This is a genomic window from Polyangiaceae bacterium (assembly GCA_020633235.1).
Taxonomy (GTDB): domain Bacteria; phylum Myxococcota_A; class Polyangia; order Polyangiales; family Polyangiaceae; genus JACKEA01.
The window spans coordinates 169,450-226,416 of sequence record JACKEA010000008.1 but is presented as its reverse complement, the minus strand read 5'-3'; the positions used below and the strand labels follow the sequence as shown (position 1 = coordinate 226,416).

The 56,967-nt window shown below is 67.0% G+C and carries 50 protein-coding genes (2 of these 50 cut by a window edge); 26 read left to right on the top strand and 24 right to left on the bottom strand.

The window, feature by feature from the left end:
* A protein-coding gene (locus H6717_37065; protein MCB9582709.1) for a SurA N-terminal domain-containing protein crosses the window boundary here: on the top strand, nucleotides 1-1,648 show its 3' portion. It extends 41 nt beyond the left edge of the window; the window shows 1,648 of its 1,689 coding nt (coding positions 42-1,689); its start codon lies beyond the left edge, outside the window; it ends in the stop codon at nucleotides 1,646-1,648.
* Nucleotides 1,649-1,710: 62 nt separating this feature from the next.
* A complete protein-coding gene (locus tag H6717_37060) occupies nucleotides 1,711-2,928 on the top strand; it encodes an insulinase family protein (protein ID MCB9582708.1) in 1,218 nt (405 codons plus the stop codon).
* On the opposite strand, the gene H6717_37055 is transcribed toward H6717_37060, so the two are convergent.
* Nucleotides 2,925-3,566, bottom strand: coding sequence for a hypothetical protein (locus H6717_37055; GenBank protein ID MCB9582707.1), 642 nt, complete (start codon nucleotides 3,564-3,566; stop codon nucleotides 2,925-2,927). The two genes, H6717_37060 and H6717_37055, sit on opposite strands and share 4 nt — an antisense overlap.
* On the bottom strand, nucleotides 3,548-4,471 hold the full coding sequence (locus H6717_37050) for a branched-chain amino acid transaminase (GenBank protein ID MCB9582706.1): 924 nt from the start codon (nucleotides 4,469-4,471) through the stop codon (nucleotides 3,548-3,550). Before H6717_37050 ends, H6717_37055 begins: the two co-directional genes overlap by 19 nt.
* Nucleotides 4,472-4,857: 386 nt before the next feature.
* Between H6717_37050 and H6717_37045 the strand changes: the two genes are divergently transcribed.
* The 9 genes from H6717_37045 to H6717_37005 all read left to right on the top strand — a co-directional run bounded on the left by H6717_37045 (nucleotide 4,858) and on the right by H6717_37005 (nucleotide 10,876).
* Nucleotides 4,858-5,331 carry a hypothetical protein gene (locus H6717_37045; GenBank protein MCB9582705.1) on the top strand — a complete coding sequence of 158 codons (474 nt, stop codon included), beginning with the start codon at nucleotides 4,858-4,860 and terminating at the stop codon, nucleotides 5,329-5,331.
* Nucleotides 5,332-5,335: 4 nt separating this feature from the next.
* Nucleotides 5,336-5,761, top strand: coding sequence for a hypothetical protein (locus tag H6717_37040; protein ID MCB9582704.1), 426 nt, complete (start codon nucleotides 5,336-5,338; stop codon nucleotides 5,759-5,761).
* A 1-nt stretch (nucleotide 5,762) separates the two neighbouring features.
* Nucleotides 5,763-6,104 (top strand): hypothetical protein, encoded by a 342-nt coding sequence (locus H6717_37035; protein MCB9582703.1) that lies wholly within the window; start codon nucleotides 5,763-5,765, stop codon nucleotides 6,102-6,104.
* A gap of 227 nt (nucleotides 6,105-6,331) precedes the next feature.
* Entirely contained in the window at nucleotides 6,332-6,871 is a 540-nt protein-coding gene (locus H6717_37030) for an OmpA family protein (protein ID MCB9582702.1), read from the top strand.
* 35 nt (nucleotides 6,872-6,906) lie between these two features.
* Complete coding sequence (locus H6717_37025; GenBank protein MCB9582701.1) at nucleotides 6,907-7,638, top strand: MotA/TolQ/ExbB proton channel family protein; 732 nt, start codon at nucleotides 6,907-6,909, stop codon at nucleotides 7,636-7,638.
* Between the two features lie 3 nt (nucleotides 7,639-7,641).
* A complete protein-coding gene (locus H6717_37020; protein ID MCB9582700.1) occupies nucleotides 7,642-8,130 on the top strand; it encodes a biopolymer transporter ExbD in 489 nt (162 codons plus the stop codon).
* Nucleotides 8,131-8,132: 2 nt separating this feature from the next.
* Nucleotides 8,133-8,957 (top strand): TonB C-terminal domain-containing protein, encoded by an 825-nt coding sequence (locus H6717_37015; protein MCB9582699.1) that lies wholly within the window; start codon nucleotides 8,133-8,135, stop codon nucleotides 8,955-8,957.
* The gene (locus tag H6717_37010; GenBank protein ID MCB9582698.1) at nucleotides 8,954-10,279 is read left to right on the top strand and encodes a PD40 domain-containing protein; all 1,326 of its coding nucleotides are present in this window, start codon (nucleotides 8,954-8,956) and stop codon (nucleotides 10,277-10,279) included. The genes H6717_37015 and H6717_37010 overlap by 4 nt, the downstream gene beginning before the upstream one ends.
* Before the next feature lie 69 nt (nucleotides 10,280-10,348).
* Nucleotides 10,349-10,876 carry a hypothetical protein gene (locus H6717_37005; protein ID MCB9582697.1) on the top strand — a complete coding sequence of 176 codons (528 nt, stop codon included), beginning with the start codon at nucleotides 10,349-10,351 and terminating at the stop codon, nucleotides 10,874-10,876.
* 246 nt (nucleotides 10,877-11,122) lie between these two features.
* Here the strand turns inward: H6717_37005 and H6717_37000 are convergent, their stop codons facing one another.
* Nucleotides 11,123-11,710 (bottom strand): SCP2 sterol-binding domain-containing protein, encoded by a 588-nt coding sequence (locus tag H6717_37000; GenBank protein MCB9582696.1) that lies wholly within the window; start codon nucleotides 11,708-11,710, stop codon nucleotides 11,123-11,125.
* A gap of 85 nt (nucleotides 11,711-11,795) precedes the next feature.
* Nucleotides 11,796-13,151, bottom strand: coding sequence for a hypothetical protein (locus H6717_36995; GenBank protein ID MCB9582695.1), 1,356 nt, complete (start codon nucleotides 13,149-13,151; stop codon nucleotides 11,796-11,798).
* A 27-nt stretch (nucleotides 13,152-13,178) separates the two neighbouring features.
* On the opposite strand from H6717_36995, the gene H6717_36990 reads away from it, so the two are divergent.
* Nucleotides 13,179-13,706 (top strand): hypothetical protein, encoded by a 528-nt coding sequence (locus tag H6717_36990; GenBank protein ID MCB9582694.1) that lies wholly within the window; start codon nucleotides 13,179-13,181, stop codon nucleotides 13,704-13,706.
* A gap of 4 nt (nucleotides 13,707-13,710) precedes the next feature.
* Nucleotides 13,711-14,511, top strand: a complete 801-nt coding sequence (locus tag H6717_36985; protein MCB9582693.1) for a hypothetical protein — start codon at nucleotides 13,711-13,713, stop codon at nucleotides 14,509-14,511.
* A gap of 1 nt (nucleotide 14,512) precedes the next feature.
* On the opposite strand, the gene H6717_36980 is transcribed toward H6717_36985, so the two are convergent.
* Nucleotides 14,513-14,770: a PilZ domain-containing protein gene (locus H6717_36980; GenBank protein MCB9582692.1), complete on the bottom strand. Its 258-nt coding sequence runs from the start codon at nucleotides 14,768-14,770 to the stop codon at nucleotides 14,513-14,515.
* A 106-nt stretch (nucleotides 14,771-14,876) separates the two neighbouring features.
* Here H6717_36980 and H6717_36975 point away from each other — a divergent pair, with 106 nt between their 5' ends.
* Together H6717_36975 and H6717_36970 are read left to right on the top strand one after the other, a co-directional pair.
* The gene (locus H6717_36975) at nucleotides 14,877-15,830 is read left to right on the top strand and encodes a hypothetical protein (GenBank protein ID MCB9582691.1); all 954 of its coding nucleotides are present in this window, start codon (nucleotides 14,877-14,879) and stop codon (nucleotides 15,828-15,830) included.
* Nucleotides 15,831-16,003: 173 nt separating this feature from the next.
* A complete protein-coding gene (locus tag H6717_36970) occupies nucleotides 16,004-16,687 on the top strand; it encodes a lipid-binding SYLF domain-containing protein (GenBank protein MCB9582690.1) in 684 nt (227 codons plus the stop codon).
* Here H6717_36970 and H6717_36965 read toward each other — a convergent pair.
* Both H6717_36965 and H6717_36960 read right to left on the bottom strand, forming a co-directional pair.
* Nucleotides 16,684-18,633, bottom strand: coding sequence for a DUF3857 and transglutaminase domain-containing protein (locus H6717_36965; GenBank protein MCB9582689.1), 1,950 nt, complete (start codon nucleotides 18,631-18,633; stop codon nucleotides 16,684-16,686). The two genes, H6717_36970 and H6717_36965, sit on opposite strands and share 4 nt — an antisense overlap.
* Nucleotides 18,630-19,655 carry a hypothetical protein gene (locus tag H6717_36960; protein MCB9582688.1) on the bottom strand — a complete coding sequence of 342 codons (1,026 nt, stop codon included), beginning with the start codon at nucleotides 19,653-19,655 and terminating at the stop codon, nucleotides 18,630-18,632. The genes H6717_36965 and H6717_36960 overlap by 4 nt, the downstream gene beginning before the upstream one ends.
* A gap of 64 nt (nucleotides 19,656-19,719) precedes the next feature.
* On the opposite strand from H6717_36960, the gene mfd reads away from it, so the two are divergent.
* Nucleotides 19,720-23,340, top strand: a complete 3,621-nt coding sequence (gene mfd / locus H6717_36955; GenBank protein MCB9582687.1) for a transcription-repair coupling factor — start codon at nucleotides 19,720-19,722, stop codon at nucleotides 23,338-23,340.
* Here the strand turns inward: mfd and H6717_36950 are convergent.
* Both H6717_36950 and H6717_36945 read right to left on the bottom strand, forming a co-directional pair.
* On the bottom strand, nucleotides 23,327-24,745 hold the full coding sequence (locus H6717_36950; GenBank protein ID MCB9582686.1) for a serine/threonine protein kinase: 1,419 nt from the start codon (nucleotides 24,743-24,745) through the stop codon (nucleotides 23,327-23,329). The genes mfd and H6717_36950 overlap by 14 nt on opposite strands.
* Before the next feature lie 23 nt (nucleotides 24,746-24,768).
* The gene (locus H6717_36945) at nucleotides 24,769-25,731 is read right to left on the bottom strand and encodes a tetratricopeptide repeat protein (GenBank protein MCB9582685.1); all 963 of its coding nucleotides are present in this window, start codon (nucleotides 25,729-25,731) and stop codon (nucleotides 24,769-24,771) included.
* A 68-nt stretch (nucleotides 25,732-25,799) separates the two neighbouring features.
* Here H6717_36945 and H6717_36940 point away from each other — a divergent pair, with 68 nt between their 5' ends.
* Nucleotides 25,800-26,945: a hypothetical protein gene (locus H6717_36940; protein ID MCB9582684.1), complete on the top strand. Its 1,146-nt coding sequence runs from the start codon at nucleotides 25,800-25,802 to the stop codon at nucleotides 26,943-26,945.
* Nucleotides 26,946-26,948: 3 nt separating this feature from the next.
* On the opposite strand, the gene H6717_36935 is transcribed toward H6717_36940, so the two are convergent.
* From H6717_36935 to H6717_36925, 3 genes are read right to left on the bottom strand one after another with little or no spacing between them, the layout of a single operon-like run.
* The gene (locus H6717_36935) at nucleotides 26,949-27,575 is read right to left on the bottom strand and encodes a thymidine kinase (protein MCB9582683.1); all 627 of its coding nucleotides are present in this window, start codon (nucleotides 27,573-27,575) and stop codon (nucleotides 26,949-26,951) included.
* Between the two features lie 40 nt (nucleotides 27,576-27,615).
* Nucleotides 27,616-28,503 carry a sugar ABC transporter permease gene (locus tag H6717_36930; protein ID MCB9582682.1) on the bottom strand — a complete coding sequence of 296 codons (888 nt, stop codon included), beginning with the start codon at nucleotides 28,501-28,503 and terminating at the stop codon, nucleotides 27,616-27,618.
* On the bottom strand, nucleotides 28,458-30,620 hold the full coding sequence (locus H6717_36925; GenBank protein ID MCB9582681.1) for an extracellular solute-binding protein: 2,163 nt from the start codon (nucleotides 30,618-30,620) through the stop codon (nucleotides 28,458-28,460). The genes H6717_36930 and H6717_36925 overlap by 46 nt, the downstream gene beginning before the upstream one ends.
* Nucleotides 30,621-30,756: 136 nt before the next feature.
* Between H6717_36925 and H6717_36920 the strand changes: the two genes are divergently transcribed.
* Genes H6717_36920 through H6717_36910 form a run of 3 tightly spaced genes read left to right on the top strand, consistent with a single transcriptional unit; the run spans nucleotide 30,757 to nucleotide 34,132 of the window.
* Nucleotides 30,757-32,142, top strand: coding sequence for a protein kinase (locus H6717_36920; GenBank protein ID MCB9582680.1), 1,386 nt, complete (start codon nucleotides 30,757-30,759; stop codon nucleotides 32,140-32,142).
* A 26-nt stretch (nucleotides 32,143-32,168) separates the two neighbouring features.
* Entirely contained in the window at nucleotides 32,169-33,191 is a 1,023-nt protein-coding gene (locus H6717_36915; protein ID MCB9582679.1) for a hypothetical protein, read from the top strand.
* A complete protein-coding gene (locus H6717_36910; GenBank protein ID MCB9582678.1) occupies nucleotides 33,164-34,132 on the top strand; it encodes a PEGA domain-containing protein in 969 nt (322 codons plus the stop codon). Before H6717_36915 ends, H6717_36910 begins: the two co-directional genes overlap by 28 nt.
* On the opposite strand, the gene H6717_36905 is transcribed toward H6717_36910, so the two are convergent.
* The 5 genes from H6717_36905 to ugpC all read right to left on the bottom strand — a co-directional run bounded on the left by H6717_36905 (nucleotide 34,129) and on the right by ugpC (nucleotide 39,749).
* Entirely contained in the window at nucleotides 34,129-35,409 is a 1,281-nt protein-coding gene (locus H6717_36905) for a hypothetical protein (protein ID MCB9582677.1), read from the bottom strand. The genes H6717_36910 and H6717_36905 overlap by 4 nt on opposite strands.
* An 80-nt stretch (nucleotides 35,410-35,489) precedes the next feature.
* Entirely contained in the window at nucleotides 35,490-37,049 is a 1,560-nt protein-coding gene (locus tag H6717_36900) for a sigma 54-interacting transcriptional regulator (GenBank protein ID MCB9582676.1), read from the bottom strand.
* On the bottom strand, nucleotides 37,049-37,873 hold the full coding sequence (locus H6717_36895) for a hypothetical protein (GenBank protein MCB9582675.1): 825 nt from the start codon (nucleotides 37,871-37,873) through the stop codon (nucleotides 37,049-37,051). Before H6717_36895 ends, H6717_36900 begins: the two co-directional genes overlap by 1 nt.
* Nucleotides 37,870-38,658: an SDR family oxidoreductase gene (locus H6717_36890; protein ID MCB9582674.1), complete on the bottom strand. Its 789-nt coding sequence runs from the start codon at nucleotides 38,656-38,658 to the stop codon at nucleotides 37,870-37,872. The genes H6717_36895 and H6717_36890 overlap by 4 nt, the downstream gene beginning before the upstream one ends.
* Nucleotides 38,659-38,675: 17 nt before the next feature.
* On the bottom strand, nucleotides 38,676-39,749 hold the full coding sequence (gene ugpC / locus H6717_36885; protein MCB9582673.1) for a sn-glycerol-3-phosphate ABC transporter ATP-binding protein UgpC: 1,074 nt from the start codon (nucleotides 39,747-39,749) through the stop codon (nucleotides 38,676-38,678).
* A gap of 82 nt (nucleotides 39,750-39,831) precedes the next feature.
* On the opposite strand from ugpC, the gene H6717_36880 reads away from it, so the two are divergent.
* Complete coding sequence (locus tag H6717_36880) at nucleotides 39,832-40,596, top strand: glutathione S-transferase (GenBank protein ID MCB9582672.1); 765 nt, start codon at nucleotides 39,832-39,834, stop codon at nucleotides 40,594-40,596.
* Nucleotides 40,597-40,739: 143 nt separating this feature from the next.
* Here the strand turns inward: H6717_36880 and aroC are convergent, their stop codons facing one another.
* The 3 genes from aroC to H6717_36865 all read right to left on the bottom strand — a co-directional run bounded on the left by aroC (nucleotide 40,740) and on the right by H6717_36865 (nucleotide 46,322).
* A complete protein-coding gene (aroC, locus tag H6717_36875; GenBank protein ID MCB9582671.1) occupies nucleotides 40,740-41,849 on the bottom strand; it encodes a chorismate synthase in 1,110 nt (369 codons plus the stop codon).
* A gap of 61 nt (nucleotides 41,850-41,910) precedes the next feature.
* The gene (locus tag H6717_36870; protein ID MCB9582670.1) at nucleotides 41,911-45,462 is read right to left on the bottom strand and encodes a VCBS repeat-containing protein; all 3,552 of its coding nucleotides are present in this window, start codon (nucleotides 45,460-45,462) and stop codon (nucleotides 41,911-41,913) included.
* A gap of 65 nt (nucleotides 45,463-45,527) precedes the next feature.
* On the bottom strand, nucleotides 45,528-46,322 hold the full coding sequence (locus H6717_36865) for a hypothetical protein (GenBank protein MCB9582669.1): 795 nt from the start codon (nucleotides 46,320-46,322) through the stop codon (nucleotides 45,528-45,530).
* Nucleotides 46,323-46,518: 196 nt separating this feature from the next.
* Between H6717_36865 and H6717_36860 the strand changes: the two genes are divergently transcribed.
* Both H6717_36860 and H6717_36855 read left to right on the top strand, forming a co-directional pair.
* Nucleotides 46,519-47,919, top strand: coding sequence for a hypothetical protein (locus H6717_36860; protein MCB9582668.1), 1,401 nt, complete (start codon nucleotides 46,519-46,521; stop codon nucleotides 47,917-47,919).
* A gap of 18 nt (nucleotides 47,920-47,937) precedes the next feature.
* Nucleotides 47,938-48,354, top strand: coding sequence for a hypothetical protein (locus H6717_36855; GenBank protein MCB9582667.1), 417 nt, complete (start codon nucleotides 47,938-47,940; stop codon nucleotides 48,352-48,354).
* A 95-nt stretch (nucleotides 48,355-48,449) separates the two neighbouring features.
* On the opposite strand, the gene H6717_36850 is transcribed toward H6717_36855, so the two are convergent.
* The gene (locus H6717_36850; GenBank protein ID MCB9582666.1) at nucleotides 48,450-49,607 is read right to left on the bottom strand and encodes a hypothetical protein; all 1,158 of its coding nucleotides are present in this window, start codon (nucleotides 49,605-49,607) and stop codon (nucleotides 48,450-48,452) included.
* Between the two features lie 1,220 nt (nucleotides 49,608-50,827).
* Between H6717_36850 and H6717_36845 the strand changes: the two genes are divergently transcribed.
* Complete coding sequence (locus tag H6717_36845) at nucleotides 50,828-52,519, top strand: serine/threonine protein phosphatase (protein ID MCB9582665.1); 1,692 nt, start codon at nucleotides 50,828-50,830, stop codon at nucleotides 52,517-52,519.
* Between the two features lie 68 nt (nucleotides 52,520-52,587).
* A complete protein-coding gene (locus tag H6717_36840) occupies nucleotides 52,588-53,745 on the top strand; it encodes an acyl-CoA dehydrogenase (GenBank protein ID MCB9582664.1) in 1,158 nt (385 codons plus the stop codon).
* Between the two features lie 106 nt (nucleotides 53,746-53,851).
* Here the strand turns inward: H6717_36840 and H6717_36835 are convergent, their stop codons facing one another.
* Entirely contained in the window at nucleotides 53,852-55,045 is a 1,194-nt protein-coding gene (locus tag H6717_36835; protein MCB9582663.1) for a hypothetical protein, read from the bottom strand.
* 128 nt (nucleotides 55,046-55,173) lie between these two features.
* Here H6717_36835 and H6717_36830 point away from each other — a divergent pair, with 128 nt between their 5' ends.
* Nucleotides 55,174-55,938, top strand: coding sequence for a response regulator (locus tag H6717_36830; GenBank protein ID MCB9582662.1), 765 nt, complete (start codon nucleotides 55,174-55,176; stop codon nucleotides 55,936-55,938).
* A gap of 1 nt (nucleotide 55,939) precedes the next feature.
* Here H6717_36830 and H6717_36825 read toward each other — a convergent pair whose 3' ends face one another.
* Together H6717_36825 and H6717_36820 are read right to left on the bottom strand one after the other, a co-directional pair.
* The gene (locus tag H6717_36825; GenBank protein MCB9582661.1) at nucleotides 55,940-56,473 is read right to left on the bottom strand and encodes a hypothetical protein; all 534 of its coding nucleotides are present in this window, start codon (nucleotides 56,471-56,473) and stop codon (nucleotides 55,940-55,942) included.
* Between the two features lie 80 nt (nucleotides 56,474-56,553).
* Nucleotides 56,554-56,967, bottom strand: partial view of a LysR family transcriptional regulator gene (locus H6717_36820; protein ID MCB9582660.1) — the 3' portion only. Its footprint extends 504 nt past the window's final position; the window shows 414 of its 918 coding nt (coding positions 505-918); its start codon lies beyond the right edge, outside the window — the gene reads right to left on this strand; its stop codon occupies nucleotides 56,554-56,556.

Below are 56,967 nucleotides of genomic sequence, written 5' to 3'. Positions count from 1 at the left end.
CATCGGGGCCGTCGTCTTCGCCATCATCATCGTCTTCGTCCTGGAGTTCCGGGCGGGGCGGCAAGCTACCCAGTCGGCGTTGTCGCGTGACTGCGCAGTCAAGGTCATGGACCGCTGCGTCGACCGCAAGGAATACTTCGCCTCCTTCGGCCTGATCGTCCCTCGCGGCGTGCCACAGAAGAAGATCCGCGCGATGGGACTTCGCCGTCAGGTCGCCGAGGGTCTGGTGGAGCGTGAGCTCCTGCTCTCCGAGGCCGAACGTCTGGGCGTCTCCATCAGCGAGAAGGAGATCGACGACGAGCTGGCGACGGGGAAGGCGCACGTCTCGATTCCCGTGGGGCAAGTCAGCTTCCTCTCCTACAGCCTCGGCATCGGGGAAGACGGCGTCCGCGAGCTGCCGGTGAAGAGCGTCCAGACCGAAGCGTTCGACTACAAGATCTACGAACGCGTGGTGCGCAACACCACCAACCGGTCGCCCAAGGAGTTCAAGGAGATGCAGCGCCGCGAGCTGATCGCCGCGCGCGTGCGGGACTTGGTTCGGGCACGGGTTCGGGTTTCCGTGAAGGAAGCGGAAGCTCAGTGGACGCGGGAACGCTCGAAGGCGGTCGCGCGCATCGTTCACGTCGACAAGGCCTGGTTCGCCAAGTACGCCGTGGATACTTCCGACGCGGCGATGGAGGCCTGGGCCAAAGAGAACCCGCAGCAGCTCGACGAAGCCTGGAAGGCCGACAAGAAGAACTGGACTGCGGGCTGCCTGCTGGTCAGCGAGATCTTGGTGCCGGTGGATCCCGAGACGCCGGACGAAAACAAGGTCGATCTGCGCAAGAAGATCGAGGACGCCGCCGCCCGCCTCAAGAACAAGGAGCCCTTCGACCTGGTCGCCCGCGACCTGAGCCAGGGCTCGAGCGCCACTTGGGGTGGTGAGGTCGGCTGCCTCGGGGAAGGCTACGGCGTGGGCGCCAAGGAGCTTGGTGAGGCCGCCGCCAAGATGAAACCCGGTGAAGTGAGCCCGGTGCTGGAGACGGCGCGCGGCTTTCACATCCTGCGTCTCGACGGAAAGCTCGCCGAGAGCTCCATCGACAAGGTCGGCCGCTTGGCGAACGCGCGGCGCCTCGCCGTAGCGCTCGAGGCGGACGCCCTCACGAAGAAGTTTGCCGACGAGGTCATCGAGCGCGCCCAAAAGGGAGACAAGCTCGAGGACGTCGTGAAGGAGCTTTCCCGGAGCTACCTCTTGCCGCACTTCGCCGGCAAGAAGGACGAAGAGCCGAAGCCGCTTTCGGCCGACAACCGCCCCCGCGTCGAGATCTCCGCACCCTTCAACGAGATTGGCGGACCGTCACTGAACACGACGGCCGGCGAGAATCCCGCCCACGACGTGTTCGCCTTGGACAAGGTGGATGCCGTGGTGAAGAAGCCGCTCACCACCGACACCGGCCTCGCCGTGCTCCAGCTCAAGGAGAAGACGATGGCCAAGCACGAGGACTTCGAGAAGGACCGCGTGGACGTGCTCGATGGTCTGCGCGCCGCCAAGGCGCGCGACGCCATCTCGCGTTACATCGTCGAGCTTCGGGACAAGGCGAAGGACAAGATCCTGATCGATCCCAGGATCTTGGAAGAGGGCAAGGACGACGAGTCGGACGGCTCGTGAAGTCCGAGCTCACCCGACAAATCACGACCTTCGACAACGGCCTCACCCTCGTGGTGGTGCCCATGGAGAAGGTCCATCGCGTGGTCATCGACGCACATTTGCGGGTGGGGCCACGCTACGAGTCGGCGGAGAACAACGGCGTCAGCCACTTTCTCGAGCACATGCTGTATCGAGGGACGCCGCGCCATCCGTCGTCTCACGAGCAAGCCCTGGCCTTCGAGAGCCTGGGCGGGACGTTGGTCGCCGCCACCTACGTGGACCACGGCACCATGGCCATCGCCGTACCGCCCGAGAGCCTGAGCCGAGCGCTGCCCTTGTTCTGCGAGGTGTTCCGCTCTCCGGTGTTCGACGGCATGGACATCGAAAAGGGCATCGTCCGGGAGGAGATCCTGGAAGGCCTGGACGAGAGCGGCACCGACGTGGATCCCGACAACCTCGTGCGACAGCTGGCCTTCGGCGAGCACCCCCTCGGCTATCCCATCACCGGCAGCATCGAGCACGTGGAGCGCATGACGGAGCCGTTGCTCCACGAGCACCACGGGGCGCACTACGTGGGCGACAACACCGTGCTCACGGTGGCCGGTCCCGTGAACGCCGCCGACGTGGAAGCGCAGGTGCGGGCCGGGCTCGGGCCCATTGCGCGGGGCGGTCAGCCCCGCTCCCCTGCCGTGCCCGAGCAGACGGAAGCTCGCTTCCGCCACGTGCGCCACCAAGGCAGCCAGACGGCGGTGCGCGTTGCCTTCCGCGCTCCGGGAGACCACGACCCGGGAGAGCCAGCGACGGAAATGCTGCTGCGTGTGTTGGACGACGGCATGTCCACGCGCCTGTATCACCGCATCTGCGACAGCCGCGGCCTTTGCTACGACGTGTCCGCCGCGTACGAGGCGTACGCCGAGGGCGGGCTATTCGACATCGCCGCGGAGTCCGAGCACGAGCGCGCGCCGGAGGTGCTCGACGAGGTCTTCGGCTTGATGAAAGACCTCGCCGCCCAGGGCCCCACTGCAGAAGAGCTCGACAAGGCCAAGACCCGCTACGCTTGGCAACTCCAAGAGCTGCTCGACGATCCCGCCGAGGCCGCCGAGTTCTTCGGCTTCGGGATGCTCACCGGCGTGGCGCGCACGCCGGCAGAACGCCTCGCCGAGCTGTCCGACGTGAGCACCGAGGACGTGCGCCGCGCCGCCGAGCACATGGTGCGCCGCGCGTCCCTCTCCGTCGTCACCGTGGGCCTGCTGAGCAAGAAGCTCCAAGCCCGCGTCGAGCGCGCCGTATCGAGCTTCTAGTAGATCCGCCCTTCGACGCCCACGCGCTGCACGCGGGGCAGCACGCGCTCTCCCACGACGGCCAGGCGGTCGCCAATGGCGGTTTCCGCGCCCGGACCAACAGCATGCGTCACGAAAGAGGCGGCGTAGCACTGTCCCACCGCCACTCCGATGGCGAGCAGATACCCTTCCAGAGACGTGTCCGTGCGCCGCACGCCCGCGGTGACCGTCACCGAAAAGCCCGCCGGCGCCGTGATGTCGCGAGAGTCCAGCACGGTTTCCGGAGCTTCGCTGGGGTTCGGCAGATCGGGCCGCCACAGGTGCAGCTGCTTCTCGCACTCGTCTCGACTCACCAAGCGCGACGCGCGCCAAAGCCGTGCGCTGAGCTCGGAGTCCGTGGGACGGTGAATCGCCCGCAGCTCGTGCTTGCCGTCCAGCACCTGCCACTCGGAGGCCATTGGCAGCGGAACCTCGAGCGACTGGAAGCGCGAGGCCACCTGCTTCCACTGCGCATCCGCCAGGGGTTCGGGTTTTGGTTGGCTCGCCGCGGTAACGGCCGGGGTCGGACCAGCGCTGGGCGGCGGTGATTTCGCCTCCGGCGCGGGGCTGCAGGCCGCCACGAACAGCAGCAGCGCGGATTTCAGATGCGCGTGAGCCACTCGGGATGCGAGTCGTCCTTGCCGCGAACGACGTCGAAGTACCGCTGCTGCAAGGTGCGCGAGATCTCTCCCACCTTGCCGCTGCCAATGGGACGGTGATCCACCTCCACCACCGGAGTGACCTCCGCGGCAGTGCCCGTGAAGAACACTTCGTCGGCAAGGTAGAGCTCGTCCCGTGTGATGTACTCCTCACGCACGCGAATGCCCTGCTCCCGAGCGAGGGTGAGCACGGTGTCGCGAGTGATGCCGGCCAAGATGGAGGCCGACAGCGGCGGCGTGCGAAGGACGCCCTTCTTCACCACGAAGATGTTCTCTCCCGAACCTTCACTCACGTAGCCATTCACGTCCGTGAGAATGGCCTCGTCGAAACCGTCGAGCTTGGCTTCCTGTTTGGCCATCACGGAATTGATGTACTGGCCGACGAGCTTTCCCTTGGCGAAAGACACGTTGATGTGATGACGCGAGAACGAGCTGATACGACAGCGAATGCCGCTCTCCAGCGCGTCCTTGCCCAGGTACGTGCCCCACTTCCACCCGATCACGTAGGTGTTCACCGGGTTGTCCGGAGCGTACACGCCCATGGCGCCGTCGCCGATGGTCACCAGCGGCCGCAGATAGGCTTCGTCCAGGCGGTTCTCCCGCATCACCTGGATGCAGCCATCGAAGACCTGACCGCGCGACACTTTCGGCTTCATCAGCACCAAGCGGCAGGACTCGAACAGCCGGTCCACGTGCTCCTGGAGGCGGAAGATGCAGCTCTCGCCGCCGGCGCGTCGATAGCAGCGGATGCCCTCGAACGCGCCCACCCCATAGTGCAACGTGTGAGTGAGGAGCGAGGCCTGGCCCGCCTGGGCCCAGTCCACGATCTCACCGTTTTGCCAAACCTTTTCGCCGTGCTCCACCATCTCGGCCGCCCTGCCGACACCATAGCGGCGCGCCACCAGGGCGCCACACGGATCCGTCAGCAGCGCGGAATTTTTGCCGAGCGCCGGAAGAAGTCTGTGCTATTGACCGGGGCGCATTCGGCGGGAGAGGGCCCCGCGACGCCGTTCGGCGTCGGGCCGCCCAACCGGGGAACGGGCTCACGCCGGAGGCTACGGAAGTAGCGCAGGTCGCTCATCCGTAGCGAAAGGAACATCGACCCATGGATGGACAACGCCAGAGGTCCGGCGGAGGCCGGAGGCGAAGGCGCCGCGGCCGCACCGAAGCTCGGCCGGCGGCAGAGCCGGTGATGATTGCAGCGCGGCGACCCAACTCGCCCCTGCTCGCGCGACCGACGCGACGCTCCGTAGTGGCGTCCGCGTCGCCCGGAAGCAAAGCGGCTGCAGCGCTGGCGGCGGCCACGGCGACTCCGGAGGAGCCCGTCGCGCCGAAACCCGTGAAGGCGGAGCCCGCACCTCGCCGCGCGGCGCGCATCGTCCAGCTGCCGCGGGGGGACGCGGACGAGCGGGAAAAGCTCCGTCTGCGCCTGTTGGATCGGCTGATGGCCAGCGAGACGCGCGGCGCCATCACCCGCGCCGCAGACGAGTGCTTGAGAGAGGGCTTCGCGTTTCCCGAAGAGCAGCCGGTACAGCTGCAGCTGCTCGAGCACTTCGACGAGGAACGCGCGCGGGACGCGATCACGGTCTTGGGCCGCCTGCTCGAGGAGCAGCCGCCGCACAAGAAGCCCATATTGGTACAGCGTCTTCGACGCCTGGAAGAGTACGCGGACGAGCCGCAAACGCGGGAAGCCGCAGCCGCTCTGCGTCGCGGCATCCGCCCCTGAAGCCATGACGGAGCTCGGTGCCCGCGACTTCGAAGCTCGATTTCGCGAGCTGACGCTGAGCTTCGAGCGCCAGCGCGACAACGTCGGCTGCGTTCAATGCGTGAGCTGCAGCGGTTGCATGAGCTGCACCTTCTGCCGAGAGGGAGAGCGACTGGTCCGCTGTCACTACTGCGTTCGCTGCCGAGAGTGCACGGACAGCAGTCACTGCAAGGACGGCCAGGGCCTCCTGGGCTGCCATCACTGCACGGAGAGCGAGAGCTGCAGCGCGAGCTCCTATCTGGTGCGCTGCGTCGCGCTGTCACGCTGCACGTATTGCTTTGGCTGCGTGGGGCTCTCCGGCAAGGACTTCCACATACTGAACGAGCCGTACTCGCGTCAGGACTACTTCGCCATCACACGGCGCCTCTCGCGGGAGCTCGGGATCGTCTGAGATGAGCGGCGACGTCACCGATCCCACTCTCGAAGCGCTGTGGAAGAAGGTGCTCGACGACTGGGACAACCAAGCGCTGCACGGAACCTTCCTCGAGTACTGCCAAAGCAACGGACGGCTGGTGGAGGCGGCGGTGCGCTACCGCGGCATGTCCGGGGACCGAGAGCGGGGAGAGAGCGCCGAGAAGCACCTGAAGAGCGTGCTGGCGCTGGCCATGGCCCAGCTCGAGACCCTGCGCTCTCCACGCCCTGAGAGCCAGTCACGGGCGGGAAGCATCGCCCTCATCCTGCTGTTCATCGGGGGTACCCTGGGCATCCTGGCCTATCTCGCCGCTTCCCGCTGAAGCGGAATTTTGGCGGGGCACTTCGTCCCGGCGGGACGAAAAACAGCACATTTTCGGGCCTCAAGCACCCATTGCGCACCCGCTCCCACGCGACTATCAATGGGAATCCCCGATGGTCGACGCTCGTTGATCGCCGCAGGCACTTTGTGAGTGGGGCGGGCGTTGCCACGGAGGCTGGCCAAGGGCTGGCCTCGCTTTTTTCCATTCCGAGACAAGGAGACATCCGGATGAAGCCGACCACTTTGCTGACGCTCGCTCTAGGCTCTGCCCTTCTCGTGGGATGCGGAGGAGACGAGAAGAAGCCGCCCATGGCTCCCACGGGCGACACCACCGCCCCCACCGCCACCGCCGCCACGGAAGACAACCCCAAGCCCGACGACGATCCGAGCAAGAGCCAGATCAACATCTCCGAGGAGATCAAGAAGGCCTGCGGGATTTCGGACTCGGATGCCTACTTTGCCTTCGACTCCGCGCACATCCGCCCGCAGGACCACAAGATCCTGGGACAGCTCGCCACCTGCTTCACCAGCGGTCCGCTCGCAGGGCGCGAGATGCGCTTGGTGGGTCACGCCGATCCCCGCGGCGACGAGGACTACAACATGGTGCTGGGCGGCCGGCGCGCCGACAACGTCAAGGCCTTCATCGTCCAGAAGGGCTTGGACGACGGCAAGGTGGTGACCAGCTCCCGCGGCGAAATGGACGCCACGGGCACGGACGAATCGAGCTGGTCGCGGGACCGGCGCGTCGACGTCATGCTCGGCGAATGAGCAAAACCAGCGGAATTCAGCTATAGGCTTAAGCCATGACCGACGGGGCCCAGGCGAACCTCGATCCGGTCCAGCTCATGCTGGACTCGTCGGGCGTGGTGAAAGTCGTGCTCTTGATCCTGCTCCTGGCCTCCACGGCGGTCTGGATCATCTGGATCTTGAAGTGGCTGCAGCTCGGGCGCCTCCGGACGGCGCAGCACAAGTTCGAGAAGGACGCGGAGGGGGTTTCCTCGGCGTCCGACCTCATCTCGCTGGCTCTGAAGCACCGGGCTTCGCCTGGCGGTCGGGTGGTGTTGGAGCTCGCCAAGCGCCACCACCACCCGAACCTCAGCTCGGATCTACTCATGGCGGTGGCCAAGCGGGCCATCGCGTCGGAGTACCAGCGGGCGGCCACGCTGATGCCCACGCTCTCCAGCATCGCATCCGCGTCGCCCTTCATCGGTCTGTTCGGCACGGTGTGGGGCATCATGAGCGCGTTCCTCCGCATCGGCGTAGAGAAGAGCGCTTCGCTCCCGGTCGTCGCGCCGGCCATCGGTGAAGCGTTGATCGCCACGGCCTTCGGCTTGGTGGCGGCGATTCCGGCGACCATCGGCTTCAACTACGTCGACCGTCGCATCGGGGATCTGCTGGAGGAGCTGGGGGCATCCGCGGAAGCCTGGGCGGAGACGCTGGCGGCGGATCCCGGCGGGCCCACGTCCGCCGTGCCGCTGGTGAAGCAGTCGGATCGCCCACCCCCGGCGCCTCAAATGGGCTACGCGGGAGGCTGACGCGTGGGCGTCAAGCTCGGCGGCGGCCGTGGCGGGCGCGGGGGCTTCCGCGACATCAACGTGACGCCGCTCGTCGACGTCATGCTGGTGCTGCTCGTGGTGTTCATGGTCACCGCGCCGCTGCTCACCACCGGTCTGCGCATCGACTTGCCGGAGGTGAAGGCCGCGCAAACGCCGGTGAAGGACGCGCGGCTGTTGGTCACCGTCACCAAAGACGAGCGCATCCTGTTCGGCGAGAAAGACGTCACCGGTCGCATCGACCAGGCCCTGAAAGAGAGCGCCCGCGTCCAGAAAGAGCGCCAGCTCTTCATCCGCGCCGACAAGGACGCTCGCTACGGTGTCGTGGCTTTGGTTGTTGCTGCGGCGCGGAACAGCGGCGTGGAGTCCCTCAACCTGCTCGTGCAGCCGGAGCTCGAAGAGGTTCCGGACGACGAGCCCAGCCCGAAGCAGCCCGGTTCGGGTGGTAGTGCCCCCGCGGGCTCCGCTCCCTGACCATGAGCAGCACCTCCGCCAGCACCTTCTCCACCGTCGAGATCTCGACGGCCGTGGTGTTCGCGGCGGTGATTCAAATGGCGTTCGTGCTGCTGCTGATCTTGGCCGGCGCGGGCAACGCCAAGATCGTGGCCAAGGAACCACCGCCGCCCAAGGAGATCCCGATCGCCGTGCAACCGGTGATGGACGACCTGCCTCTGCTCAAGCTCGGCGGCCGCAAGAAGGTGCGCGCCAAGCTGCCGGACATGTGGAAGAAGCAGCCGCCGATCCCCATCAAGCGCTTTGAAGAGAAGAGCGCCCCTTCGGAAACCGCGAAGGACGATCCGAAGGAGATCCCCACCAGCGAGGTCGCCAAGGGGGACGCCGAGGCGCCGCCGCCGGACGCCGAGATCGCGAAGCAAGTGGACGAAACCCTGGACGCCGGCCCGCAGCCCGACGCCAGCGTGCCGGAGGGTGAAGGCTCGCCGGATGGCGTGAAAGAGGGTACCGAAACGGATCCGCTCAAGGCGCGCGCCGTGAGCCTCTACAAGATGAAGATCCTCGGCTGGTTCAATGCGCGTTTCCGCCCGCCCGCAGGACAGATTCCATGCGCGGAGCTCAAGAAATTGAGTACCGGCGTGTCGGCCACCGTCGGACCCGACAGGACCGTGAACGGCTACAGCATCACTCGACCGAGCGGAAATGCCACGTTCGACGCCAAGGTGAAGGCGACGATGGACGGCATCGTGGGGCAGCAGCTGCCTCCTCCGCCGCCGCTGTATCCCGACCTGGCGATTGGTGCGGCGGTCTATCCAACTTTTTCTGGAGCTGGAGCTAAATGCGAATGAGACGAGCGCTGAGCGCGCTGCTTTTGACTCTTCTTTCGAGCGCGGTGGCTACTGCGCAGGACTCGAAGAAACCGCCGGACGAGAGCCTGCTCGGAGAGTTCGTGGTGACCGGCACCAACACGCAGGAGCACATTCCGAAGATCGCGATCTTGCCGTCGCTGTCTCCGGATCTGGAAGACGTGATCGTGCGCGGCGTGGTGCGCCGCGACTTCGAGCTCACCGGCATGTTCGACGTGATCTCGGACTCCAAGGCGCCACCCGGATTGTACGGTTTCGACGATCCGGTGGACGTGGACGCCTGGCGCAAGCTCGGCGCCGAGAGCATCGTGAAGGTGGCTGCCCGCGCTACCAAGGGCAGCAAGATCGAGGTGTTCGGCCTCGCCTACTTCCTCAACGTGGGTAAGGATCCCGTGTACGAGAAGAAGCTCTTGGTCGACAAGAGCGACGTGCGCGTCACCGCCCATCGCATCACCGACGCCCTCCTGGGCGCCCTCACGGGCCGTCCCGGCGGCTTCGCCAGCCACTTCACCTTCAGCGGCAAGTGGGGCAAGAACCGCCGCGTGTTCACCATGGATTCCGACGGCCATGATCTGAAGCCGTTCACGAATCCGGATCACACGGCCATCGCGCCCACCTGGGGACCGAACCAGTCCGTGTTCTACGCGGACAGCAAGAACTACGCGCCCTTCAAGTTGATGGCGTGGGACGGCAAGCAGTCCAAGCCCATCCCCATGCCCACCAAGGGCAGCGTCTACGGCGTGGCCTTCAACAAGGACCACAGCAAGATGGCCGTGGCGCTCGCCGAGCCCTTCGGCAGTGCCATCTGGGTCGGCAACCCGGACGGCAGCGGCATGAAGAAGGTCTCCACCACGCCCATCGCCACCCACCCCGCCTTCAGCCCCTCCGGCAAGCTCGGCTGGATCGGCGGAGACCCGAAGAAGAGGGGCGGTCAGCGCGTGTACGTGGACGGCAAGGCCGTCTCGCCGCCGGGCTTCACTGCCGCTGCGCCGGTGTTCTGCGACACGGAGGACGGCATTCGGCTGGTGTACTCCGTGGCCGTGGGAGGCGATCGTCAGGACATCGTGATGAGCAACGAGAAGGGCCAAGGCATCTCGCGCCTCACGCAGAACATGGGCACCAACAAGTACCCGGCCTGCAGCCCCGACGGCCGGCTGCTGGCGTTCTTCTCCACTCGCAAGAAGAGCCCGGGTATCTACTTCTTGAGCCTCAAGCGCTGGCGCACCAACAAGCTCAACGGACAGATGGGCGAGTCTCTCAGGTGGGAGCCGCTCCCACCTCCGGCCAAGACCGCGGCGCCCTGATACTGCTCAGCCCCTCGCCCTCGCGAGCAATGTAGAATCGCCTCAAACCGAACGCTGGGGAGGACGGCGATGTCAGTGAAGCGGGTGTTGGGGTTGTTGTTCGGGTTCGTGTGTGCTTGCTCTTCGGGCAGCGGGAGTGGCGGCGGCGGAGTGAACGGCTCGGGGCTGTGCAAGACGGCATGCGACAAGTACGCCCAGGCCGGATGCGGCACGGCCGACTGCGAGCAGAACTGCGAACAAGGCCGGACACAGCTCGTAAGCGCTTACCCTGCCTGCACGTCAATCTACGACGCCTATCTATCCTGCGAGCTCAATCAGGCCGTGGACTGCAGCCACACCAACACTGGCATGTGTCAAACCCAGATGCAGGCAGTCCAGGATTGCTTCGCCTGTCCCCCTTCCACGGGGGGGCCACAGCCCGGCCAGACGTGCCAAGCGGCGGACGAAGGCAAGGAGGCTTGCTGGGGCTGCAAAGCCGTCGTCGACTGCCGTTACGAGGACGGCCTCTTCCTGTGGCGCATCAAGCAAGACTGCGAGGTAGACGGCTACACCTGCGAGATGGACACCACCTCCAGTGGCAGCGCGTACTGCTACTGACCGCGTAGTCAGAGCACCAAGGACAGGTCTTCGAGCAGGACGCGTCCGCGATCAGGGCGCGCGACGAACTCCGGCCCTCCCAGACCGCGGTACGCATCGCGGGAACCACGCGGTCGTCGCGCGACGAAAGCGGTTGGGTCTACGCGGTCGCCTTGGGTGATCGCCAGCTCGTCGAGGGAGGCGCTTCCAGTTGGAGCGGTGTAGTTCCAATCCCGAGGGGATTCGCCAAAGGCGAATCCCCGAGAATCAAACAAACACGCCAGACAGCGCCATCGGGATTTGGGCGTTGCCTACGATCTTGATCTTGCCGCCCATGGCGAGCTGCATCGGGTTCTGCTTGCCCGTCTGCATGTCCAAGAAGTCGTTCATGGAGCACTCCAGGCGGCAATCCGGTGCGTCCAGGTTCGGCTTGGCAGCGCCGGGGGTGATCACGAGCTTGTGCACCTTTTCGTCGTCGGACACCACGAACGCCACGCTGCCGGCGATGCCGCGCACGAGCTTGGCGCGCTCTTCGTCGACGGTGATGGCCTTGAAGGCCATCACCTGCTGCTCCGGCTTGATGGGCTCGTCTTCTTGCTGCAGCGCGGCCTGCACGAAGATGGGCGTGAAGTCGTCCTCGGACACGGTCACCTGGATGATCACGTCGTCCTTCTGACCTTCGGAGACCACCAGCTCGCCGGCTTCCAGAGTCAGCGTCCATTCTCCCGCGCCCGACACCCGAAACACCATCGAGCCGGCGCTGGTCTTGCCGGCGAAGGCGCTCTTCATGGCCTCGAAGCGCGAGGGGATGTACTGGGTGAAGAAGTCTTTCGGCGTCTCCGGAACGTCGCTCATGGTCCTCTCCTGGGCGCCGAAAATCAGGCGCGGGGCGGCAGATGATCACGCTGGCGCGGGCGCGTCAAGGACGCTGCGCCGAGCCTCACTTCACGATGGTATCGCAGCCCACCACGATGTCGATCTTGGCGTCCGTCGCCTTGGACAGGTCTTCGCACGCCTTGCCGATCAACACGATCTGATCCTGGGCGTCGTAGTCCCAGCAGGGTGCGGCCTCGCAGGTGTCGTTCTTGTCCGTGCGCTTGGGCACGGTCGTCTTCACACCGTTGATGGTCACCTCGACGTTGACCTTGTCCTTGTTCACGGTGGTCTCGCCGTTCTGGGGCTCCGGCAGCTGGTACACGCAGCCCAAGGCCTTGCCGCGGATGTCGCTGATGGTCTGCGCCAAGGCGGATGCGTTGAAGTTGCCCTGGGTCAGATCGAAGTGACAGGCGAGGGACGGATCCGCCGCGGACTGGCTCCAGGTTCCGTCGCAGCCGGCAGGAACCGTTTCCTTGGAGCCGGCCAGGGCAAACGCGCTGAGAGCGCGGCGCATGTAGTACGGCGGGTCGTTCGGCGAGCCCGGTTTCGTGTCCGAGCCGGGCACGCCTACCACGAAGGTCTGCACAGGCTTGTTCGGATCGTCGTGGGCGTTGCCGAGGAGGCTGATCACGCTCTGCGGATCCTCCCAATCCGGACAGTTCACCTGGTCCATGAAGCCCGGACGGTTGGATAGCGACGTGCAGCCGAAGCCGCCATCGCTGATCAGCAAGATCAGACGGCTACCCTGCGTCGGGTACAGCTGGAGCGCGTCGATGGCCGCCTTCAGGGCATCGTAACCCGGCGTCGAGTCGCCCACAGGTTGGTGCGAGCTGAGCCAGTTGTAGATGTTCTGCCGTACGCCCGGCGCGCTGCTCTTGTTGAAGCCGGTGTCGGTCAGCGGAACCTGCGCCAGGGCCGACACGCCGCACCAGACGTTCAACCCGAGAAGGCACGTTGGGCCGGGCACCTGCCCTGCGGGGTACACCAGGAGGCCCAGCGACATGTTGTCGAAGGCTGGCGTGTCGATGGCCTGCACGATGGCCAGCTGCGCCGCGGTCCACTTGCCGGATTGGGCCATGCTCAAGCTCTGGTCGAGCACGATGAGCATCGCAGCCGGTGCTTGCTTCGCTTCCGCGGAGTACTCCGCACAGGCGCTGTCCGCCGTGAGGGCGCCGTCGTTGACGGGGGCGTCGATGACGCCGGAGTCGCTACCGCCGCTACCGCCGGTCGACGCGTCATTGCCGGCGTTGCCACCGCCACCCCCGGGCGATGCGCCGCCGTCACTGGCGCTGCAACCCGACGCCATGGCCAGCGCCACGACCACGCTCACGCCCCCCGCGACCAACGCACGCCCCACTGCCACCATCGGCTCCTCCAAGGTATTGCCCTCGCTCCGCCGCGCGAGGGCTTTGAAAGCCACGGCTGACAAGTGTACCACGGGGAAGTGATGGCATCGGCGGAGCCGCCCGAGAGCGAGTCGCCCAAGGGCGATGCCGATGTAGGTGGTGCACCGCCACCGGTGATCCGCCGCAGCAAGCCGACACCCAAGAAGGCGTTCTTCGGTCGCTTCATGCTGGGTCATCTGATCGCGTATCCCGTCGGCTTCCTCACCGCCGTGGCCGCCATTCCGCTGGGGATGATCGTGCGGAAGCGAGAGCTGATGGACGTTGGCGCCGCGGGGGCACACAACGGCTTCATCCGCGACGCCACCAAGGATCTGGCGCTCACCGCGACGGAAGCCGCACAGGTCGAGATCGTGCTCGGCTTCTGCATGTGGGCGAGCGCGGCAACGCTGCTCTTGGTGCACCTTTGGACGCTGCCCTGGGCCGTGGCAGCAGCGCGAGCCGTGAAGCACCCGGAGCGGGAGCCGGCGGCCGCGCGCGCTTACAAGCGCTTCACGTGGCTCACCGGAGCCACCTTCGTGCTGGTCGGGGTGGCGGGGGTGATCGGGTGGGTGTGGGTGCTATCGTTGTGACGGAATGACGCGCACCACCACGCTCTGCTTCCTCCTGCTGTCGACGGCGTGCTCGAGCAAGACGGAGGATCCTGCCACCAGCAAGGACTCGGGCATTCCCTCCGTGATCCTGGACGGCGGTGGCTCGATCCCGGATCCCCCGGATGGCTCCGCCGCGTGTCAGTCCGGCAGCTGCAACTACCAATCGCAAGATTGCCCCAGCGGCCAGACCTGCGTGCCCAGCGCTTCACCGCCGGCAACAGGAGACTGGCCGCCGAGCTGCGAGAACGCCGGCACCGTGGGCGAGGGACAGCCGTGCAGCGGCTGGAACGACTGCGCGGCGGGCTCGTTCTGCGTGGGAGTGAGCCAGGACGCCGACGGCGGCGTACAGCCAGGCACGTGCCGCAGGCTCTGCTGCGGTGGCGACTGGACGGCCTGTGGCGTCGGACAAAGCTGTATCCAGCAGCTCTACCTGGTACGCCCCGGCGGCGGGGACCCGGTGTACGCGAACGCCGACGTGTGCGCTCCCGTGGGCACGTGTGACGTGCTCGATCCCAAGTCCTGCAGCGATCCGAATCGCAGCTGTCAGATCGTGGATCCGGTCGGCAACGTGGCGTGCGCCCCCGCCGGAACCGCCGCGATTGGCGCCGGTTGCTCCGAGAAGGTGTCCTGCGTCGCCGGCGCCAGCTGCGTGGGCGGAACCTGCCGCCGCTTGTGCAAGGCAGAGCTCGGTCTACCCGAGCCGCCGTGTCCCACGGAAGAGGGCGTGTGCGTCCATTTCAAGCGGGACCCCGAAGGCGTCGGGGAATGCACCCACGTGCAGTGAGCTAGTGCCGCTGAAGCTCGGTGATGGCGTGCGTCTCGCGTGCGCCCAGCAAGCCGAACTGCACGCCGAAGCCGTCAGGCTTCGCCCAGCGAACCACGGCGGGAAGCCGCGCCTCTTGGGGCAATCCGGGAAGCTTCAGCACGATGGTAAGCTCCAGTCCGAAAGGCAACGCCTCACCGCTCTCGATGAACATGCCGCCCAGCGATATGTCCTTCGCCATGCCGTTCACGGCAGGTCGATCTTTGATCAGACAGCTCACGGGGAGATTTACCGGAGCGCGAGCGTGCTGGCGTTTCTCATGCACGGATCACCTCGGCCGAGTGGGCCACGGCAGAAGAGCAGGGGGACGCCGATCGTGAGGCGCCGTGGCTAGCGAAGTCAAGACGACGAACGACGGTGGTCAATCTTCGCCGCCCCGCGAAATGCGGAGCAAGAAGCGACGCGCCGGGGGCGGCATCCGGCGTCACCTCGAGGGCTGGCAGGCCGGAGCGGTCGCGGTCGCCATCGCGCTGATTGGCCTCAGCCTCGGAATGCGGCGCCCGGTACCGCCCAACATGTTGGTGCTACCGCAGATCGAGCCGCGCGCCCTGGCGCGTATCGAGGGGGAGGAGGCCGCGCTGGCCGACGCCGCCCTGAGCCAAGAGCTGCCCTACGAGGTGCGCGCGGCGGGGGAAGCCTTTCGCCACTACGGCGCCGCCGTCACCAAGGGCGACACGGGCGCCGCGCTGGAGGCGGAGAAGGAGCTGCGCGGTCTGCTACGCACCTCGCGGGACAAGTACGGGGACGACGCCGTGCTGAAGCTTCGAGCGGTGCAGACGCGGCTCTTTCTCGAAGCCCTCACGCGCTTCGAACAGAGCGGCAAGCCGGACGCCGCCCTCGAAGAGCTGGCCGGGAATTTCGCCCACAAGGCGCGCCGCGCCCACTGGCTCGACGAGCACGGCCGGCTCTCCGCCACGCGAGCGGAGCGCGAGACGCTGTTTCGCATCCGCTGGACCGAAATCGCGGATCTCCGCCACGAGCGCGCCTTCGCCCCGGCCCTCGCGGAGTGGCAGACGTACTACCGCTTCTTGCTCCAGCACCCCGGACCCGGCGGCGCCGACGAGCAGCTCCGCGTCGTCACGGCGCTCGAGCGCGTGGATCCGAGCTATCCCGCCATGCTCTCCCGCGGCGTGCTGCTGTTCCGGATGGGACACTTCCAAGCCTCGGAGCAGGCGTTTCGCGCGTTCTTGGGCCGGCACCCCAGCGGACCGTGGCGCCTGCGCGCAATGAATTACCTGGCTGCAGCGGTGCAAGAGGTCAAGGCGCGCCAGACCCCGTGATCCCCCACGGGACATTTTGTTGTTTGTTGGCGCGCCGCGAGCACGTCCGGGACGGGGTTCGCGCCGGACCAACATCAAGCGGCTGATGGACGTCACGAGTTCGACTTCTGGACTCCCGGACCATTGTCAGAGACGAAGCCCGGCCACAAATCACGAACGTCATGCGTACGCCAATGTTCCGCCGCTTGCTCCTCGTGCTCACGCTGCTGTTGGTGTCGGGGTGCTATCGGGAAGCGACACCGGCTACGGCGGGCGACTCGCCACAGCAGAAGATCGTGGATCGCTCGGCGGCCGCGGTCACCCGCATGCGCGAGAGCGGACACTTTCCGGGCATGGAGTATTTCGTGCAGAACGCCCGCGGCGTGCTGGTGTTCCCGCGATTGATCAAAGCAAGCTTCATCTTCGGCGGTGAAGGCGGCAACGGCGTGCTGCTCGCTCGCAAGGACGACGGCGGCTGGAGCGCGCCGGCGTTCTACTCCCTGGGCGCCGGCAGCGCGGGCTTTCAGCTCGGCTATCAGGAGGCCACGGTGGTGTTGTTCTTCATGAACGACGCCGCGTTGATGAGCGCCATAAACAAGGGCCTCACCCTGGGGGCAGACGCCAGCGTGGCCGCCGGCACCCTCGGCGACAGCGGCGAGGCCACCAGCGCGAAGACGTCGAAGGACCTGTACGAGTTCGCGGACGTGGGCGGGCTGTTCGCCGGAGTGGCGCTGGACGGCACGGTGGTGGCCGCGCGGGAAGAGTTCAACCGCGCGTATTACGGACCGGAAGCGACCACCCTCGGCATCGTGGTGCAGCACCAGTTCGAGGCGCCGGGAGCCACGCCCCTCGAGCTCGCCCTCGCCCCGAAGCGTTAGCGCGTCAGCCCAAACCAGATCCGGGATTGGGTCCCCATCTGGCGCAAGAAGCGATTGAAACGTTCGAGATCCGTGGGGGTCACGTGCTGGCGGTGGAGCGCGAGGCGCGTCTTCACGTCGAGGGCGGCGTCGTCCTTCTCGTAGCTTCGTGAAAGCGATCCGAAATCTGACGAGAAGTTGGCGCTCGGTCCCGTGAAGCCGATGTGAAACTCCGGCGAGAGCTCGTAGCGGATCTTGGACACGTACAGCAGGCCGGATGCGTTGTACGGCTGGTGGCGATTCGCCGTTTGTAGATCGTTCGTGAGGTAGGGGAGGAAGTCCTCGTAGTCGACGAGCTCTTCCCCGGCCTTCGGCGTCTGCTCCGGCGGCCGCTCCACCGTCCACAAGATCTCGAGGGGCGCGTCCACGTTGTCCACGTTCTGGAGCTGGATGACGGGATGGAGCTTGTCGCCAAAGGCTTGGCGAAAGCCCTCCTCGGCCCATTGCACGCGCTCCGCGTGGTCCTTGGAGGTGAGCACACCGCGGAGCGAGGCAGCGGCACCGGCGAAGTACTTGCGAGATCCCGTCTCGCTCATCGCCCCGGAGCTCTTGACGGTGCGCTGGATGTCGAGGTGCACCTCCCAGCCATATCTGGGCGCCGGCAGCGTGGAAGGCTCCGCGCTGCCGTCCTCCGTGATGGGTAGGCGCACGGAGCCGGCGAGCACCCCCGGCAGCTCGGTGTGCGGCGAGCTGGGCGCGGTGAGATCCACGCACTGCTCTTCCTCGCTCACGTGGGCACACGCGATGAGATGATCGAAGTAGATGCCGGACGGCACCAGGAGCTTTTCCACCCGTTCCCGGCGAGTGGAAACCAGCACTGGATACGCATCCAGACCGGCCATCTGCGCCATGTCGACGAACAACGTGGTCATGTCCTTGCAGTCGCCGAAGCGGCGCTGAAGGGTGAGCGACGAGGGCCTCGGCACGACGCCACCGGTACCCTGCTCGAAGCCGACATAACGGATGTTCTTGGTCACGAAGCGATGGATCTTCTCGAGCTTTGTCTGGTCCGTGTCTTCCGGGCTCAGTAGATCCGCGAGGGCCTTCTTCACCGCCGGAGCGCTCGTGCGTTCCTTGGCGTAGACCTTCGCCAGCGTCTGCCCGAGCTCTTGCCAGGTAGTCGGTTGAGAGATGATCAGCGCGGGCAGCAGGTCCTGGGTGGGAGGCTGATCGGGATCGTCCGGCAGCGCTGCGACGTGCGACAGCTCGAAGAGCACGCTGCGATCGCTCGTCTTGCGTTCGCTGAGGCCGCCGTGGTCCGTTCGCCAGGCCGGCTTGACGGAGTCGTCGTCCCAGCTGACCTCCACCTCGAAATGCTCCAGCGCGCTGAAGGTCTGCGGGTAGAAGATGGTGGCCCAAGGCAAGGGCGATCGCCGCGGGTCGTGCACCAGCCGCGCCTCGAGCAGCGAGATGGTGCCGGGCGCGAGGGATTCGAAGGGGATGATCACCTGCACGTCGTCGGTGAACAGATCTGGCGACCCGTCCGTCTGCACCACGAGGTTCTTGCGCGGGACGGCGACGACGCGCCCACCCGGGAACAGCGTGTGCGCGGCTAGCAACGTGATGCCCGTGTCGGACGCGTCGAACCACACGGACTCGTTGCCGTCGTCCTTGGCGCCGGTGTCCGTGAGGAACAGCCGCGTGCGCGTCAACGTCTCCACGATGGTTCCGTCGCGACGGAACTGGAGCTTCGACTTGAACAGCAGCTCTCGCGAGCTCGCGTGCTCCCGCTCCAGCGTCCGCTGGCGATCCGGAGTGGGAGCAAGGCGGTCGAAGCTCCCGGCTTCGAGCTGTCGCAAGCGAAAGCCAATCAAGCTGGACAGCGGGGCTCCGTCGGCGCGGGCGGTGGGAGAGCTGACCAGCAATAGCCACAGGCCGACCAGCAGCTGCACGGTGCGAGACTTCATGGCGCCTCCGTGAGTCGCAGACTGCGAGCGACCCGCTCCACGTCGTCTTCCGTCTTCGAAGGGCCGAGAGCGACGACCTCTACGTAGCGGTGACCGACGGACGTCGTCATCACCCAGGCCACCTGCCGCGGCAGACCCCCCGCGTAGCGCGCGGCGGAAGCCATCACCATGTCCGCTTCGGGCAGGAAGAATCGCTCCTCCCGAACTTGCAGCCCGGAGCCGACCTCGTCCTTCATCATCGATCGGCGCACGTCGACGCGGCCATCCAAGGTTTGTTCGCGATCGTCATACACGTAGACGGAGACCTGCTCGTTGGGCTCCGGACCCAGGAGCTCGAGGTCGCCTTTCGAGCCCGTCATCAGAGTACCCGGCGCGACGCGCACCCAGCCATTGCTCGGCGCCTCCAGGGAGTAGAGCATGGACGCTCCTCGCACGCGGCTCCCGGAAGCGACGGCCGTACCACGTAGCCGCGCGACCTCCGGCATCAGGCCGAAGAGCACCAGCGCCACGTAGCTCATGCCCGCGAGCAAGGGGATGGCGTAACCCGGACGGATCGGGCTCCGTACCAGATCCACGTCGTAGGCCTTCACGCTCTGCCAGATAGCGCGGTTGAGCACCAGCCACGGAATGCTCTGGATCACGATCCCGACCAGCGAGAGCACCGGCGAAGTCTTGGTCAGGACGTAGCCGAAGGAGTTGCACAGCATCATCCCGAGCACGTAGTTGCGGGGATTGGGTCCCAGGCGGTCGGCCTCCACCGCCCAGTGCTTCGCGTTGGCGGCGATGTTGTGGATCACGAACAGATTGGCGATGGGAACCACCGAGCCGATGGTCCACGGCCAAGGGGAGTGACTCCGCTGCAGCAAGCGGGACACGCGGTGGCTGAAGGCCATGGCCCACACGCCCGCGGTGACCCAGAACAAGAGCGCGAGCGCGATACCGTTCGGCGGCTTCTCCACCGCCATGCGCTGCTCTGACGCAGACGTGTCCGCAGAGAAGGCCCGCCCCGAATCGTCCGTCACGACTGCAGCATACCGCGTGTGCGGCGAGCTTCCATGATGGACGACGTGTGCTGTCGGATCGCCGATGTGGGTGCTATACGCACGTCCCCGCATGAACGAGTCGGAGGCCGCCATCGACGTCGGCGTGGAGCCGCCCAGCCTGCCCGAGGACCGCACGGTGCTCACCCTCGCCCAGCTGGCGAAGCAGGCGCTCGCCCGCCGGGAGCCGCTCCACGTGGTGGGCGCGGAGGGCTGCGCCCCGGCGCTGGTGGCGCGAGCGCTGGCGCTCGGAGGGGCGCCCAGCGTGCTGTGCGTGGTGTCGGACACCGAGGCAGCGCGCCGCACGGCGGCGGATCTCGCGTTTCTGAGCCGTGGTCTGCCGGTGGGGCCGCACCGTGAGCCGGTGCCGAACGCGGGGGAAACCCTGAGCCTGCTGCCGCCGGAGACGCTGCCCTGGGCGGAGGTCCACTCGGATCGGCGCGCTCAGATGCTACGCACGGCCACGCTGGCCCACCTGGCGGCGGGCCGCCCTTGGCGCTTCGCCGTCACCACCGCCAGCGGCTTGCTGCGCAAGGTGGTCCCGCCCAAGGCCCTGCGCCACGCCGCCGTGGAGCTCGTGGCGGAGGACGAGATCGACGTCCGGCGAACGACGGAGGCGCTCTCCTTCGGCGGCTACCTGCGGGTCCCAGTGGTGGAGGATCCCGGTAGCTTCGCGCTGCGCGGTGGGATCCTGGACGCCTGGGCGCCCAACGCGGAGCTGCCCGTGCGCGCGGAGCTGTACGGTGATCTCGTCGTCTCCTTGAAGGAGTTCGACCCCGAGGACCAGCGCACGTTGTCGCAGGTGGAGCGGGCGTGGCTGCCGCCGGCGCGGGAAGCCGTGGGCACGGTGGAGGCGGAAACCCGAGCACGGGAGATCGTGCGCTCGCTGTGCGATGGCGTGAACTACCCGTCCACCAAAGCGCGGGCGCTGGTGGAGGACGTGGCCACGGGGCGCGCCTTCTTCGGCCTGGACGCGTACTTGCCGGCCTTCTACGAGCTGGTTCCGCTGTGGCGCTACCTGCCGGAAGGGACGGCGATCGTGCTCGATGATCCCACCCGTGGCTTCGGTCGGGTACGAGAGGAGCTGGAACGAGCCCGGGATGCCGTGGCGACTCTGGCGGACAAGCCGCACTTCGGTCTCGACGCGCTGTACGTCGGCGAGGACGACGTTGCCCGGGCGCTGGTGGAGCGGCACGTGGTCGCCACCCATGTCACCGGCGTGAGTGGTAGCGCCGCGGGCGCCCTCGACGCCCTGGAGCTGTCACCGGTGGACGCGCCCAGCCTGGCGCTGCGCGGGCACGACGACCTGGGCCGCGCGGTGAAGGCCGCGCGCTCCGCCCGCGGCAAGCAGGGGGCGCTGGATCCGCTGCTCCGCCGCATCGAGGCGTGGCGGGACGCCGGGCTCGGCATCGCCATCGCGGCGCGCGCGGCCACCCAGGCGGAGCGCGTGCGTTCGCTGCTTTCCCACCGCGGCGTGCTGATGGACGACGAGCCCGGCGCCGTGCACATCGTCACCGGCGAGCTGGCCCGCGGCGTGATTTCCCCCGCGGAAGGCTTCGTGCTCGTGACCGAAGAAGAGATCTTCGGCCAACGCACACACCGCCGACCCGAACGCGCGAAGAAGAGCGCCCGCGCGGTGCTCGAAGATCTGCGCGCGCTGACGCCCGGCGACTACGTCGTGCACATCGAGCATGGCATCGGCCGCTACCTGGGCCTGGAGAAGAAGGAGATCGGCGGCATCGGCGTGGAGCTGATCGTGGTGGAGTACAGCGGCGGGAAGCTGTTTCTGCCGGTGTACCGGCTGAACCAGATCCAGAAGTACTCCGGCGGTGAGGGCGCACCGAAGATCGATCGGCTCGGCGGGCAGTCCTTCGCCAAGACCAAAGCAAAGGTACAGCGGCGCGTTCGTCAGATGGCGGACGACTTGCTCAAGCTGTACGCGGAGCGGGCGGCCTGCAAGAAGGTGCCGCTGGACGCGCCGGACGACGAGTACGCCACTTTCGAGGCGAGCTTCCCCTACGAGGAAACGCGCGACCAGGCCGTGGCCATCAAGGACGTGCTGTCGGATCTCGAGAACCAGCAGGTGATGGATCGTCTGGTGTGCGGCGACGTCGGCTTCGGCAAGACCGAGGTCGCGCTACGCGCGGCGTTCCGCGTGGCCATGGAGGGACGGCAGGTGGCGCTCTTGTGCCCCACCACGGTGCTCGCCCAGCAGCACTACCTCACGTTCTCTGGACGTCTCTCGGACTACCCGCTGGACGTCCGCGTGCTTTCGCGGTTCACCAACAAGAAAGAACAACAAGCCATCATCGGCGGGATGCGCGATGGAACCGTGGACGTGGTGGTGGGTACGCACCGCTTGCTCAGCAAGGACGTGCACTTCGCGAACCTGGGCCTGTTGGTGGTGGACGAAGAACAACGCTTCGGCGTGACGCACAAGGAGCGGATCAAGCAACTGCGCGCCACGGTGGACGTGCTCACGCTGAGCGCGACACCAATCCCGCGCACGCTGCAGATGGCCGTCGGCGGGCTGCGGGACATGTCCATCATCACCACACCGCCGGTGGACCGGCGCGCGATCCGCACCATCACCTCGCGCTTCGACGAGCACGTGGTGCGCGAAGCCATCGAGCGGGAGCTGTCCCGCGGCGGTCAGGTCTTCTACGTGTACAACCGCGTGGAGGGCATCTACGAACGCGCCGCGCGGGTGCAGGCGCTGGTGCCGCGAGCCAAGGTGGCCGTGGGGCACGGGCAGCTGAGCGAGACGGCGCTGGAACGCACCATGATCGACTTCGTGGATGGCGACTACGACGTGCTGGTGGCCACCGCGATCATCGAGAGCGGGCTCGACATTCCCCGCGCCAACACCATCATCATCGATCGCGCGGACATGTTCGGACTCTCACAGCTCTATCAGCTCCGCGGACGCGTGGGCCGGTCGAGCGAGCGCGCGTATTGCTACCTGCTGGTTCCCCCGCCCAATCAGATGAGCGACGACGCGCGGAGCCGCATCGAGGCCCTCGAGCGTTACACGGAGCTCGGCTCGGGTTTTCACATCGCCACCCTGGACATGGAGCTCCGCGGCGCAGGAGATCTGCTCGGCGCCGACCAGAGCGGGTTCGTGTCCAGCGTGGGCTTCGACCTGTTCGTGCAAATGCTGGAAGAGGCCACCCACGAGCTTCGGGGCGAGCCAGTGGTGCACGCCGTGGATCCGGACCTGTCCTTCGACGTGGATGCGCTCTTGCCCGACGACTACGTGGCGGAGGTGGGCGTGCGGCTCAGCTTGTACAAGCGCCTCGCGAGCGCGGCGGACGAAGCAGAGGTCGCAGACCTCGCGGCGGAAATGGAGGATCGCTTTGGCCCGCCGCCCACCGAGGCAAAGCACTTGGTGGAATTGATGCGCATCAAGACCGAGCTTCGGCGCTTGTGCGTGCTCGGCTGTGAGGCGTCCGCGAAGAGCGTGACGCTGCACCTCAGGGACGACACGCCGCTGGATCCGGTGAAGATCGGCGAGTTGGTGGCGCCCAAGAAATCGCCGTATCGCTTGGCTCCGGACGGCCGTCTCACCCGCCGCGCCAAGGAGGACGAACGCGTGCGCGACGGCATGGAGCTCGCCGACCGCATGCTCGAAGAGCTCTCGAGCTGCGTGCGCGCTACTCCCGCGTGAGGTTCGAGAAGTCGCTCGGATTCTTGGTCGGCTCGGGAGGCGGCGGAGCCGGCGGTTTGTGCGTCGCTGCCGGACGATGCACGACCTTGGCAGGCTGTTCCGGCGCCGGCGCGGAGGCGGAGGGCGGCGGCGGGGCGGACGCCAAGGGTTGCAGCGTGGTCTCTGGCGTGGGCTCCGCCGTCTTCGCGCTGGAGGCGGCGGTGATGGGCTCGGGAGCGCGGCCTCCGCTCGTTCGAGAAAGTGCAACCACCGCGGCAATCCCGAGCACGCCCAGCACCACCGCCACGAGCACGAGCGGCCGGCGGTTCGGTGTCTTGGTTTCGCCAGGTGAGTCCACCGACAGGCTCGACACTTGCGCGACCGAATGCGTGGAGCTCGGCCGTTCCGGCTCTGGGGCAGGCAGCGATTGGGACGCCTCCCGCATGAAGGACCGAACCGAATCGACGCTGCTGTGGGACGCCGTCTCCAGGTCCGCCACAGCCGCAGCACGTTCCGTGAGCGAGCTCGCCGCGACCTGCTCCACCCACTGACCAACACGGGCTGCGGGTTCGAGTCGCACCGCATGTTCGAGAGCCAGCGCCATCTCCTGCGCGCTCGCGAAGCGAGCATCGGGATTCGCGGCCAAGCCCTGCATGACGATGGCGTCCACCTCGCTCGGGATGCCTGGGACCAATGCGCTCGGCCGCTGCACGTTGCCTTCGAGGATGCGGGCGACCATGGCTCCGGGGTCGTCCCGAGCGAACAGCTTCTTGGCGGTCAGCGCTTCCCACACCACTACGGCGGCGGCGTATACGTCCGTGCGTCGATCCACGGCCCGCTCCCGAAGCTGCTCCGGCGCCATGTACGCGAGCTTCCCTTTGATTTGTCCTTCGCGGGTGGTCTGAATGCGGTTCTCCGCCTTCGCGATGCCGAAGTCCGTCACCCGCGAGATGCCATCCACGCCCACCAATATGTTGTGGGGCGAGACGTCGCGATGAACGATGTCGAGCGGCTCCCCACGCTCGTTCTTCGCCTCGTGCGCCGCATGCAGGCCGTTGAGCATGTCCACGGCGATGCGCGCAACCACCGGCACCGCGATGGGCTTGCCGAAGGAGCGCCGAAGTCGCGAGAGCGCTTCCCCCTGTACGTACTCCATGACGAGGAACAGCTCACCCTCGAGTGCCACCACGTCCAACACCGGCACCACGTTGGGGTGGCGAATGCGCGCCGCCAGGCGCGCCTCGTCCAGGAACATGGAAACGAAATCCGGATCCTGCGCGAAGGACGCATGCAGCCGCTTGATGGCGACCGTTCGCGAAAACCCCACGGGACCCAGGAGCCGCCCGAGGTGCACCGTGGCCATCCCACCGGAGGCGAGAGCCGTGTGCAGCGCGTAGCGCCCGATCGTACGCGGAGCCTCAGCCATCGGAACGCACGAGGATAGCAGGCTCAGAAGCGCCCGGTGAGGTAAGCGCCTGTCGGACCCACCACCGCCCGCGCATGGGCGTGATTTTCTTGAGCATTGCCCACGACGAACAGTGTCACCCCCGCGGCTACGGCAGCCCCGCCGCCGATCAAGAGCAACCGCGCCAGGTTCTCTTTGGAGCGGCCGTCGTCGATGCGACTCTGGGTACCCGGTGGGCACTGGCCGTTGGGGCAGTCACCACTGACGCTATCGAAGTCCTTCCCGGAATCGATCCACAGGTACGTGCCGATGCCCCCCGCCACCACGCCGGCTCCTCCCACGATCAGGCCGATCGTCGTGAGCGGGCTGGAAGACGTGCCTTCATCCCGCTCGGGGTGGCTTGCAGGTGGCTCGACCGGCGCAGGCAGTGCCGAAGTGTTCGGCAAGTGCCACGACACCTGTGCCCGAACCTTTTCCCCTATCGCGGCGCTGACGGCCTGATGGAAGCTGGCTCCCGAAGGAGACGCTCCCTCGAACACGTGTTCCCCTGGGGAGACGAGGATGGGCGTGCCGATCTCGGCGTCGTCCAGGGCACGGCCATCGAGGGTCACCTTGCCTTCCGCCTCGGCTGGGCCGGATATCTCGAGCGCGACCAAAGCCACCTTGGAAGAGAGCGCGCTCATGCGCTCGGCCGCCAGCTTTGCGCGGGGCCCGTCCTTCGCCGCCTTCGCTTCTCGAGCGAGCTGCTGATAGTGAAGATACGCCCGCTCCGGCTCGCCCGCGCGTTCTTCGGCCATGGCCCAGCCCTGCAGCGTGCCGCGCGCGGGATCGAGCTCGTAGCTCGCCTCGAACTTGTTCGCGGCCTCTTTGAACTTGCCCGCCTCCGCCAGCGCCACCGCTTCGCGAAAGAGCGCGTCGGCCCCGGCCGCAGCCGCCCCACCTTCCGCCGCCGCCGGCGCGGCGAACAGCAGCGCCGCGAGCACCAAGGTACGAGACAGGCGCACCATCGGCAGCAAGTGTACCCGACGGAGCCGGTACTTTGCACGACGCGCGAGCAGAGCTAACCTGTGCCGGCATGCGACGCTGGGTTCTCGCCGCCCTCCTGGCTCTATCGGCGGGCTGTAGTCGCGACTGGGAGGGGTTCACCGTAGCGGACGGTGTGGCTGCCGACTCGGGCGTCGAGAGCGGCGCGGACGCAGGCCAACAGCAGGGCTGCAGCGCGGGTGAGAAGGACTGTGGCGGCGTGTGCGTGAAGCAAGATCTGGAGCACGGTTGCGGCGAATCCAGCTGCTCGCCTTGCGCGGTGCCGAACGCCACCGCCAAATGCGATCCATCCGGAAGCTGCGGCTTCAGCACCTGCAACGTCGACTTCGGCGACTGCGATGGCCTCGCCGCCAACGGTTGTGAGGTGAACCTTCTCGCGGACCCCAAGAATTGCGGAAGCTGCGACAAGGTGTGCAACGGCACGAACCAGACGCCGGTCTGCAATCAAGGCAGCTGTGAGATGAGCTGCACGACGGGCTTCGGCGACTGCAACGTTTCCGCAACTGACGGCTGCGAAACGGACCTGCAATCGGACGCGACCAACTGCGGTTTCTGTTTGAACGCTTGCCCTACCGGACAGGTCTGCCAAGAGGGCAAGTGCACCACCAACTGTACGCCTCCCTTCACCCAGTGTGGCGACAGCTGCGTGGAGGTGAACGACAACCCGCTTCACTGTGGCTCCTGCGACCACAAGTGCACCTCTCCGGCGGGCGGCACTGGCGTATGCGTGCAGGGGAACTGCAACTTCGTGTGCAGCTCGGACCTGACCAAGTGCGGCTCGGGGTGCGTGGACATCAACTCGGACCCGCAGAACTGCGATGGTTGTGGCAAAGGCTGTTTCGCACCCGCCAACGCCAGTGGCGTGTGCGTCGGCGGTGCCTGCGATTTCTCGTGCAACGCCCCCTACACCAAGTGTGGCTCGGCCTGTCGCAACACCCAAACCGACATCGACAACTGCGGCACGTGTGGGCAGATATGTCCGGTGCCAACGAACGGCGAGCCCGTGTGCAACTCGGGCACGTGTGGGATCGTGTGCATTCCGCCTTACGTGGCGTGCAGCTCTCAGTGCAAGAACTTGAAGACGGACCCGCAGAACTGTGGTGGCTGCGGCGTCGCCTGTGCTTCGGGAGCCGCTTGCGTATCTGGCAAGTGTTTGGGGATCAACGACCCCAACTGAGCTTTAGGAGCCGGGCTCGGCCACTGGCGGCGGCGGCTCCGAAGGCGTGAACAGGTCCTTCTGCGAGGGAACGGATTCCCCCGGGTCGAAGCAGCGGCGGCAGCGCGCCTCGTAGGTCTCGCTGCCGCCCACCACCACCGTGGCGTCCCGGCGCACCAGGCGCTGGGAGCGATCCGCGGGGTTTCCGCAGCGGACGCAGATGGCGAGGTTCTTGGTGACGTACTCGGCGACCGCCATCAATGCCGGGATCGGCTCGAAGGGGCGGCCCAGGTAGTCCTGATCCAGCCCGGCGACCACGACGCGCTTGCCTGCGTTGGCCAGCCGCTCCACCACCGCCAACAGCGGCGGGCCGAAGAACTGCGCTTCATCGATGCCGATCACGTCGGCGTCCAAGGCGTGCGCGATGATCTCCGTGGCGTCGTCGATGGCCAGCGCCGTGAGCTCTTGCTTGGAGTGGCTGACGACGCTCTCCTTCGCGTAGCGCTCGTCGATCCGAGGCTTGAAGATGAGCACCGTCTGCCGCGCGTAGCGCGCGCGGTTGAGGCGCCGAATGAGCTCTTCGGTCTTGCCGCTGAACATGCAGCCGGTGATGACCTCGATCCATCCGGTGTCACGGGGGACGTGATACATGGGCCCCGCTGTTCAAACCTCGACGGCCTCCGCCGTCAAGTCAGCCCTTTACGCCGCCGGCAGTGAGACCACTGACGAGATGACGTTGCACCACGTAGAACAGCACCATCACGGGCAGGCTCACCACGATGGATCCGGCGGCGAAGCTGCCCCACGCCGCGTCGTGCTCGCCGACGAAACGCTGCAGCACCACCGGAAGGGTCAACGCTTCTTCCTTGCCCAGGATGGTGGCGGCGAGAATGAACTCGTTGTAGGCGCTCATGAACGCGAACAGGGCCGTGACGGCGATGGCCGGGCGCGCAGCGGGCAGCACCACGCGTAGGAACGCTCCGACCCGCGTGGCGCCATCGACCATGGCGGCTTCTTCGAGGTCCTTCGGGATCGAGTCGAAAGCGCCGCGCAGCTGGAAAATTGCGAAGGGAACGCTGGTCGTGGCGTAGGCCACCACCAGGCCGGTGCGGGTGTCGAGCAGGCCCAGGTATTCCAGCACGATGTAGAGCGGGACCGCCGAGGCCACCATCGGGAACATTTGGGTGGCGAGCAGCAGCCGAACGCCGCTCTCCTTTCCCAGGAAGGTGAAGCGCGACATGGCGTAGGCCGCCGGCAACGCAATGGCGATGCCCACCAGCGCGGTGGAGATGCTCACCACCAGGCTGTTCAGGGCCTGGACGCCGAAGTGTGGCGCGGTGATCACCCCTACCAGGTGCTCCAAGGTGGCCGCGTGCGGCACCGGCCACACGCTGCGCTCCGGAGCGTTGCCGTGAGAGAAGGCCGTAGCCAGGACCCAGAGCACCGGATAGAGCGAGAACGCCACGGCGACCACGATCACGACGTGGACGGCCGCACTCTCGAGCAGCGCCGAGGCTCCCTTGCGCTCGTCCTTCACGTCGTCCTCGCCACGCGCGACATCATGCGCGAGCCGAACCATAGCAGCAGGAAGATGAGCACGGAGTACGCCGCCGCGTAGCCGTACTGTGCCTGCCGGGTGAACGCCCAGCGGTAGGCTTCGGAGACGAGGATGTCCGTGGTGCCGTCCGGCTCACCACCGCTCACCAGGAACACCACGTTGAACATGTTGAAGGTCCAGATGGCGCCCAGCAGCACCGCCGGGAGCATGGCGGGCACCACCATGGGCACGGTGACGCGCCACATGCGTTGCCAACGCGTGGCGCCGTCCACCTCTGCGGCTTCCAGCACTTCTTTCGGGACTCCCGTCAGCGCGCCCAGGGTCACGACCATCATGAACGGAAAGCCGAGCCACACGTTGGTGGCCACGTTGGCGGTGAAGGCCGTGGAAAAGCGCGCCCACCACGAGAACGGCTCGCCGCCGAAGGCCTCGATCAGCGCGCTGATGGCGCCGAACTGGCGGCTGAACATGCCGCGCCAGGCGAGCGCGGTGACGTAAGAGGGCACTGCCCAGGGCACGATCAGGAGCACTCGGTAGATGGGCTTCAACGCCAGCGCGGGGCGCGAAAGGAGCAGACCGAGGACGAAGCCGATGCCGACGTGCAGGACGACGTTGACCAGTGTCCACAGCACCGTGACGAGCAGCACGACCCAGAACGATCCCGTCGAGAGCAGTGCGCCGCCACGAGCCGTGAGGATCGCGACGAAGTTCGCGAAGCCGACGTAGTGCATGCTCCCGAGCCGACCGGCATAGAGCGACGCGCCGGCGCCGACGATGATCGGTAGAAACACCAGCAGCCCGACGGCGATCACCGCGTGCGCGACCCAACGGTAGGCGGGTAGCGAGCGACGAAACGCGGGGCCCAGGTCGTCGCGTTTTCGGAATAGCCACACCGCTCCCGCGACGCACAAACCCCCAATCAAAAAAAGAAGAGGAGTGGGTGACGCGGGTGGAGGCGGTGGGCGAACTACGTCGTCGAAGCGGCGCTGCGCCTCCGCCAGGGCGGCGGCGGGAGCCACGGTGCCGTTCAAGCTCTTCACCAACGCGCGGCGTGCCGGCTCCCACGTCGCCCGCATGCGCGGAGTGGACGGCATCACCACCGCTACCTTGGCCTGCTCCGCGAAAGCCGTGAGGAACGGATCGTTCCGGGCGACCTCCGGCAGCTCGGCACGTGCGACGACTTGGCGTCCTACCCGCGCGCGGATGGCCGCCGACTCCGGCCCGGCGATGAAGCGCGCGAGCTTTTCCGCATCGGGACGCTGAACGCCCTTGGGCGTGAGGGCCACGGCTTCCACCGTGAGGAACGGCTTCATGGGCGCGTTCGCCGCGGCGATCTTGGGCAGCGGGACGACGCGGTACTTCACGGCGTTGCCGATGTCGCTCGCAAAGTAGGGTCCGCTCATCACGGTGGCGGCGCGACCGCTCTTGAACAGCTCGTCGACCAACGCACCGGACGCCTCTTCCGGTACGGCGCCCATCTCCACGGCACTGCGTACGAGCTCCACGGACTTCTCCGCCGCGGGGCCGACGAAACCGAAGTCACCGTTCGGCAGCAGCTGCGCACCACCGAAGGCGTGCAGGATGGCGGCGTGGAAGTAGACGTTGTTCGCTTCGTAAGCGATGGGAAACACGCCCGGCGGCAGCTGCTCCTTCAGTGCGAAGATGCCTTCCAGCGTGTCCGGCACCTTCGCGAGCAGCGCAGGGTTCACGTACAGCGCGATGCACTTGAGAGCGATGGGCAAGCCCCGCACGTGGTCGCCGTCGGTGAGCGCCTCCAGAGCCCGCGGCTGATACTGCGCCGCTTCGGCCGGGGACAGGGCGGGCAGCTCCTTTGCCGCGCTGCGCTCGACCAGATCCCCGAGGCGCTCGTGGGAGTCGATGAACACGTGCGGCCCGTGGCCACGGGGCGCGGCCGCCGCCAGCTTCGAAGCGTAGGCGTCGTGGGGCACCTGCAGCGCCTCCACCGGGATGCCGGTGCGCTTTTGCCACGCCGAAAGCACCTGCTCCAGCGCCTGCTTCTCCTCCCCCCGGTAGGCGTGCCAAACGAGCACGGGATCCGCGGCCCGGGCCGAGGTGCCCACGGTCAGCACCGTCGCCAAGGCCAGGGCCATCCAGAGCCGCTTCAGGGCCGCGCTCATCAGCGGGGGACTATAGGCGCAGGCCTCGAAGATCAGGAATCGCTGAGATCAAGTTCAGGATCTGGGCGGCCTCAGCCGCTAGGTTCCAAGGCGTGACTCGGCGTGGGCACATTTGTGCGCTAGAACCATTGTTCGCATGTCAGAGGCGGGCAAGGAGGACAGCCGCGCCGGCCCGGCCCCGAACACCGTGGTGGCGCAAAAATACCGCCTGGGCCCGCAGTTGGGCTCTGGCGCCATGGGACGGGTGTTCCGCGCGGAGCACCTCATTCTGGAGCGGCCGGTGGCCATCAAGTTCGTCCTTGGCGTCGCTGGCGTGAAGAGCCGGCGCTTCCTGCGCGAGGCGCAGACGGCGCAGGCCCTCAGTAGCGAGCACATCCTGCGCGTCTTCGACGTCGGCTTCCACGACGAGCTGCCCTACATCGTGATGGAGCTGCTCGACGGCGAAGACCTGGACGCCGTGCTCGCGTCTCGGGGGCCGCTGCCCTTCAGTGAAGCTGTCGACTATGTCCTGCAGGCTTGTCTGGGCGTCGCGGAAGCTCACGCCGCAGGCATCGTCCATCGAGACATCAAGCCGTCGAATCTGTTTCTCACGCGAACCGCCACGGGTGCACCGCTGATCAAGGTGCTCGACTTCGGCATTTCCAAGGTGCTCGAGCCGGAGAAGGAAGACGCGGAAGGTACGGCGGCGGGCTCGCTGCTCGGCTCGCCGTACTACATGTCGCCGGAGCAGCTCCGCAATCCGAAGAACGTGGACGGCCGTACGGACGTGTGGGCGCTCGCGGTCACGCTCTACACGCTGCTCGCCAACTCGCATCCCTTCGAAGGCAACACCATCAGCGAGGTCACGGCCGCCATCTTCACGGATCCGCCGTTGCCGCTCTTGGAGCGTTCGCCGAACATCCCCGAAGAGCTCTCCGCGGTGCTGTGCCGTGCCCTCGCGAAGCGGCCGGAAGATCGCACGCCGTCGGTGGCCGCCTTCGCGCAGGAGCTTCGACCCTTTGCCTCGGAAGTGGGGCGTTTGTCCGCGCAGCGGCTGTCCAGCACGGCGCCCCCCGTGGCGCGGGCCACACCCGTGCCGGCCCGGGAGGCCAGGAGCACGACCGCCGAACGCACGGCCACGCTGCCGGGCGCGGACGCGACGGCGCCCAGCGTGGAGGCTCCCGAGCCCGAATCCAGCGGGAGCTCGCGCCGGTTGTGGTTGCTCGCGTTGGCTGCGGCGCTGGCCGGCACCGTGACTTGGCTCGCGATGCGTGGCAGCTCCGCAGCACCGGACGCGACGCGTCACGCCGAGCCCGCTGCGACGGCTCCAGTGCCGACACCACCCGTGAGCGCCGTTCCAACGGCAGCGCCGACCGCGTCCGTGAGCAGCAGTGCAACTCCCAGCGCTGCGCCGGTGGCAGTCAAGGCTCCCGTGCCGGTGAAGTCGACGCCCCGACCCGCACCGGCGCCTTCCGCGAAGCCGGCGCCGACCGCGTCACACAAGCCGCATCTCGACATCGATGGCATTCCCATCGTGGAGTAGCGGCGAAATGTGGCAAAGTGTGGAGTATGAGACAGCGTCTGATTGCGCTGATGCTGCCGCTGCTCGCCTTCGCGTGTTCGTCCAGCTCCAAGGACGACGTGGCCAGCAACGCGGGTAGCGGCGGCGCGGGAGCGACGTCGAGCGGCGGCGCGAGCGGTAGCACGTCCACGGGTGGGACCGGCGGTTCTGGAGCCGTGGGGGGCAACATTTCCCTGGGCGGCGCCGGCGGCGGCAGCGGCGGCAAGAACGGCTGCTCCAAGACGGACTTCTTGTTCGTGGTCGATTCCTCGGTGTCGATGGGCCAAGAGCAGACCGCGCTGACAGCCGCGTTCCCCAAGTTCATCAGCTCCATTACCAACGCTACCAACATCAAACAGTTCCACATCCTGGTCACCGACACGGACGCAGAAACGCGCTGCACCGCCAGCGCCTGCGCGGGCACGCCGCACTCCACGTGCAACAACTACGCGTGCAATCACGTGTACAAGGGTTGCGACGCCACGCGCGGTGCCGGTGTGATTCAACCCACCGGTCAGGGCTCCAGCAACACCATCTGCCCCATCGCCAATGGCCTGCGCTGGATGGACGAAACCCAGCCGAATCTGAGCGACACGTTCTCCTGCGTCGCCACCCTGGGCCTCGCCGGGCATCCGTCGGAACGCCCCATCGAAAGCATGGTCGCGGCGGTGAGCCCCACGCTGGAAGGACCCGGCGGATGCAACGAAGGGTTCTTGCGCGACGACGCCATCTTGGTGGTCACGTTCATCAGCGACGATCCGAACAAGGAAGACCAGGGCACGCCAAAGGAGTGGTACGACGCCATGGTGACCGCCAAGGGTGGCAACGCCGAGTCCATCGTGATGCTCGGGCTGATCCCGGATGGCGCCGCGGCAACGCCAGCCAAGCAGCTGCATTGGCACCAGTTCATCGAGTTGTTCGGCAAACGCGGCATCAAGGGTGACGTGGAAGCCGCCGACTACGCTCCGTTCTTCGACAACGCCATCGCCATCATCGACGAGACTTGCGACAACTTCGTGCCGCCCAGCTGACGAGACTCGCCACGCTCGGCGTGGCGCTGGCTCTGCTCACCTCGCCGGCGCTGGCTCAGGATGCCAGCGCGCAGGCGGACGCTTTGATCGAAGCGGGCGTCGCCCTGCGTCGGGACGGCAAGGAGCGCGAAGCGCTCGCGCGCTTTCAGGAAGCCTACAAGCTCAGCCCGTCGCCCCGAGCCCTGGGGCAGATGGGGCTCGCGGCCAAATCCCTTCGACTGTACGTGGAGAGCGAGCGCTACTTGGAAGGCGCGCTGGCTTCCAGCGAGGACGACTGGGTGCAGAAGAACCGCGCCGCCCTCGAGGCCGCGCGGGACGTGGTGGCCAAGCAACTCGGCTCCCTCGCCGTCAGCAGCAACGTGGCGGGCGCAACCCTCGTCATCAACGGCGCGCCTTCCGGCACCTTGCCGCTGCCCAGCCCGCTGCGCGTGGTGGCAGGGTCGTTGCGGGTCGAGGTGAAGGCCGAGGGCTACGCGCCGAGCGAGCGCGTCGAGATGGTCCCCGCGGAGAAGCTCACGGAGGTCCACTTCGATCTGAAGCCGAAGCCCGCCGAGGCGGCCCCGGTGGTCACAACGCCGCCCCCTCCGGCCAAGTCGGAACCCGCGCCTCGGGACGTGCCGGCGCCTGCGTCCCATCGTCCGTGGGCCTACGCTGCGGGCGCCGTGGGGATCGTCGGGCTCGCGGCGGGAACCTATTTCGGCATCCAAACGCTGAACAAGAAGAGCGACCGCGACGCCGTGTGCCCCGATAATCCCTGTCCCACACAAGAAGGCGTGAGTCTCGACGGCGAGGCGCGGGATGCCGCGCTGCTTTCGACCATCGGCTTCGGCGTGGGTATCGCCGGTCTCGGTGCAGCCACCGTGCTCTGGATCACGGAGCCCAAGGTGAACGCCACCGCCAGCGCGAACAGCGGCTTCGTGTCCCTCTCCGGGAAGTTCTAAGGCAGCGGGTTCTTTCGGAGCGAGTCCAACATCGCGGGTTCGTGGTCGATGTTGGAGCTACCCTTGTTGTAGGCGCCATCCGGCCAGATCAGGTGGTTTACCAGGCAATAGCAGCCGTAGGAAATCGGCAGCGTGCACTCCGTGGAGGTGCAAGTGGACGAAGAAGCCGGGCCTTCCACGTCCAGGGTCGCGCCCGCTTCCCGTCCACCCAGGCGCAGCGAGGTCATCGAGATCCCCGCGGCCTTGGCCGCGTCAATCCATGGCTCCGTCACGTAGCCGGGCTCTGTATCGAAACAGCTCGCCTGCTCGGGGGTCGCTGCCACGGCGGCGTCGCAGGTTCGGTACACCAACAAGATGGGCACGGCCACCGAAGGCAAAGCGTCCACGCGACACGCACCGTCCGGCGTGCGCGGCACGTTGGCAAACGGATCCCAACGCACGTCGTCGAAGGGGCTCGCCGTCGCAAACACCGCACCGGCAGCCACACGCTGACCTCCGGGCGTCGCGGTGTCGTGGCGCGCGATGGCATACAGCTGGGCGAAGAAGCCGCCATTCGACCAACCCATGACGTAGATTCGTTTCTCGTCGACGGTGCCGCCTGCGACGAGGGAGTCCACGAGAGCGTCAGCGAAAGCGATGTCCGGGTTACTCGACGGAGAGCTCAGATCACGATGGTAGAAATCGTGGTGACGACCGTCGCGGGGGGCTTGGGTCGGAAAGCGCAGGTTCCGCCCCTGCACCGCCACCAGATGAAACCCTGGCCGACTCGAGTCCCCCGTCAGGTCGTAGGCGGCAGACTTCGAAACCAACCCGGTCTCGCTGATGGTGTCCGCCCCATCCCCACCCGGGTGAAACCACAGGATCAGCGGACGCTTCGACGTGACCGACGCACCCGGGGGCTCGGCAGCGCACGCATAGCGCGTGACCCCCAGCACGTCCTGCTGCATCAGAGTGGTTCCGGCGGGGCAGCTCGGAGGCGTGGAAGGCGACGTCAGCACCTGGCCGTTCAGCTCGTCGGCGGGGCGGTCGCAAGGAGTTTCCGGCGAGCATTGGGGAAGCGGCTGCGTGAATCCAATGACCTTGGAGCAGAGCGCCGTCGTCCCGCCGTCGACCCCTGCCGCTCCTCCGGACCCTGCCGCTCCTCCAATCCCTGCCGAGCCCCCGGACCCTGCCAAGCCCGCTGCTCCCGCAATTCCGCCCGTGCCCACGGAAGCGGGTGTGGCGTCATCGGATCCACAGGCGGGTATCAACAGCAGAAGCAGGCACCACGTCCGCATGGCGGCCTGCCTCTGCAACAGGAGTGCCAAGTAACTCCTCCGGGATCCCGTCAGCGACGGCCCGCTACGTGGCTCGCGATTCACGTCTGGCGCGTGAACCCGCGCACTTCCGGCGGCAAGTGCTCGAGCGCGATGGGCTCGCCCCCGGCGAGCTTCGCCGCCACCTGCAAGCACTGCGACAGCTCCCGCACGTTGCCCGGCCAATCGTAGGCAAACAGAGCACGGGCCGCCGCGACTTCCATCTCCGGCACGGCGTCGTCGGGCAAGAGATCCGCGATGAGCAGCCCGAGATCCACCTTGCGCGCTCGCAACGGTGGCAGCTCACACCGAAAGCCGGAGAGGCGCGCGAGCAAGTCCGCTCGAAAGTCACCGTCGCGAGCCAGCTCGTCCAACGCAGCCGAGCTGGTCGCCATCACGCGCACGTCGGCGGTCCGCGCCGGATCCCCGGCGACGGTAATGGGGCTCGTTTCCAGCGCGCGCACCAGGGCAGCCTGGGCGTCTGCCGGCAAGCTCTCCACGTTGTCCACCAACAGCGTGCCGCCGGCGGCCCGTTCGAAGATGCTCTGCTCCCCGTTTGCGCCGAACAGCTGCTCGACACTCTTGCCGGCCACCACCGTGCCGCTATCCAGCACCACGAAGGGGCCGTCGGAGTGGAGCCGTCGCGCAGCGTGCTCCTTGCCCACGCCGGTCTCCCCCAGGAAAAGCACCGGCAGATCCGCGTCTTGGAGGCGCTCCAAGTCCCGGGACAGCACGTCGAGCTCCGGTGACAAGCTGGAGAAGATGCGATGCGGCGCTTCCAAGTCCGCCGCCAGGGGCGTCACCAGCGTGTGCTCGCGGAAGGTGACGAACGTGCGACCGAGCTCCACCACGTCTCCGTCGCTCAACCGCTTCTTCTCGATGCGCTGCCCGCCGATCCAGGTGCCGTTCTTGCTCCCCTCGTCCATCACGTACCAGCCGTCCCGCGTGCTGACGAAGCGCGCGTGGCGACGACTCAGGCTTTGCCCTGGCAGCGTGAGCGTCAGCGTCTTGGTGATTTCGCCGCCGCGCTGAGAACGCCGCTCCGATCCGCGGGCGACCAGCACTTCGTCCACCCCTTCGAGGTCGTGGCGTGCTCCCCCATTGCCCAGATCTTCGCAGGAGAGCACCACGTACAGAACGTGGTGGGGACGGGCGGCGCCGTCCCGCGGCACGTCGTCGTCGCGGGTCTCCGCCACGGATTCGGTGCCCGATCCCAGGTATTGCAGCGGGCGCCGCGGGCTCGTGACCGGCTCCGAGCGCGGCGCTTCCACCTTGGGCAGCGGCTTCGGCTTGGACTCGCGACCTCCGGTGCCGAGCTCGCTGGTCTCCGCCACGAAGCGAAAGCCCTTGCCCCGCACGGTCCGGATCACCGACTGCTCCGACGCCGAGTCCGACAGCGCCCGCCGCGCCATGCTGATCGCCTGACTCAGCGATGCCTCGGTCACCACCACGCCCTCCCACAGCCGCTCGAGCAGCTCGTCTTTGGTGACGACACGATCGCGATGGCGCGCGAGGTACAGGATCAGATCCAGCACCTTGGGTTGAACGGTAATGGCGCTTCCGGCCTTGCGCAGCTCGAAGCAGGCCTCGTCCAGCTCGAAGTCGTCGAAGCGAAGCAGCATCAGGGGTTGTCCAGGGCGTCGGGGTTCGCCGCGATTCGAATTTCGTCCATCAGGCCCGTGCCTGCCACGCTAGCAGTCTCCATGAAGCTCGCGGCATACCATCCCGTGGCGCTGGGGTCCGAGGGACACAGGATGGTCAAGTCGGGTGTTCCGCGAGCCACGAGCGCGTGGCCCGTTCCGTCGGCGGGCCGCAGCCATGTTTCTCCAGTCGAGGCGACCCAGTCGAAGTGGACCGTCAGCACGTAGGGCTTGTCGGGCAGAGTACTCAAGCTTCCGCTGGATGAGTGGTCGGCCGCGCATCTCATTGCCAACCCCGACGTCGTCGACCAGTCGAGGTACACCCCTGTGCGGCGCTTGGCCGGCGGGACGGCTCCGTAGGCGTCGGTCAAGAACATGATGGGGTCGAAATAGTACCCCGGCGGACCGCCGAGCTGGACCACCGCCTCGACCCACAGGTTCCCCTTGCGCCCCTGCCAACAAGGGTCGCACAGCAGCGTCCGATCACCGGAGAACGCGACGCTCTGCTGGCCCACCAACGCCGGTTGATAGCCGCAGTTGGCCGGCATCCCGAAGCTCGAGTCTGCCGAGAGCAGTGGGTTGTCCAGGGTGCAGTCCTCGCCCGGCTCCTCGGCGGTCACGTGGAGCAAGAGGTCGGCGCTGGCGTCCACGCTCGCCTCGGCCTCGGCCTCCGGCGCCACGTCCGCCCCCGCGTCTTCGACCTTGCCGGCGTCGATCCCCTGCGAGCGCTCCTCGCCCAATCCCGCGATCTGGGAGCACCCCGCCAGCATCAGGCCCAGCCAGAGTCCCTTTCTCGTCGTCGTCAATCGGCACGCCCCATGCGGCGCATGGCGCCAGCGAGCAGAGCGGTCACGGCGCGACGCGGCAAGAGCTGCGTCAGCGTCGTCTGAACGCGATTCACGCCGCCCGGAACGACCACACGACGGCCGGCCATGTACCCCGCGATCCCAATGGCCGCCGTCTGGTCCGCGCTCAACGCCGCCATGCGCTCGGCTCCTGGCGTGATCCCCGCAGTCTCCTGGAAGCCCGTCGGAACGGGACCGGGGCACAGGGCCGTGACGGTGATGCCGTGGGGCGCCACTTCCTCCGCCAGGGCGGTGGAGAAGCTCAGCACGAAGGCTTTCGTCGCCGCATAGGTCGCCATGAAGGGCATCGGTTGGAACGCGGCGGTGGACGCCACGTTCAGCACGCCGCCGCGACCGCGCCGGACCATCGCGGGGAGCAACCCGTGGGTCAGCGCCACCAGCGCCTCGCAGTTCAACCGCACCATCTCCGCGTGCCGCCCGCGCTCCACGAATGGTCCGGCGGAGCCGAAGCCGGCATTGTTCACCAGGTGGTCCAGCTCCACGCCCAGCGACGCCACGTCCCGGAGCAGCTCTTCCGCCCCGCCGGGGCGAGCGAGATCGCCGACCACCACCTGGGTTTGGACGCCATCTCGCGCCGACAGCTCATCCGCCAACTTCGAGAGCTTGTCTCGCGAACGAGCGGTGAGCACGACGTTCGCGCCCTTTTCGGCGAGCTGGCGAGCCAATGCCTCTCCAATGCCGGACGAAGCCCCCGTCACCAGCGCCCAAGAACCCGTGAGTGCCATCCACGAAACCGTAGCAATCAACCCACGCCCAGGGCACGGCCGCTGTCGGTGCTGAAAAGATGCACATGCTCTGGATTGACCGTCAGTGACAGCTCCGTCCCCCGAGCCGGGCGTTGGCTCCCCTCCAGGCGCGCCACGAAAGGCTCATCCCCCACTCGGCAGTGGGCGAAAGACTCGGTGCCCAGCGCCTCCAACACCTCCACCGTTCCAACGATGGGAGCACCGGCTTCCCCGACGGACACGTCATGGGGGCGGATCCCGAGCACCACGGGCCCGCGCACGGCCTCGCGCGGCTTGGGCAAGTGGAGGGAAACTCCGGGCGCGGTGACGGTGCACTCGGCCCCGTCCGTCGACAGCTCGGCATCCAGGAAGTTCATCGCCGGGCTGCCCAGGAACGCCGCCACGAACCGCGTCGCCGGGCGCTCGTACACCTCCAGGGGCGCGCCCGCTTGCTCCACCAAGCCGTTGTTCAATACGAACAGCACGTCCGCCAGGGTCATCGCCTCCACTTGATCGTGGGTGACGTACACGCTGGTGGCACCCAGACGATCGTGCAGCTTGCGGATGTCCACCCGCACCTGCGCCCGCAACGAGGCGTCCAAGTTGGACAGCGGCTCGTCGAACAGAAACAACGCTGGGCGCCGTACGATGGCGCGACCCATGGCCACCCGCTGGCGCTGCCCTCCGGAAAGCTGCCGTGGGTAGCGGTCGAGCAACTGCTCGAGCCCCAACATGCTGCTCACCTCGCGAATGCGCTCGTCGATCTCCGCCGGCGCCGTCTTCCGGAGCTCTAGCCCGAAGGCCAGGTTCTTGCGGACCGTGAGGTGCGGGTACAAGGCGTAGGACTGAAACACCATCGCCACGTCTCGGTCCCGTGGAGGCAAGCGCGTCACGTCCCGCTCGCCGAAGCGAATGCGGCCGCTGTCGCAGTCTTCCAGCCCAGCGATCACCCGCAGCAGCGTGGACTTGCCGCAGCCGCTGGGCCCGACGAGCACTGCGAAGCCGCCCTCGGGCACTTCGATGTCCACACCCTTGAGGACATGGGTTTGTCCGAAGCGCTTCTCGATGTTTTGCAGAGTGACGCGGGCCACGGTGGCGAGCGAGCTTACCGCGATTCCCGCCCGTGGCGGGGCTTGCATGTGGCCCCGCGGGAGACCAGGATGCGCGCTCCCGATGAGCCAGCCCTATCGCCTCGTCACCATGGGCCCCAGCCACTTCTGCGAGAAGGCTCGCTGGGCGCTGTCACGCGCCGGCGTGCCCTACCAGGAAGAACGCCACGTCCCGCTCTATCACGCCCCCGCCAGCTACCGCGCCGGGGGGCGTCGCACGGTCCCGGTATTGGTCACGGACAGCGGCACCATCGCGGATTCCACCGGCATCCTCGAGCTCGCCGACCGCCACTCGGGCGGCCGCATCTACGGTGAAGGCGGCAACGTACGCCGGCTTTCCCGGGAGCTGGAAGAGAAGCTCGACGCCCGCTTCGGTCCGGACACGCGTCGCTTCGTCTACTTCCACATCCTGGATGACAAGCAGCAGGTCACCCAGGCCTTCGGCCACGGCGCACCACTCTCCGAGCGCGCAGCGTTCTCGGTCACCTATCCGCTGATCAAACGCCTCATGAAGCGCTCCATGCGCATCACCGCGGAAGCCTCCAAGCGCTCCCACACGCGCATGAACGACACCTTCTCCGAAATGGGAGAGCTCTTGTCCGACGGCCGCCGCTACCTCACTGGGGATCAGCTCACCGCCGCGGACATCACCTTCGCCGCGTTGGCCGCTCCGGTGCTCTTGCCCCACGGCTACGGCGCGCCGCTTCCCAGCATCGACGAAGTGCCGGAGCAGTTGGCGGCGGAGGTTCGTCGCTATCGCGAGACCCCCGCCGGCAAGTTCGCGATGCGACTGTTTCGCGAAGAGCGCAACAAGCAGCTCACGTTCTAAGACGTCTGCTTTTGTTGGTCCGGCGCGAGCCCCGTCGTTGCTTGAAGACGAGCTCTACGTAGCGCTCACCAAAGGCAAGAAACCCATTACCAGCCCCGAGATCGCAGAACGCGCAGTGCGAGAAGCTGCGCAATACACTTGAACTACCCGGCCCAGCGCAGCCAGTGGTCCGCCAGCACCAGGGCGACCATGGCTTCGGCGATGGGCACGAAGCGCGGCAGTAGACACGGATCGTGACGCCCTCGCGTGCTCACCGTGGTGGCCTCACCGCGGCGGGTCACGGTGCGTTGCTCCTGCGGCAAGCTGCTGGTCGGCTTCACCGCGGCGGACAGCACGATCGGCATGCCGCTGGAGATGCCGCCCAGCATGCCGCCGTGATGATTGCCCTCGGTCACGATGGCGAGCTCACCGTCCGCGCCGCGCTGGCCCACGAACGGATCGTTGTGCTGACTGCCGCGCATTTTCGCGGCCGCGAAGCCCGCGCCGTACTCCACGCCCACCACCGCGGGGATCGAGAACAGCGCCTTGGCGAGATCCGCCTTGAGCTTGTCGAACACCGGCTCCCCGAGGCCCGCCGGCACGGAGCCAGCGACGATCTGCGCCACGCCGCCCACGGAGTCCTGCTCTTTGCGCACGCGCTCCACGAGCTCCACCATTTGCGCCGCCGCCGCGGGGTCCGGACAGCGCACCAGGTTCGGCGAGCCATCCGGCAACGTCTCGACCTGGCCGAGCGTCACGCGCTCGGGTTCCGGAACGTGCGCGGCCACGTCCCCGATGCGCGTCACGAAGCCGACCACGCTGCCGCCGAAGGCCTCCGCGATGAGCTTCTTGGCGACGGCGCCGGCGGCGACCCGGGCGACCGTCTCGCGCGCGCTGGCGCGACCACCGCCGCGGTAGTCCCGTCGGCCGTACTTGGCGTCGTAGGTGTAGTCCGCGTGGCCCGGGCGGTACTTGTCCGCGATGTCGGCGTAGTCTCGACTCTTCGCGTCCTGGTTCCGGATCAGGATCGCGATGGGCGTACCCGTGGTCTTCCCTTCGAACACGCCGGAGAGGATCTCCGGTTCGTCGCTCTCCATCCGCTGCGTCACGATGCGGCTCTGACCCGGCCGCCGGCGCGCGAGATCGCCTCGCAGATCTTCCACGGAAAGGGCGAGGCCCGGTGGGCAACCGTCGATGATCACCACGTTGGCGGGGCCGTGGGACTCGCCCGCCGTCGTGATGCGAAACGCCTGACCGAAGCTGTTGCCGCTCACCCGTCCAAGGTAGCAAGCGCGCGCCCGGGGCTCCAGGCACCTCGAGCGCGCGCCGTGCTCGTCACTTCTTGCCGTCGAAGCCGAGCACCAGCTCGGCACCCGGGGTCTGGGCGTTCGCCATCTGGTAGCCGGGTAGCGTCACGCCCAGCTCCGCCCGCTTGTCCCCGTTCAGATCACCCATGCTCGTGACGCTCTGGCCGAAGCGCGACCCCTTCGGGCCCCACAAGCCGGAGGGCAGCAGCTTGCCGTCGCCATTGAGGAAGTACACGCCGCCCATCTCGGCGGCGTAGCCCGGTGCACCGATGGCAACCTCCAGAGCACCATCGCCATCGAAGTCCGCGGCGGCACTCACCGAGCTGCCGAGCTCCGACTTCTTCTCGCCCGCGTAGGCGATGAGCAGCTTGCCGACGCCGGCGCCGGTTTGCTCGAAGGCCAGCACCGCACCACTCGAGCCGTAGCTCGGCGCACCGAACACGAGCGCCTTCTTGCCCTGCATCTTCAGCCCCACGGGCGCAGTTCCACCGATCGGCACCTGAAGGCTCTTGCCGTCGAGCGCGAGCTGCAGTCCCTTCCCGGGGCCCGCCAGCGAGTACAGCCGTCCGTAGCTCTCCCCCGGCTTGCCGGGAGCGCCTGCGAACACCACGCCGTTCACGTAACCGAGGCTCGCTCCCAGGCGCTCTCCCGGCTCCTTGCCAATCACCGGCTTGCCCAGGGCCTTGCCGGCCGTGTCGAACCAGTACACCGCGCCCTCCTGGCCCTTGATGCTCTCGTCCGGTGCGCCCACGGCGATCAGGTTGCCCGCCAAGATCATGCTGGCACCGAAGCCGGGAGCCCCGACCTGAGTGGTCCAGATCGGCTTGCCCGACTGTCCGCTGAGGGCGGTGAGCCCGAGCTTGGGCGACGCCGCGATCAGATCTGCGAAGCCGTCACCGTCCAAGTCCCCGATTGGAATCGCGCTGCGAAGCTCGGGCATCGACACCAAGCTGGACATCAACCCGTCCTGGAAGCGGTCGATGGCCACGTCGTCGAAGCAGGACCCACCGATGTTCAAGCAGTCGAAGCGGAAGAAGCCCCAGCACCCCGGGCCGTCCGCGAGGCAACCCGGAATCAAGCCAATCCCGCGACCGAAGTCGATGGTGTCGATGTGGCCGAACGCTCCCGGATCTTCCGGCGAAGGACACGGCGCTCCGGCCCCCCAGCACAGCGGGTCGCACGCATCGCCGACGCCGTTCGAGTCGTAGTCGGCCTGGGTCGGGTTCGCGACGTCGGGGCAGTTGTCCGTCGTGTCCGGCACGCCATCGCCGTCGTCATCCGGATCGCAGTCCGCGGTGATGCCGTCGTGGTCCTCGTCCGAACCGTGATCGCTACGAGACGGACGCTCGTCGAAGATCCCTCCCGGCCCGGGAGAGCACGAAGTGGGCACCGAAGCCGGAGCGCCGGACACCGGAGTGGCGAGCAGCTCGTTGTTGCAGCCATCGCCGTCGTAGTCGCAGCTGCAGTAGCGCGCCTGGTTGTACTCGCTCGGCGTCCACGGACACAGATCGCTGCCGTCGCAGAAGGCGTCACCGTCGCTGTTCACGTTGCCGGTGTCCGGATCCGTGGGGCAGGCATCCTCCGAGTCCGCGATACCGTCACGATCCGTGTCCACCGTGAACACGAAGGTCGGCCCCACCGCACCCACCGGACACGCCGCCGGCCGCGTTCCCGTGGCGGGACAATTCACGATCGCCGAGTAGAAGGCGCCGTCACCGAAGGCGTCTTCCAATGGCTTGGTGAAGATGCTCTGCACCGTCTGGGCGATGGCGGGCGCCGTGTCGAACAGCACCGCCAGGTTGGGCGCCGGCGGCAGCGGGGCCGTAGCGCTGGTGATCGAAGCCACGGTGGTGGCAGGCGATGGATCCCCCGCGATGCCGAGCACCAGCGTGAGGGTCGGAGCGGTCAGACTCAGCCCTCCGGTGCAGGGCGCGGTCTCGCCGTTGAGCCGGAAGCAGATCTTGGCGTTGGTCATCGCGCAGCTGGTCGCCGTGCCGCCGCACAGCGCCGTGCAGAACCCCGACGTCCCGGGCGTCCCAGCCGCACAGGCCGCCGGGATCGGCGAGCCCGAAAGATCCACGCGCATGGAGTTGAACGTCGCGCCGCGCGCCAAGATGTCCACGGTGCCGTCCGTCCAGGAACCGTCCGCCGCACCGAGGGCCCGCAGCACCGAGCCGGAGGTCGCCGTCGGCAGCGTGTCGTAGAACACGTGAGCGGGATCCACGGACAACCACGAAGGCGCGCCCGCAATGTTCAGGCTCAAGGACGGCGGGCTGAGCAGCGGATCGAGCAGCTTGCCCATGCCCTTCGCAGCGCTGGTCAAGGCCTTGTCCAGCAGCGGCGGGATCACCTCCCAGGCGATGTACGTGCAGGCGAAGCCCGTGGTCCCCGGAGGCGCGGGGAAGAACGGCGCCAGTGCCGTCTCCGCGAAGGGCAAGAAGCACAGCGGCGTCGGGTTCACCGAGAACTCGCGGGACGCCAGGCGGGAGATCACGCGAACGTCGGCCCCCGCGGAGCTGAAGTCCACGTCGCTGAACAAGCCCGCGTAGCCGTCGAACACCTTGCGATCGAACTGCCGGCAGGAGCTCCCGGTGCACGCCGTCGGCTGAATGCGAAAGTCGACGGTCAGCCGCTGCAGGTTGATGTCGATGAGAGAACCGACGGTGTCTTCCGGATCCAGATCCAGATGGAACGGCACTCGCACCACCAGCGTGGGCGCCGTTGCCGAGCCGTCACTCTCGCTCTCCACGTGATCGAGGAAGCTGGTGCAGCGGCCCGCCGTGGTGTCGCACGTTCCGGTGGTGATGCCGCCATCGTTGCAGCCGCCGAAGGGCGCACACGCCGGATCCACGCAGTTGGCGTTGGTGGTGCAGGTCGCGCCCACGCAGGCCCCGGCGACGGCGGTTCCAGTGCCGTCCGTGGGACACGAGAACCCCGCCTTGCAGGCAGACGCCACGCCGCCCGAGGGGTTGGCGGTGCAGCTCCCCGGGTCGGTGACCAGACGCGACACCTGGGAGGGCGCGTCCCACATCACGGTGATGTTCTCGGCCTCCAGATCCACGTGCAGGTCGTCGTAGGGCACGTCGTCCAGACCTTTGAACGGATTCGTGCCGCAGCTTCCACCCAAGCGCGGACCGATCAGCGGATGCGCACACAGCGCCTGGAGCTCCCCCGGGCTGGTCGCGTCGTTTCGCAAGATGGACGGAATGTCGATGCCGGGTGACACCGGCGTCGCCAGCGTCATGTCACTCGTGGATCGCGCGGGCACCGCTGCCCGGGGGTCGCGCGTCGTGACGCGACCGTTCAGCATGGCCTCCACGGTGTGCTTCAGGGACAGCCGCAGATCCATGCGCGTCCGCAGATCCGTCTGCAGGTTGGCGAGCGCCGCATTCGACGACACGAAGAAGCCGGCCGAGCGTTCCGCCGTCGTGAGCGTCGGTCCGCCCAGCGCCGGCGTTCGCCCGGCGAGGACATGGTCGTCCTTCACCCGGTGCCCGTCCTCGAAAACGACGTCTCTACAGCTGGCCACGCCGCCGAGACAGAGCATCAACCCCGCTACCCCCAGGAAACTACTCTTCATGGCGGGGTATTCGCGCCGGCCCCGAGAAATCTGACTTCCTCTTCTTTGGCTCGGCGCGATCCCGCTCAATTGCAGTAGCAGCTCGTGTCCGTGCACCAACCCGAGAACGACTTTCCGGATTGGGCGCAAATGGACGGGCACTGTCCGCACTTGTCGCTGCAGGTGCACTGGGAGTCGCTGCATTGACCGGAAAATCCCGTGTAGCCGGCGTTCATGCAGGCGTCGCCGCAGGATCCGCAGTCGTTGCTGCAGTAGCAGGTCGTCCCGCTGCACTCCCCCGAGAAGCCCGTGTACCCCGCCTGAATGCAGATGTCGGAGCAGTCGCTGGGGCAGTTGGTGCTGGTCCCGCCGCCAGCGCCTCCGGTGGAAGACCCGCCCGAGCTGCCGCCCGACCCGCCCCCGGAGCTGCCGCCCGACCCGCCCCCCTTGGCGGTGGCCAGGGCGGAGCTGCAAGGTCCATCGAGCATCTGGAAGTTGCTGTAGTAGTCGGAGAACTTGCAACCGGACACGTAGTCCGAGTCCGACTTGTGCCACTGCTTGCAGGTGGCGAGATCCGTCGCGCTGGAGTCGCACTGCCAGCTCTCGCTGTGATCGCTCACGCAGCCGCTGGTGTAGGAGCTGTGATAGTAGACGCAGACTTTCTTGGCGCCGCTCGTGCCACCCGAACCGCTGCTCGAGCTGCCTCCGGATCCGCTGTTGTAGCCGCCGGAGCCGCTGGAGCCGGATCCATAGCCGCCGCTCGAGCTCCCGCCACTCGAGCCGCCACTGCCGGGAAACCCGTTGCCGCCACTGCCGCCGCTGCACCCCACGGCGACGAGCATCACTGAGAGCAGGTGCGTCAGCTGAATCGTCTTGGTCATGCCGCTCTCCTTCGCAAGCCGCGTGCCGTGCAAAACGAGGTCGATTTCGCGTATTTCTCCTCGACCCTCGTGCAGTTGAACGGTTCATTGAACCGTTCTTCGTTGGCTTGTCGGTCCGCCGCGGAACCTCGCGACCCGACCTCCATCTGCTACTCTGGCCACGCCCCTCATGCGCTGCGCGTCACTGCTCCCGCTCGTGATCGCCCTCGTCGGCTGCGCGAGTGACGACACGTCGTCGGTGAGCGGCAGTGGCGGCACCACGGCGGCGGGAGGCGGCGGTGGCAGCACCGGGCTCGACTCGGGAACATGGCCCGACGCCGGCAACGACGCGGCGTCAGGTAGCGGCGGCACTGCCGGCGCGGGCGGCACGGCCGGCGCGGGCGGCACGGCCGGCACTTCCGGCGCGGGCGGCACGGCCGGCACTTCCGGCGCGGCCGGCGCGGGCGCCTGCGCCGCGATGCCCGCCGGCTGGCCCGCCACCATCGCACCCTGGGCGCACAACCCGGTGCTGGTCCCCACCAAGTCGGTGAGCGCCAACGGCGCGGACAACGTGTACGCGCCGGACATCCACGCCTACGGCGGCGCGTTCGTCATGTGGTACGGCGCCCAGGGCGGCGACGGTCACGACCGCATCTTCATGGCGTGGTCCATGGATCGCGCCGAGTGGCGCAAGTGGCCGAAGGACTCGGCGCCCGCGGCGGTTCTGGACGTGGGCAGCTCGAACCACGTGAACGACCCCAGCGTGGTGCACGTGGGCTCGACCTGGCGCATGTACTACACGGATGCGCCCGTCGGCATCGAGGACCGCATCTGGCTGGCGGAGAGCAGCACGCTCACCGGATTCAACAAGGTGAAGGAGGTGCTGGGCCCCGGCCCCGCGGGCAGCTGGGAAGCGGACAAGGTCGGTCGCCCCAGCGTGCTGTACGAAAATGGCACCTACAAGATGTGGTACGACGGCGCCGCCAACGGCAGCCGCCACGTGGGCTACGCGACGTCGACGGATGGCGTGACCTGGACGCGCTTCTCCGGCAACCCCGTGCTCAAGAACGCCGGCGCGGTCGACGTGAAGAAGGTCGGCGGCGTATACGTCATGCTGCGCGAAGCCGGTGATGGCACCTACTGGGCCACGAGCCCCGACGGCACCTGTTGGATGGACCGCGGCAAGCTCTTTTCCCTGAGCGGCGCCGGCTACGACCAGTTCGGACAGGTGACGCCGTTCCTCGACGTGGAGAACGGCGCCCTGAAAGCGGTGTGGTTCGGCGGTGCGTCCGTGGGCACCTGGGACAAGAACCGCATCGCCGTCGCGTTCCCAAGCGACGTCACTCCTCCGGGAGGAGGCGGCTGCACCGCGTGTACGGCGGCCGGATCGTCCTGCGCCGAAGCCTGTCAAGGCGCGAACGTGAGCGGCGGCAGCTGTGGCGCGCCCGGCAGCACCAACCCTGGCGCGTGCTGCGCCTGCGCGAGCGAGGGTTGCGACGCCTGCAAGGGCAGTGCGCCGGACTGCCAGGCTGCGTGCGTGGCCATCGGCAAGGCCGGCGGCTGGTGCGGACACCCCGGCAGCATCAATCCGTCACTCTGCTGCACGTGCCTCCCGTGAGCGCGAGGATGACGAACAATGAGACCTAGAGAATGCTGGCCCGCGCTCGGCTTCGCCGTGATCGTCGCAGCCATGGGTTGTGGCGGTGCCGAAAAGGCCCCCGATGACAGCGGCGGTCTTTCGACCTCAGAGCAGCAGGCGTGCGTTGCGTATGCCGAAGCGTTCTGCTCGCGCATCCCAGAATGTGCACCCGCGGGGTACGACGTGGTCGGAGGTGACCAACCTGGCTGTGTGTTCCAGAAGTCTCGCGAGTGTGAGCTGGTGCTGTCCGCCGCTGACACGGGCATTTCCGCGCAATGGTACCAGGGCTGCGCGACCGCCTATGCGACCGCGCTGTGCAGTCTCAACGGGCCGGCCCTGCCGCGCGCGTGCAAGCCCCCTCCCGGCAAGCGCGCCGGGAAGGAACCGTGCAATCTAACCCCAGTGCTCACCTGAGTCGGTCCTCTCTCACAAGCGGCAGCCCAATGACGATTCTTCCCACCGGGCAGCTTGTCGGTTCGGCGCGGAATCAGCCCGCGCGCGCATCCCGCTTATCGCGGAACGAGCAGCGCCAGTGCACGCCGAAGTAGCTCTTCCAGCGAGAGGATGCGGGCTTCTCCAACGAGCTTCTCCGTCGCCTTCTTGGCTTCGGCCTTTTTGAACCCTTGAGTCGTCAGCGCCAAGAGGAGCTTGTCTTGCTTCTCCCGCGCCTCGGTGTCCTCAGCGTCTGAATGCCTTCGCTGACGAAGGCGAATTTTCTCTTCGACGTACTCGCGGCCGAAGGTCTTCTTGGCCGCATTCAAATTGTGGCTGGCACAAAAGATCCGACCATTGGAGGCGCCATCGCCACCACCGATGCCGGTGGCTTCGATGTGGTCATACTGGAGAAACGCCCTTGCCGTGCAGCGCACGCCGGACTCCGACACGAAGCAGCACTGGGCGCCGTCCCGCTCGTACACCTCGCGTCGGGCCGCACGGCCGGGCTCGCCCGGCTTCGTTCCGCGGGAGCGGCGCGGCTTGTCCGTCTTGCCCCAGCGCTTGTTCTCTAGCTCGCGAATCAGCGCATCCAGCGCCCGTTCGACCACGACCTCCAGCTCCCGGCTCACGTGGCTCATCAGATTCTGGGCGTGCTCGAGCTTCGCTTTCAGGCTCTCGCTGGCGCTGAAATGCACCTCGAAGCGCCCTTCCGAGAGCGGCTCGACGCCGGCCCGCGACCCTTTCCCGGCACTGGGTTTGACCCGATCCGGGACGTCGGGCTTCGGGAACCAGCGCGCGAGCACCACGCGAATCCCCGCGCTCGTCTTGCCGGCGGCTTCTTCCAGGAGCGCAGCGTGATTCTCCCGAGTGAGCCGCGGAGCCAAGAGCGAAAGCCCAGAAAGGTGCAAGTTTCCGTCCGCGAGCAGCGAGAGCACCACCGGAAACGAGAGCGCTGCCCGCGCCCCGGCGATGCTCCGATACGCCGTGCCCTCACTCATCCCGAGGCCGCGGACGCAGAAGTCGTACATGGAGGAGTATCCCTCGTCGTACACGAGCTCGCGCCGCTCGATTTCAGCGAGATGCGCGACCAAGTGCGCGGTCGCCTTGCGACGACCCGCGTTGGCAACGACCGCGCTCGACCAGAGGTCGCGATTGGAGAGGTCTTGAAGTGCGGAAAGCGAAGTGCGCTCGGTGGCAGACAGTTCTACGGAAATGGCTTTGGACGATGACATGACAAACCCCCGTGGTTTCCCACGGCATACCACGGGAAATTTCGCCTTCTTCAGCGCCCCCTCGAGGCGCTTTCGAGCGCGCGGGCACTTTGAAGATCGATTTCGTTTCGAACGCTCGCCCAGTGGGCGCACGTGCGCTGCGCGGGCGGTTTGCGAACGAGAGCGGCGAAATGAACGCGCGGAGCGGCCGCAAGCTCGTCAACTGAAATCGCATTCGCGGTGTCGAATTCTGTCGTCCGCTTCGCACTCGTCTCGCATCGTCATAGCTCCAGATCTTCGGACCGCTTGGCCCGCCCTCGACCAACACGGCGCAACGGCGGCGCGCCCGTCCGTCGCTCTCGCCGGAGTGGCATCGGTGGTGGTCAACCCAGGTGAACAGTGGGTATAGATGAGCAATGCGAGAGCTCAACGTGTACGGGATTCTGGCAAGCCTGCGGTCAGTGCCTGGATCGCCCCAAGTTGCTGCAGCCGGGGAGCGCCTGTGCGGCCTACCAAGGGCCAAGGTGTCTGGACGGATACGTTTGTGATGGCATTGTCTGTCGAAGGGAGGTCTTCGGGGGAGAGACATGCACAGACGTCGTGCGCCGGGGGGCTCCAGTGCAAGGGGGGGTCGTGTAGCCCAGGCCTGGCCATCGGCGCAGCGTGTGCCAGCCAGTCATGTACGTACACTGCCACCTGTCACGCTGGGATTTGCGAAGCGAAGTCACCCCACACCTGGGCAAAGGCGGGGGAATCTTGCACGTACACTTCGGATTGTGCGGCCGGTCTCCACTGCTACTTCGACACCTGCAGCCCCCTCGCCTACGAGGGCGACACGTGCGCGCATTCGGAGTTCTGCACTTCCACCCTCCACTGCGAAGGTGGAATCTGTGTGCGCAACGAGCTGACGGGCTGTCCATAGCGTCGGAGCCCTGCCGTCGCCTTCCGGGCTTGCGCCTTCTTGAAGCCTCGAGTCGACAACGCGAGCAGAAGCTCGTGCCGCGCTTCGGCTTCCTCAGCGGCCGAACGCCTTCGCGGAAGAAGGCGAATCTGCTCTTCCCGTGCTCCCCTACCAAACGTCCGAAGGCACCGAAGAGCGGCGGCGCGGGGTTGTGGACCCAGACACCGAACGTCTCAAACGTGCGCGTGTGGCTGACATTTCCGTACCTTGCGTCACCGCAACGCGCCTGGGGTTGGCTATGGGCTGAGATCACGGCGCGAAAAGGCTATCTTCGAGCACGATGCTCACTTTCAGCAGCGATGGGCCCACCGCCGACAAGCAGATGCGCGCGGTGATCTTCTATCTGACGACCTTCGGGTACATCGACGGTGATTTCGACGCGTCGGAGAAGAGCTTCGTCAAGGAGTACATCGAGAAGCTGGTTGCCCATCGCGTGGCCGGCGCGGTTTCCGAGCAGGACCCGAAGCTGCGGCAAGAGCTGACGACCAAGTTCACGAAGCACTTCCACGAGGTGTTCGAGGGCATCGATCGCCAGGTGCGGGCGCTGTTCGACGAAGCCGTGGCCGCCGGCGAGAAGCAGGACGACTTCGTCCACGCCAAGCTCAAGCTGCACTGCTTCGAGATCTTCAAGAGCTTCGACGCCGGGAATCAGGAACAGCTGATGGACACCATCGACGAGCTGATCCAGGCGGACGGCCAGGTGCACCCGGCGGAAGCCAAGTTTCGGGGCGAGCTCGCGGATCTGTTGGAAGAGGATCTGGGCGTGGAGCTTCTGGACGACGAGGCCGCGCGACCGCCGGTGGCCATCGCCGAAGCCGGCGCGCCGGTTCCCGCCACGGAGAACCACCCCTTCTTCGATCAGTTCGAGCACAACTACACCGCGGATCGCGACCGTCTGATGCAACAGGTGCAGGCGGACGAAGCGCTCATGGACAAGGTCATGGCCGTGCTCGACGCCCAGCGGAACGCGTCGAGCTCGCGGCTGGCCGGCAAACAAAAAATTACTGAATTTGCGGGGCAGGATCCGTTCTTGGACGGTCATGTGTACGTGTGCCCCACCAAGCCTGGGGAGAGCCACGAGCTGATCGTGGTGGGGGATTTGCACGGCTGCTACAGCTGCCTGAAGGCCGTGCTGATGCAGACCGACTTCTTCGAGAAGGTCGGCAAGTACAAGAACGATCCGGTGCATAACCCGTATCCGCGGCTGGTGCTGCTCGGGGATTACATCGACCGTGGCATGTTCAGCTATCAGGGCGTGCTGCGCTCGGCGATGCAGCTGTTCGCCACGGCGCCGGAGCACGTGATCATGCTGCGCGGCAACCACGAGTACTACGTGGAGCACGAAGGCAAGGTGTATGGCGCGGTGCGGCCTTCCGAAGCGATGAGCACGCTGAAGCCGCATCTCTCCCACGAGGTGTTCGCGCACTACATGAAGTTCTTCGACGCGCTGCCCAACATGCTGTTCTTCGAACGCTTCATGTTCGTGCACGGTGGCATCCCGCGGGACCTCACGTTGAAGGAGAAGTACCAGGATCTGTCCAGCTTGAACGACTGGGACCTTCGCTTCGAGATGATGTGGAGCGATCCCTCGAGCGCGGACGTGATCCCGGCGTCGCTGCAGAAGCAGTCCGCGCGCTTTCCCTTCGGGCGGCTGCAGAGCCAGGCGTTCTTGCAGCGCGTGGGCGCCCACACGCTGGTGCGCGGTCACGAGAAGGTGGAGGCCGGCTTCGCCCGCGTGTACGACGACGACAGCCAGCTCTTGATGACGCTATTTTCCGCGGGCGGCGCCACCAACGACGACCTTCCGGAGGACAGCAGCTACCGGAGCGTGGTGCCCATGGCGATGACGATTCAGTTCAAGGACGGGCAGGGCAAGATCACGCCCTTCGTCATCGACTACGAGCGCTACAACGACCCGGACAAGAACCGCTTCTTCAAGGCGCCGCCGGAAATCGAGCATCGCTCGGACTGAGCGGCAGGCGTCAGCCAGCGCGCCGGGAGCGGTCCAGCCCGGCGCGCCGATGTGCTAAGGGCAAGCGCATGTCTGCTCTCACGCTTTTGTCCGACGAAGAACGCATGTTTCAGTCCTCCGTGCTCTCCTTCGCGAAGGAGCAGGTGGCGCCCAAGGTGGAGTCCATGGACCGCGAGGGCGCCCTGGACAAGAGCCTGTTACCCGCTCTGTTCGAGCTGGGCGTGATGGGCATCGAGGTCCCTGCGGAGTACGGCGGCGCGGAGTCGTCGTTCTTCACCGCCATCCTCGCGGTGGAGGCCATGGCCGTGGTGGACCCGAGCGTGTCGGTGCTCATCGACGTACAGAACACGCTGGTGAACAACGCCATCGTGCGCTGGGCCAACGAAGAGCAGAAGAAGCGCTACTTCCCCAAGATGACCAGCGAGTGGGTCGGGTCCTACGCATTGAGCGAGTCCGGCAGCGGCTCGGACGCCTTCGCCCTGGCGGCCAAGGCGGAGAAGAAGGGCGACAAGTGGATCCTCAACGGCGAAAAGCTGTGGATCACCAACGGCGCCGAGAGCTCGCTCTTCATCGTGTTCGCCAACGTGGATCCCTCCAAGGGCTACAAGGGCATCACCGCCTTCTTGGTGGAGAAGGGCTTCAAGGGATTTTCCGTCGGCAAGAAGGAAGACAAGCTGGGCATCCGCGCTTCCAGCACCACCCAGCTGATCTTGGATGACTGCGAGGTCCCCGAAGAGAACGTGCTGGGCGAGGTCGGCAAGGGCTACAAGATCGCCATCGAGACGCTGAACGAGGGGCGCATCGGCATCGGCAGCCAGATGATCGGCCTGGCGCAGGGCACCTTCGAGTACGCCATGCGCTACATGGGTGAGCGCAAGCAGTTCGGAAAGCCCATCGCCGAATTCCAAGGGCTCGAGTTCCAGTACGCCCAGGTGGCCACGGAGATCGAGGCCGCGCGGCTGATGGTCTACAACGCCGCGCGGCTCAAGGACGCGGGGCAGCCCTTCGTGAAGGAAGCGGCCATGGCCAAGCTGTTCTCGAGCCAGGTGGCGGAGCGCACGGCGAGCATGTGCGTGGAGTTCCTCGGCGGCGTGGGCTTCACCAAGGAGTACCCCGCGGAGAAGTTCTTCCGCGACGCGAAGATCGGCAAGATCTACGAAGGTACGAGCAACATGCAGCTCGGCACCATCGCCAAGATCCTGCGCACGATGTACCCACCCGCCTGACCGGGTTCTTGTCGGTCCGCCGCGGAACCAAGCTCAGCGAGAAGAAGAACCGCCGAGACGCCACGGGCGTTCTTGGCGGCTTGGCGGTTGGTTGTCTCTGGGTGGCCTACTTCGGGATGCAGTCCGCGGGGCGGCAGGCCTCGGGGAGGCAGATGTTGATCAGGCCGCCGGCCTGCGCGGGTGAGCAGCAGGTGGCGCCGCCGCCGCCGCAGTCCGCCTGGGCGTTGCAGCCGCCGATCTTGAGACAGAAGCCGGTGCTGCCCGCCGGCGCTTGGTCCTGATCCGCGGAGCACGAAAGGCCCGCGCCGCACTCGTTGCCGCCGGCGGTGCACGCGGCGCCGATGCCCAGGGAGTTCGGTTGCTGCTCGCCGCACACGCCGGCGTCCGGGCTGGGCGGCACGCCGCCGTCGCCCACGGGATCCCCGAGGTTCACGCAGCCGTCCAGCTCCGCGCCCTTCTTGCGCGCGAACCCGATGAGGAAGCACATCTCGTCGAAGGAGCTCTCGCCGAAGGCCACGCTCTGGTTCGTGGGGTTGTCGTAGTGGCAGGTGATGCGGGTGTGAGTGCCGTTCTGCAGCTTCAGCGGCTGGGACACGACTTCCTGTTGATCGAAGTCCCAGGGGTCCTTGCGATACACCTCGGTCATGCTCGCGTCGTCGGGCCCCGCTTCCAAGGACAGCGCCACGCCCAGGGTGTGCATGTGCGGCAAGAACGCGAATATGTCCACGTCGCGATCCACGACGCAGTCGTTCTTCACGGACGTGGCCTTGTTGGGCGGCAAGCTGATCTTGTTGGTGCCGAACGCGTACACACCCACGGGATCCACGTCCGGGTTCGACGCGCGGTGCATGTGGATGTCGATGTTGTCCGTCACATCCTTGGCGGTGCCGTTCAGCAAGTGGAGCTGGACGACGAGCTGGGTCCCCTTCTTCAGGATGTGGCCGGTGCCCTCGGGAGTGGAGAGGGTGGCGTCACCAAAGCCGGCGATGAAGATGGGCACCCACGACGAGCGGAAGAGAACGTTGCACTCGGAGAAGCCCTCGGGCTCCGGGGTGATGGCCTTGGACAGCAAGAAGTGGTGGATCACCGGTCGTGCGGCGTAGTCGAAGCGGTCGATGACCAGGTCCTCGTCCAGGGTCTGGGCGTAGCAGAGGTACTTCTCCTGCCCCGCCGGCACGTCGAAGCTCGTCGTCTTCAGCACGTACTCGGCCGACCCGCCGCCCTTGGGCTTGGCCTCGTCGGACGAACAGCCGGCCATCACCAACGCCGCGCACACCAAAGCCTTGCTTCGCTTCCGCATCCCGTCGGGGCCGTACCATTGGCGCTCGTCGAGGGCGAGGGAACGCCGACGACGCCCTGCGTCGCAAACGGCCGAAATACGCGAAATTAGGCGGGCGCTGCCCATCATGCCATCCTGTGAAGCCCCGCATGCCTTCCGTTCCGGGATCGCCGCCGCCGGGCCCGCCGCGCGAGGGCCCGCTCGATGTCGTCGTGGTGGACGACGACGCGCGCTGGCGCGAGCTCGCGGCCCAGCCCTTTCGAAAGCGTGGGGACCGCGTGCGGACCACCGCCGATGGTCTCGCCGCGCTGGCGATGTGCGTGGAGGATCCGCCGGACGTGATCCTGACGGACGTGCAAATGCCGCGCATGGACGGCTGGCAGCTGCTCCGACTGGTGCGGGCACGGCCGGAGCTCGCGAGCGTGCCGGTGGTGTTCCTCACTTCCCTGGATGGCGACGCCGAGCGGCTGCGCGGCTACCAGCTGGGCGTGGATGCGTACCTGCCGAAGCCCTTCAACCCCGACGAGCTGCTCATCCGCGTGCGACGCTTGGTACGAAAGTCGATCGCGGCGGACGCCGAGCTCGGCAAGAGCGGCCTCCGCGGAGAGCTCGAGCACGTGGCCCCCGCATCCCTGCTCGGCTTCCTCGAGATCGAGAAGAAGACCGGCGTGTTGCTGTTGGTGGGCGCCAGCGTGGTGCGCATCTTCATCAGGGACGGTCGGGCCCTGCGCGCCGAGCTCGAGGGCCGCGGTCCGCGGCATGGCTCCCGCGCCGTCGTGCTCAGCATTCTCGACTGGAACGCGGGGCAGTTCGAGTTCACCGAGCAAGCGGTGAACGAGCAGGACGAGCTCGGCACCAGCATCTCCAACGTCCTGCTCGAGCACGCCCGCATCGCCGACGAACGCGCGCGCTAGCTCAGGGCGGAGCGATCTCGATGGCGCGCACGACGCGAACCCGCGGCTTGGCGTCGTACATGCTGGTCCCGAGCGAAACGCGCTCCCCCAGCTTGGACAACTTGGATCCCGGCCCCTGCGTCGGCTCGTTCACGTAGATCTGGTAGCGACCCGGCGGCACCGGACGCTGCTCGAAAATCGGGTCGACCACCGACCCGAGATCCTTCTCGCCCGTTTGCACGAAGTGCTGCTGATTCCAGGTGTAGTCGCGGTCCACGACCTCCGCCCAGGACACCAGCTGCTCTCCTTGCGCCAGCGCTCCAAGGGGACGAACCAAGAGCAAGTCCTGCCCGCTATCGTCCGTGACTCCATACTCGAGGGCGCCGTTGTACTCCTCGGAGTAGCAGATCAGCCCGGACACATGAAAGCGAATGGGCTCGCCGGCTCGGTAGCGGGCCGGGCTGTCCGCCTGCGCGTTCGTCGCGGGCGAAGGCCCTGGGGCACAGCCCCCGAGCATGAGCAGCAACACGACGCAGCCGACGCGCACGCTTCGCATGGCGATACGGTAGTCCTGTCGTGACGCCGGCGCAGCAACGCTTCGGGTGGTTCCGCGGCGGACCGACACCAGGATCGAGATCATGTCGGTCCGGCGCGATTCCCGGCGCGAAGCCGCACAGAGAGCGCGTCGCCCAGGGCGTCGACGAAGGCACGCACGCGCGCCGAGTGACGGCGCCCCGCCGGGAACACCACGAACACCGGGGTTTCCGGCAGCGCCAGCTCGCTGAGGATCGGAACCAGCCGGCCCGCGCGGAGGTCGTCTTCGATGAGCCAGTCCGGCAACGGCGCGAGGCCGAGCCCCGCGAGAGCCGCGTGGTGCACCGCTTCGATGTCGTCCGACAAGAGCCGCACATGAAACGCCGGCAGTGCGGGCAGCGCGCCGGCGGACACCAGATCCAGCATGCGCTGGCGCGAGTCCGTGTGCAGCACGGCGTCGTGCTCACCGGAATCCGCCACGGACTTCGGAGCACCCCGGCGCGCGACGTAGCTCGG

What these genes read in the sequence shown, in the direction of transcription:
- H6717_36900 (MCB9582676.1), bottom strand. Translation starts at nt 37,049, where the DNA reads ATGCTGCTTCGCTTCGACGACTTCGAGCTGGACGAGGCCTGCTTCGAG.
- H6717_36870 (MCB9582670.1), bottom strand. Translation starts at nt 45,462, where the DNA reads ATGAAGAGTAGTTTCCTGGGGGTAGCGGGGTTGATGCTCTGTCTCGGC.
- H6717_36965 (MCB9582689.1), bottom strand. Translation starts at nt 18,633, where the DNA reads ATGAAGTCTCGCACCGTGCAGCTGCTGGTCGGCCTGTGGCTATTGCTG.
- H6717_37015 (MCB9582699.1), top strand. Translation starts at nt 8,133, where the DNA reads ATGAGCAGCACCTCCGCCAGCACCTTCTCCACCGTCGAGATCTCGACG.
- H6717_37025 (MCB9582701.1), top strand. Translation starts at nt 6,907, where the DNA reads ATGACCGACGGGGCCCAGGCGAACCTCGATCCGGTCCAGCTCATGCTG.
- H6717_36880 (MCB9582672.1), top strand. Translation starts at nt 39,832, where the DNA reads ATGAGCCAGCCCTATCGCCTCGTCACCATGGGCCCCAGCCACTTCTGC.
- H6717_36825 (MCB9582661.1), bottom strand. Translation starts at nt 56,473, where the DNA reads ATGCGAAGCGTGCGCGTCGGCTGCGTCGTGTTGCTGCTCATGCTCGGG.
- H6717_36990 (MCB9582694.1), top strand. Translation starts at nt 13,179, where the DNA reads ATGGCATCGGCGGAGCCGCCCGAGAGCGAGTCGCCCAAGGGCGATGCC.
- H6717_37050 (MCB9582706.1), bottom strand. Translation starts at nt 4,471, where the DNA reads ATGGTGGAGCACGGCGAAAAGGTTTGGCAAAACGGTGAGATCGTGGAC.
- H6717_36935 (MCB9582683.1), bottom strand. Translation starts at nt 27,575, where the DNA reads ATGTATCACGTCCCCCGTGACACCGGATGGATCGAGGTCATCACCGGC.
- H6717_36920 (MCB9582680.1), top strand. Translation starts at nt 30,757, where the DNA reads ATGTCAGAGGCGGGCAAGGAGGACAGCCGCGCCGGCCCGGCCCCGAAC.
- H6717_36905 (MCB9582677.1), bottom strand. Translation starts at nt 35,409, where the DNA reads ATGCGGACGTGGTGCCTGCTTCTGCTGTTGATACCCGCCTGTGGATCC.
- H6717_36970 (MCB9582690.1), top strand. Translation starts at nt 16,004, where the DNA reads ATGTTCCGCCGCTTGCTCCTCGTGCTCACGCTGCTGTTGGTGTCGGGG.
- H6717_37010 (MCB9582698.1), top strand. Translation starts at nt 8,954, where the DNA reads ATGAGACGAGCGCTGAGCGCGCTGCTTTTGACTCTTCTTTCGAGCGCG.
- H6717_36915 (MCB9582679.1), top strand. Translation starts at nt 32,169, where the DNA reads ATGAGACAGCGTCTGATTGCGCTGATGCTGCCGCTGCTCGCCTTCGCG.
- H6717_36855 (MCB9582667.1), top strand. Translation starts at nt 47,938, where the DNA reads ATGAGACCTAGAGAATGCTGGCCCGCGCTCGGCTTCGCCGTGATCGTC.
- H6717_37030 (MCB9582702.1), top strand. Translation starts at nt 6,332, where the DNA reads ATGAAGCCGACCACTTTGCTGACGCTCGCTCTAGGCTCTGCCCTTCTC.
- H6717_37000 (MCB9582696.1), bottom strand. Translation starts at nt 11,710, where the DNA reads ATGAGCGACGTTCCGGAGACGCCGAAAGACTTCTTCACCCAGTACATC.
- H6717_37060 (MCB9582708.1), top strand. Translation starts at nt 1,711, where the DNA reads ATGGAGAAGGTCCATCGCGTGGTCATCGACGCACATTTGCGGGTGGGG.
- H6717_36985 (MCB9582693.1), top strand. Translation starts at nt 13,711, where the DNA reads ATGACGCGCACCACCACGCTCTGCTTCCTCCTGCTGTCGACGGCGTGC.
- H6717_36840 (MCB9582664.1), top strand. Translation starts at nt 52,588, where the DNA reads ATGTCTGCTCTCACGCTTTTGTCCGACGAAGAACGCATGTTTCAGTCC.
- H6717_36850 (MCB9582666.1), bottom strand. Translation starts at nt 49,607, where the DNA reads ATGTCATCGTCCAAAGCCATTTCCGTAGAACTGTCTGCCACCGAGCGC.
- H6717_36845 (MCB9582665.1), top strand. Translation starts at nt 50,828, where the DNA reads ATGCTCACTTTCAGCAGCGATGGGCCCACCGCCGACAAGCAGATGCGC.
- H6717_36945 (MCB9582685.1), bottom strand. Translation starts at nt 25,731, where the DNA reads ATGGTGCGCCTGTCTCGTACCTTGGTGCTCGCGGCGCTGCTGTTCGCC.
- H6717_36835 (MCB9582663.1), bottom strand. Translation starts at nt 55,045, where the DNA reads ATGCGGAAGCGAAGCAAGGCTTTGGTGTGCGCGGCGTTGGTGATGGCC.
- H6717_36830 (MCB9582662.1), top strand. Translation starts at nt 55,174, where the DNA reads ATGCCTTCCGTTCCGGGATCGCCGCCGCCGGGCCCGCCGCGCGAGGGC.
- H6717_36940 (MCB9582684.1), top strand. Translation starts at nt 25,800, where the DNA reads ATGCGACGCTGGGTTCTCGCCGCCCTCCTGGCTCTATCGGCGGGCTGT.
- H6717_37035 (MCB9582703.1), top strand. Translation starts at nt 5,763, where the DNA reads ATGAGCGGCGACGTCACCGATCCCACTCTCGAAGCGCTGTGGAAGAAG.
- H6717_36925 (MCB9582681.1), bottom strand. Translation starts at nt 30,620, where the DNA reads ATGAGCGCGGCCCTGAAGCGGCTCTGGATGGCCCTGGCCTTGGCGACG.
- H6717_37005 (MCB9582697.1), top strand. Translation starts at nt 10,349, where the DNA reads ATGTCAGTGAAGCGGGTGTTGGGGTTGTTGTTCGGGTTCGTGTGTGCT.
- H6717_36865 (MCB9582669.1), bottom strand. Translation starts at nt 46,322, where the DNA reads ATGACCAAGACGATTCAGCTGACGCACCTGCTCTCAGTGATGCTCGTC.
- H6717_36950 (MCB9582686.1), bottom strand. Translation starts at nt 24,745, where the DNA reads ATGGCTGAGGCTCCGCGTACGATCGGGCGCTACGCGCTGCACACGGCT.
- mfd (MCB9582687.1), top strand. Translation starts at nt 19,720, where the DNA reads ATGTGGGTGCTATACGCACGTCCCCGCATGAACGAGTCGGAGGCCGCC.
- H6717_37040 (MCB9582704.1), top strand. Translation starts at nt 5,336, where the DNA reads ATGACGGAGCTCGGTGCCCGCGACTTCGAAGCTCGATTTCGCGAGCTG.
- H6717_36930 (MCB9582682.1), bottom strand. Translation starts at nt 28,503, where the DNA reads ATGGTTCGGCTCGCGCATGATGTCGCGCGTGGCGAGGACGACGTGAAG.
- H6717_36890 (MCB9582674.1), bottom strand. Translation starts at nt 38,658, where the DNA reads ATGGCACTCACGGGTTCTTGGGCGCTGGTGACGGGGGCTTCGTCCGGC.